57 protein-coding genes (2 of these 57 running past the window's edge) are annotated in these 55,497 nt (G+C 72.4%); 27 read left to right on the forward strand and 30 right to left on the reverse strand.

What is annotated here, in order from left to right; genetic code table 11:
• The 7 genes in view from KBX46_RS16180 to KBX46_RS16210 are tightly spaced (at most 16 nt apart) and all read right to left on the reverse strand, a layout consistent with a single transcriptional unit that may run on beyond the window.
• Nucleotides 1–623: the 5' portion of a glycosyltransferase family 9 protein gene (locus KBX46_RS16180; RefSeq protein ID WP_210793103.1), read on the reverse strand. The gene continues 331 nt to the left of window position 1, outside the view; 623 of the gene's 954 nt are visible here — the first part of the coding sequence; its start codon is at nt 621–623; the stop codon falls past the left edge of the window.
• On the reverse strand, nt 620–1,321 hold the full coding sequence (locus KBX46_RS16185; RefSeq protein WP_099852115.1) for an SDR family oxidoreductase: 702 nt from the start codon (nt 1,319–1,321) through the stop codon (nt 620–622). Before KBX46_RS16185 ends, KBX46_RS16180 begins: the two co-directional genes overlap by 4 nt.
• The gene (locus KBX46_RS16190) at nt 1,318–2,790 is read right to left on the reverse strand and encodes a PfkB family carbohydrate kinase (RefSeq protein WP_210793104.1); all 1,473 of its coding nucleotides are present in this window, start codon (nt 2,788–2,790) and stop codon (nt 1,318–1,320) included. The genes KBX46_RS16185 and KBX46_RS16190 overlap by 4 nt, the downstream gene beginning before the upstream one ends.
• 16 nt (nt 2,791–2,806) lie before the next feature.
• Complete coding sequence (locus KBX46_RS16195; RefSeq protein ID WP_088951612.1) at nt 2,807–3,511, reverse strand: SIS domain-containing protein; 705 nt, start codon at nt 3,509–3,511, stop codon at nt 2,807–2,809.
• Nucleotides 3,508–4,725 (reverse strand): glycosyltransferase, encoded by a 1,218-nt coding sequence (locus KBX46_RS16200; RefSeq protein WP_088947330.1) that lies wholly within the window; start codon nt 4,723–4,725, stop codon nt 3,508–3,510. Before KBX46_RS16200 ends, KBX46_RS16195 begins: the two co-directional genes overlap by 4 nt.
• On the reverse strand, nt 4,710–5,684 hold the full coding sequence (locus KBX46_RS16205; RefSeq protein WP_210793105.1) for a glycosyltransferase: 975 nt from the start codon (nt 5,682–5,684) through the stop codon (nt 4,710–4,712). The genes KBX46_RS16200 and KBX46_RS16205 overlap by 16 nt, the downstream gene beginning before the upstream one ends.
• Complete coding sequence (locus tag KBX46_RS16210; RefSeq protein WP_210793106.1) at nt 5,681–7,372, reverse strand: HAD-IIIA family hydrolase; 1,692 nt, start codon at nt 7,370–7,372, stop codon at nt 5,681–5,683. Before KBX46_RS16210 ends, KBX46_RS16205 begins: the two co-directional genes overlap by 4 nt.
• A 154-nt stretch (nt 7,373–7,526) precedes the next feature.
• On the opposite strand from KBX46_RS16210, the gene KBX46_RS16215 reads away from it, so the two are divergent.
• From KBX46_RS16215 to KBX46_RS16225, 3 genes are all read left to right on the forward strand, one after another.
• Nucleotides 7,527–7,973 carry an SRPBCC family protein gene (locus KBX46_RS16215; protein WP_099852109.1) on the forward strand — a complete coding sequence of 149 codons (447 nt, stop codon included), beginning with the start codon at nt 7,527–7,529 and terminating at the stop codon, nt 7,971–7,973.
• A complete protein-coding gene (locus KBX46_RS16220; RefSeq protein WP_210793107.1) occupies nt 7,970–8,971 on the forward strand; it encodes an SDR family oxidoreductase in 1,002 nt (333 codons plus the stop codon). The genes KBX46_RS16215 and KBX46_RS16220 overlap by 4 nt, the downstream gene beginning before the upstream one ends.
• 187 nt (nt 8,972–9,158) lie before the next feature.
• Nucleotides 9,159–9,926, forward strand: coding sequence for a polyprenol monophosphomannose synthase (locus KBX46_RS16225; protein ID WP_210793108.1), 768 nt, complete (start codon nt 9,159–9,161; stop codon nt 9,924–9,926).
• 49 nt (nt 9,927–9,975) lie between these two features.
• On the opposite strand, the gene KBX46_RS16230 is transcribed toward KBX46_RS16225, so the two are convergent.
• Complete coding sequence (locus KBX46_RS16230; protein WP_210793109.1) at nt 9,976–11,583, reverse strand: NAD(P)/FAD-dependent oxidoreductase; 1,608 nt, start codon at nt 11,581–11,583, stop codon at nt 9,976–9,978.
• Between the two features lie 72 nt (nt 11,584–11,655).
• Between KBX46_RS16230 and KBX46_RS16235 the strand changes: the two genes are divergently transcribed.
• The gene (locus tag KBX46_RS16235) at nt 11,656–13,089 is read left to right on the forward strand and encodes an aldehyde dehydrogenase (protein ID WP_210793110.1); all 1,434 of its coding nucleotides are present in this window, start codon (nt 11,656–11,658) and stop codon (nt 13,087–13,089) included.
• Nucleotides 13,090–13,143: 54 nt separating this feature from the next.
• On the opposite strand, the gene KBX46_RS16240 is transcribed toward KBX46_RS16235, so the two are convergent.
• The gene (locus KBX46_RS16240) at nt 13,144–13,545 is read right to left on the reverse strand and encodes a ChaB family protein (protein ID WP_099852103.1); all 402 of its coding nucleotides are present in this window, start codon (nt 13,543–13,545) and stop codon (nt 13,144–13,146) included.
• A gap of 176 nt (nt 13,546–13,721) precedes the next feature.
• Here KBX46_RS16240 and KBX46_RS16245 point away from each other — a divergent pair, with 176 nt between their 5' ends.
• From KBX46_RS16245 to KBX46_RS16260, 4 genes are all read left to right on the forward strand, one after another.
• Complete coding sequence (locus KBX46_RS16245; RefSeq protein ID WP_210793111.1) at nt 13,722–14,708, forward strand: YihY/virulence factor BrkB family protein; 987 nt, start codon at nt 13,722–13,724, stop codon at nt 14,706–14,708.
• 99 nt (nt 14,709–14,807) lie between these two features.
• On the forward strand, nt 14,808–15,224 hold the full coding sequence (locus tag KBX46_RS16250; RefSeq protein WP_210793112.1) for a DUF2795 domain-containing protein: 417 nt from the start codon (nt 14,808–14,810) through the stop codon (nt 15,222–15,224).
• Nucleotides 15,225–15,276: 52 nt separating this feature from the next.
• Complete coding sequence (locus KBX46_RS16255; RefSeq protein ID WP_088947319.1) at nt 15,277–15,738, forward strand: SRPBCC family protein; 462 nt, start codon at nt 15,277–15,279, stop codon at nt 15,736–15,738.
• A 109-nt stretch (nt 15,739–15,847) separates the two neighbouring features.
• Complete coding sequence (locus KBX46_RS16260) at nt 15,848–16,111, forward strand: hypothetical protein (RefSeq protein ID WP_210793113.1); 264 nt, start codon at nt 15,848–15,850, stop codon at nt 16,109–16,111.
• Here KBX46_RS16260 and KBX46_RS16265 read toward each other — a convergent pair.
• On the reverse strand, nt 16,066–17,355 hold the full coding sequence (locus tag KBX46_RS16265; protein WP_210793114.1) for a sugar MFS transporter: 1,290 nt from the start codon (nt 17,353–17,355) through the stop codon (nt 16,066–16,068). The two genes, KBX46_RS16260 and KBX46_RS16265, sit on opposite strands and share 46 nt — an antisense overlap.
• Nucleotides 17,356–17,513: 158 nt before the next feature.
• Between KBX46_RS16265 and KBX46_RS16270 the strand changes: the two genes are divergently transcribed.
• Complete coding sequence (locus KBX46_RS16270) at nt 17,514–17,723, forward strand: hypothetical protein (protein ID WP_088947316.1); 210 nt, start codon at nt 17,514–17,516, stop codon at nt 17,721–17,723.
• On the opposite strand, the gene KBX46_RS16275 is transcribed toward KBX46_RS16270, so the two are convergent.
• Nucleotides 17,720–18,169: a hypothetical protein gene (locus tag KBX46_RS16275; protein WP_210793115.1), complete on the reverse strand. Its 450-nt coding sequence runs from the start codon at nt 18,167–18,169 to the stop codon at nt 17,720–17,722. The genes KBX46_RS16270 and KBX46_RS16275 overlap by 4 nt on opposite strands.
• 162 nt (nt 18,170–18,331) lie before the next feature.
• Between KBX46_RS16275 and KBX46_RS16280 the strand changes: the two genes are divergently transcribed.
• On the forward strand, nt 18,332–18,685 hold the full coding sequence (locus tag KBX46_RS16280) for a DUF6401 family natural product biosynthesis protein (RefSeq protein WP_088951611.1): 354 nt from the start codon (nt 18,332–18,334) through the stop codon (nt 18,683–18,685).
• Nucleotides 18,686–18,753: 68 nt separating this feature from the next.
• On the opposite strand, the gene KBX46_RS16285 is transcribed toward KBX46_RS16280, so the two are convergent.
• A complete protein-coding gene (locus tag KBX46_RS16285; RefSeq protein ID WP_099852092.1) occupies nt 18,754–19,563 on the reverse strand; it encodes a hypothetical protein in 810 nt (269 codons plus the stop codon).
• 198 nt (nt 19,564–19,761) lie between these two features.
• Here KBX46_RS16285 and KBX46_RS16290 point away from each other — a divergent pair, with 198 nt between their 5' ends.
• The 3 genes from KBX46_RS16290 (at nt 19,762) to KBX46_RS16300 (ending at nt 24,009) form a co-directional block, all read left to right on the forward strand.
• On the forward strand, nt 19,762–21,900 hold the full coding sequence (locus KBX46_RS16290) for a SpoIIE family protein phosphatase (RefSeq protein ID WP_210793116.1): 2,139 nt from the start codon (nt 19,762–19,764) through the stop codon (nt 21,898–21,900).
• A 25-nt stretch (nt 21,901–21,925) separates the two neighbouring features.
• Nucleotides 21,926–22,603 carry an HAD family hydrolase gene (locus KBX46_RS16295; RefSeq protein ID WP_088947312.1) on the forward strand — a complete coding sequence of 226 codons (678 nt, stop codon included), beginning with the start codon at nt 21,926–21,928 and terminating at the stop codon, nt 22,601–22,603.
• 107 nt (nt 22,604–22,710) lie between these two features.
• Nucleotides 22,711–24,009 carry a cation:proton antiporter gene (locus tag KBX46_RS16300; RefSeq protein ID WP_210793117.1) on the forward strand — a complete coding sequence of 433 codons (1,299 nt, stop codon included), beginning with the start codon at nt 22,711–22,713 and terminating at the stop codon, nt 24,007–24,009.
• Nucleotides 24,010–24,070: 61 nt separating this feature from the next.
• On the opposite strand, the gene KBX46_RS16305 is transcribed toward KBX46_RS16300, so the two are convergent.
• Nucleotides 24,071–25,009: an NAD(P)/FAD-dependent oxidoreductase gene (locus KBX46_RS16305; RefSeq protein ID WP_210793151.1), complete on the reverse strand. Its 939-nt coding sequence runs from the start codon at nt 25,007–25,009 to the stop codon at nt 24,071–24,073.
• A 106-nt stretch (nt 25,010–25,115) separates the two neighbouring features.
• On the opposite strand from KBX46_RS16305, the gene KBX46_RS16310 reads away from it, so the two are divergent.
• Nucleotides 25,116–25,331: a DUF3072 domain-containing protein gene (locus tag KBX46_RS16310; protein WP_172861994.1), complete on the forward strand. Its 216-nt coding sequence runs from the start codon at nt 25,116–25,118 to the stop codon at nt 25,329–25,331.
• Between the two features lie 109 nt (nt 25,332–25,440).
• Here the strand turns inward: KBX46_RS16310 and KBX46_RS16315 are convergent, their stop codons facing one another.
• Together KBX46_RS16315 and KBX46_RS16320 are read right to left on the reverse strand one after the other, a co-directional pair.
• On the reverse strand, nt 25,441–25,941 hold the full coding sequence (locus KBX46_RS16315; protein WP_210793118.1) for a metallophosphoesterase: 501 nt from the start codon (nt 25,939–25,941) through the stop codon (nt 25,441–25,443).
• Nucleotides 25,942–26,032: 91 nt separating this feature from the next.
• A complete protein-coding gene (locus KBX46_RS16320) occupies nt 26,033–27,865 on the reverse strand; it encodes a glycoside hydrolase family 15 protein (RefSeq protein ID WP_210793119.1) in 1,833 nt (610 codons plus the stop codon).
• Nucleotides 27,866–27,988: 123 nt separating this feature from the next.
• Between KBX46_RS16320 and KBX46_RS16325 the strand changes: the two genes are divergently transcribed.
• Nucleotides 27,989–28,576 (forward strand): general stress protein, encoded by a 588-nt coding sequence (locus KBX46_RS16325; RefSeq protein WP_088951610.1) that lies wholly within the window; start codon nt 27,989–27,991, stop codon nt 28,574–28,576.
• A 44-nt stretch (nt 28,577–28,620) separates the two neighbouring features.
• On the opposite strand, the gene KBX46_RS16330 is transcribed toward KBX46_RS16325, so the two are convergent.
• Nucleotides 28,621–29,208, reverse strand: a complete 588-nt coding sequence (locus KBX46_RS16330) for a DUF1684 domain-containing protein (protein ID WP_099852079.1) — start codon at nt 29,206–29,208, stop codon at nt 28,621–28,623.
• An 18-nt stretch (nt 29,209–29,226) separates the two neighbouring features.
• Nucleotides 29,227–29,811, reverse strand: coding sequence for a TetR/AcrR family transcriptional regulator (locus KBX46_RS16335; protein ID WP_210793120.1), 585 nt, complete (start codon nt 29,809–29,811; stop codon nt 29,227–29,229).
• 60 nt (nt 29,812–29,871) lie between these two features.
• Between KBX46_RS16335 and KBX46_RS16340 the strand changes: the two genes are divergently transcribed.
• Complete coding sequence (locus KBX46_RS16340; RefSeq protein WP_088947304.1) at nt 29,872–30,360, forward strand: FBP domain-containing protein; 489 nt, start codon at nt 29,872–29,874, stop codon at nt 30,358–30,360.
• On the opposite strand, the gene KBX46_RS16345 is transcribed toward KBX46_RS16340, so the two are convergent.
• On the reverse strand, nt 30,350–30,895 hold the full coding sequence (locus KBX46_RS16345) for a GNAT family N-acetyltransferase (protein WP_088951609.1): 546 nt from the start codon (nt 30,893–30,895) through the stop codon (nt 30,350–30,352). The two genes, KBX46_RS16340 and KBX46_RS16345, sit on opposite strands and share 11 nt — an antisense overlap.
• A 158-nt stretch (nt 30,896–31,053) precedes the next feature.
• Between KBX46_RS16345 and KBX46_RS16350 the strand changes: the two genes are divergently transcribed.
• Nucleotides 31,054–31,536: a MarR family winged helix-turn-helix transcriptional regulator gene (locus KBX46_RS16350; protein ID WP_088951608.1), complete on the forward strand. Its 483-nt coding sequence runs from the start codon at nt 31,054–31,056 to the stop codon at nt 31,534–31,536.
• 9 nt (nt 31,537–31,545) lie between these two features.
• Nucleotides 31,546–32,532, forward strand: a complete 987-nt coding sequence (locus tag KBX46_RS16355; protein WP_210793121.1) for a pirin family protein — start codon at nt 31,546–31,548, stop codon at nt 32,530–32,532.
• Between the two features lie 64 nt (nt 32,533–32,596).
• On the opposite strand, the gene KBX46_RS32890 is transcribed toward KBX46_RS16355, so the two are convergent.
• Nucleotides 32,597–32,725: a hypothetical protein gene (locus KBX46_RS32890; protein ID WP_255508778.1), complete on the reverse strand. Its 129-nt coding sequence runs from the start codon at nt 32,723–32,725 to the stop codon at nt 32,597–32,599.
• A 133-nt stretch (nt 32,726–32,858) separates the two neighbouring features.
• On the opposite strand from KBX46_RS32890, the gene KBX46_RS16360 reads away from it, so the two are divergent.
• Nucleotides 32,859–34,448 carry a phospholipase D-like domain-containing protein gene (locus KBX46_RS16360; protein ID WP_210793122.1) on the forward strand — a complete coding sequence of 530 codons (1,590 nt, stop codon included), beginning with the start codon at nt 32,859–32,861 and terminating at the stop codon, nt 34,446–34,448.
• On the opposite strand, the gene KBX46_RS16365 is transcribed toward KBX46_RS16360, so the two are convergent.
• The gene (locus tag KBX46_RS16365; RefSeq protein ID WP_210793123.1) at nt 34,397–35,152 is read right to left on the reverse strand and encodes a hypothetical protein; all 756 of its coding nucleotides are present in this window, start codon (nt 35,150–35,152) and stop codon (nt 34,397–34,399) included. The two genes, KBX46_RS16360 and KBX46_RS16365, sit on opposite strands and share 52 nt — an antisense overlap.
• Nucleotides 35,153–35,526: 374 nt before the next feature.
• Between KBX46_RS16365 and KBX46_RS16370 the strand changes: the two genes are divergently transcribed.
• Nucleotides 35,527–36,351 carry a SigB/SigF/SigG family RNA polymerase sigma factor gene (locus KBX46_RS16370; RefSeq protein WP_210793124.1) on the forward strand — a complete coding sequence of 275 codons (825 nt, stop codon included), beginning with the start codon at nt 35,527–35,529 and terminating at the stop codon, nt 36,349–36,351.
• A gap of 92 nt (nt 36,352–36,443) precedes the next feature.
• Here the strand turns inward: KBX46_RS16370 and KBX46_RS16375 are convergent, their stop codons facing one another.
• Genes KBX46_RS16375 through KBX46_RS16385 form a run of 3 tightly spaced genes read right to left on the reverse strand, consistent with a single transcriptional unit; the run spans nt 36,444 to nt 39,216 of the window.
• On the reverse strand, nt 36,444–37,034 hold the full coding sequence (locus tag KBX46_RS16375; protein ID WP_210793125.1) for a GNAT family N-acetyltransferase: 591 nt from the start codon (nt 37,032–37,034) through the stop codon (nt 36,444–36,446).
• The gene (locus KBX46_RS16380; RefSeq protein ID WP_210793126.1) at nt 37,031–38,542 is read right to left on the reverse strand and encodes an APC family permease; all 1,512 of its coding nucleotides are present in this window, start codon (nt 38,540–38,542) and stop codon (nt 37,031–37,033) included. The genes KBX46_RS16375 and KBX46_RS16380 overlap by 4 nt, the downstream gene beginning before the upstream one ends.
• Nucleotides 38,543–38,589: 47 nt before the next feature.
• Nucleotides 38,590–39,216, reverse strand: a complete 627-nt coding sequence (locus KBX46_RS16385; RefSeq protein ID WP_141908727.1) for a GPP34 family phosphoprotein — start codon at nt 39,214–39,216, stop codon at nt 38,590–38,592.
• Nucleotides 39,217–39,400: 184 nt separating this feature from the next.
• Here KBX46_RS16385 and KBX46_RS16390 point away from each other — a divergent pair, with 184 nt between their 5' ends.
• From KBX46_RS16390 to hrpB, 3 genes are read left to right on the forward strand one after another with little or no spacing between them, the layout of a single operon-like run.
• A complete protein-coding gene (locus KBX46_RS16390; RefSeq protein WP_308159546.1) occupies nt 39,401–40,225 on the forward strand; it encodes a helix-turn-helix transcriptional regulator in 825 nt (274 codons plus the stop codon).
• A 41-nt stretch (nt 40,226–40,266) separates the two neighbouring features.
• Nucleotides 40,267–40,467, forward strand: coding sequence for a DUF397 domain-containing protein (locus KBX46_RS16395; RefSeq protein ID WP_088947295.1), 201 nt, complete (start codon nt 40,267–40,269; stop codon nt 40,465–40,467).
• Between the two features lie 28 nt (nt 40,468–40,495).
• Complete coding sequence (gene hrpB / locus KBX46_RS16400) at nt 40,496–43,021, forward strand: ATP-dependent helicase HrpB (protein WP_210793152.1); 2,526 nt, start codon at nt 40,496–40,498, stop codon at nt 43,019–43,021.
• A gap of 8 nt (nt 43,022–43,029) precedes the next feature.
• Here hrpB and KBX46_RS16405 read toward each other — a convergent pair whose 3' ends face one another.
• Complete coding sequence (locus KBX46_RS16405) at nt 43,030–43,755, reverse strand: PP2C family serine/threonine-protein phosphatase (RefSeq protein WP_141908726.1); 726 nt, start codon at nt 43,753–43,755, stop codon at nt 43,030–43,032.
• A 275-nt stretch (nt 43,756–44,030) separates the two neighbouring features.
• Here KBX46_RS16405 and KBX46_RS16410 point away from each other — a divergent pair, with 275 nt between their 5' ends.
• Nucleotides 44,031–46,640: a glycoside hydrolase family 9 protein gene (locus KBX46_RS16410; RefSeq protein WP_210793128.1), complete on the forward strand. Its 2,610-nt coding sequence runs from the start codon at nt 44,031–44,033 to the stop codon at nt 46,638–46,640.
• 64 nt (nt 46,641–46,704) lie between these two features.
• Here the strand turns inward: KBX46_RS16410 and KBX46_RS16415 are convergent, their stop codons facing one another.
• Nucleotides 46,705–47,361: an HAD family hydrolase gene (locus KBX46_RS16415; RefSeq protein ID WP_145791459.1), complete on the reverse strand. Its 657-nt coding sequence runs from the start codon at nt 47,359–47,361 to the stop codon at nt 46,705–46,707.
• A 363-nt stretch (nt 47,362–47,724) separates the two neighbouring features.
• Between KBX46_RS16415 and KBX46_RS16420 the strand changes: the two genes are divergently transcribed.
• Together KBX46_RS16420 and KBX46_RS16425 are read left to right on the forward strand one after the other, a co-directional pair.
• Complete coding sequence (locus KBX46_RS16420) at nt 47,725–48,975, forward strand: HNH endonuclease signature motif containing protein (protein ID WP_210793129.1); 1,251 nt, start codon at nt 47,725–47,727, stop codon at nt 48,973–48,975.
• Nucleotides 48,976–49,268: 293 nt separating this feature from the next.
• A complete protein-coding gene (locus KBX46_RS16425) occupies nt 49,269–50,540 on the forward strand; it encodes an MFS transporter (protein WP_210793130.1) in 1,272 nt (423 codons plus the stop codon).
• A 3-nt stretch (nt 50,541–50,543) separates the two neighbouring features.
• Here KBX46_RS16425 and KBX46_RS16430 read toward each other — a convergent pair whose 3' ends face one another.
• From KBX46_RS16430 to KBX46_RS16450, 5 genes are read right to left on the reverse strand one after another with little or no spacing between them, the layout of a single operon-like run.
• Entirely contained in the window at nt 50,544–50,801 is a 258-nt protein-coding gene (locus KBX46_RS16430) for a UBP-type zinc finger domain-containing protein (protein WP_088947289.1), read from the reverse strand.
• Nucleotides 50,798–52,369, reverse strand: coding sequence for a Na+/H+ antiporter (locus KBX46_RS16435; RefSeq protein ID WP_210793131.1), 1,572 nt, complete (start codon nt 52,367–52,369; stop codon nt 50,798–50,800). Before KBX46_RS16435 ends, KBX46_RS16430 begins: the two co-directional genes overlap by 4 nt.
• Nucleotides 52,370–52,407: 38 nt before the next feature.
• Nucleotides 52,408–53,373 carry a TIGR03885 family FMN-dependent LLM class oxidoreductase gene (locus tag KBX46_RS16440; RefSeq protein ID WP_099852050.1) on the reverse strand — a complete coding sequence of 322 codons (966 nt, stop codon included), beginning with the start codon at nt 53,371–53,373 and terminating at the stop codon, nt 52,408–52,410.
• Between the two features lie 52 nt (nt 53,374–53,425).
• The gene (locus KBX46_RS16445; RefSeq protein WP_210793132.1) at nt 53,426–54,841 is read right to left on the reverse strand and encodes an NADP-dependent succinic semialdehyde dehydrogenase; all 1,416 of its coding nucleotides are present in this window, start codon (nt 54,839–54,841) and stop codon (nt 53,426–53,428) included.
• Nucleotides 54,842–54,853: 12 nt separating this feature from the next.
• Nucleotides 54,854–55,117, reverse strand: a complete 264-nt coding sequence (locus KBX46_RS16450; protein ID WP_088947285.1) for a DUF6343 family protein — start codon at nt 55,115–55,117, stop codon at nt 54,854–54,856.
• Nucleotides 55,118–55,295: 178 nt separating this feature from the next.
• Between KBX46_RS16450 and KBX46_RS16455 the strand changes: the two genes are divergently transcribed.
• A protein-coding gene (locus KBX46_RS16455; protein ID WP_210793133.1) for an antibiotic biosynthesis monooxygenase crosses the window boundary here: on the forward strand, nt 55,296–55,497 show its beginning. The gene runs 410 nt beyond the window's last position; the window shows 202 of its 612 coding nt (coding positions 1–202); its start codon is at nt 55,296–55,298; the stop codon falls past the right edge of the window.

The following is a 55,497-nucleotide window of genomic DNA, read 5'->3' on the forward strand; positions in this document are numbered from 1 at the left end:
GCGTCGGACGGCAGGCCGGCCGCCTCGGCCACCCGTCCTGCCAGTGCCCCCTCGTCGGCCGATCCGGTGAGCAGCACCCGGTGCCCCTGCTCGCTGAGCGCCCGGGCCAGCGCGGCGAACCGCTCGGCGGGCCACCGCTTGGCGGGGACCTTGCTGCCGGGATGCAGCACTGTGACACCCGTGGGCAATCCTGCCGCCGCGGGCCGGCGCAGGTCGAGGTCGGAGCGGTCAGCCGCGATGTCGTACCAGGACAGCAGCCGGCACCACCGGTCCACCTCGTGCTCGTCGGCGGACCACCGCGGACCGTCGGTGTGGTCAGCCTCCGGGTTGGCGAAGGCGAACAGCCGGCCGGGCCGGGTGGCCGCGAGCAACCGGTGCGACTGCGGGCCGCGCCCGTGCAGGTTGACCGCGACCTGCGGGGCCGCCCCGACCCGGATGGGCCGGTCCAGCCCGGCCGTGTCCACCAGCCGGTCGACGCCGCCGACCAGGTCGACCAGCGGGGCCAACCAGGCGGGCGCGGCGAGCGCCAGTTCCCGGGACGGGTACGCGGCCCGCAGCGCCCGCAGCGCGGGCACGGCGGTGACCAGGTCGCCGACGCCGAGGGCGCGCAGCACGAGGATCACGGGTACGACGTCTCCTGCTCGGCGCAGACCACCAGCTCGCGAACCGCGCAGCCGGGCGGCTGGTTGAGCGCGAACATGACGGCGGCGGCGGTGTCGGCGGGATCGTTGAGGATCGCGTCCGGCCCCGGCTTGTACTGCGGGTCGCGTTCGTCGAAGAACGCGGTGCGCATCCCACCCGGGATGAGCAGCGTGACACCGACCTGCCCGGCGAGCTCGGCGGCGAGGGCGCGGGTGAAGCCGACCACGCCGAACTTGGCCGCGCAGTACGCGGTGGCGTCGCTGACCGCCTTGACGCCCAGGGTGGAGGCGACAGTGACGATGCGCCCCCGGGACGTCAGCAGGAACGGCAGCGCGGCCCGGATCACCGCCGCCGTGGCCAGCAGGTCCACCGCGACGATCCGGTCCCAGGTCTCCCCCGGGACGTCCGCGAGTCGACCCGGCACGTCCGTGCCGGCCGCGGTCACCACCGCGTCCAGGCCGCCGGCCTGCTCGGCGAGGTGCTGGGTGGCCACCTCGGCGGCCCGCGTGTCGGCCAGGTCGCACTCGGTCCAGGACACCCCGTCGGCCGGCGGCTGCCGGTCCAGCACGATCGGTCGGCCGCCGGACGCGGCCACCGCCGCGACCACCGCCGCGCCGAGCCCGCTCGCGCCGCCGGTAACCAGGACGGTGGGCCCGGCTCCGGGCCGCGTGGCGGTCATCGGACCCGCTCCGCGAGCGTCCGGACGATCATGTCGGTGGTGGAACGACCGTCCAGATAGGGCACCACCACCGTGTTTCCGCCCCACCGGCGCAGAACCTCCGCCTCCGGCAGGGTGGCCGAGGCGTCACCGCCGCCGGTGGCGTAGTCGCCACCCTTGACCCAGACGTCGGGCCGTATCCAGGACAGCGCCGCGTCCGGGGTCGGCTCGTCGAAGACGAGGACCGCGTCGACACAGCTCAGAGCGGCCAGCAGCCGACTGCGGTCACCCTCGGACATCACCGGCCGCTCCGGGCCCTTCAACCCGGCCACGCTGGCGTCGGAGTTCAGGCAGACGATCAGGCAGTCGCCGAGCTGCCGGGCGGCCTCCAGGGTGGCCACGTGCCCGGCGTGCAGCAGGTCGAAGCAACCACCGGTCGCCACCACCGTGCCACCTGCGGCCCGTACCTCACCCAGGAGCGTGGCGACCGCCGCGACTCCGACCCGGTCCCCACCGGGGCTGACCAGGGTGGCGTTCGCAGGGCCACCCCTCGTTCGCGACTGCGCGGATCGCAACCCGGACTCCCTCCTCGCGTTCGCCGCCGGAAGCGCCGCGGCCACTCCTCCACCCGCCACGAACCGGGACGCCTCGGCGACCGCCGCCTGCACCGCCTCGGAGACCAGGGCGCCCTGAGCCAACGCGAGGCTGGCAGCGGCCGCGAAGCGGTCGCCAGCTCCGCAGGTGTCCCCCTCCGCGCTGCCGGGGGTCGGCACCACCAGCGGCGTCGATCCGGCGTGGCAGAGCAGCGCGCCGTCACCGCCCAGCGTCACCGCGACCGCGCCGGCCCGCCAGCGCCGGCGGAGCCCCTGCGCACCACGCGAAGCGGTGGCCAGCCGGGAGGCACCGGGCAGCGCGGGAACCAGCTCCCGCACCTCCGACTCGTTCGGGGTGGCCAGGTGGACGCCGGGCACCGCCGCCGGACCGCGCGGATGCGGGTCCCACACCACCGGCGCGCGGGTCGCGGCCAACGCGTCACGAAGCGCGGGCTGCCGGGCCACCCCACGGCCGTAGTCGCTGACCAGCACCGCCGACGCTCCGGCGATCACCCGCAGCACCTCGTCGGAGGGCTGACCCGGCTCCCCGGACGCGCCACCGCGGTCGTGGCGCAGCAGCACCCGACCCCGAGCCCGTAGCCGGATCTTCTCCGGCGTCGCGCCGGAGAGAGCCAGGGGATACACCTGCACACCTGCGGCGGCGAGCAGCGTGCTCAGTCGGGCTCCGCCGGCGTCGTCGGCGAGCGCGGTCACCAGCACCACCTCGGCGCCCTGCGCGGCGGCGAACACCGCCGCCAGACCGGCGCCACCGGGTCGGTCGGTGGCCGCGGTCTCGTCGAGCACCGGCACCGGGGAGTCCGGGCAGAGCCGGTTCACCACCCCTTCCACGTCCCGGTCGAGCAGGGTGTCGCCGAGCACCACCACGGGTCCTCTCACGCTTGCCTCCTCATCCTCACGCGTCGACCTGCTGTCCGGTCCCACCGTCGAGCACCACTTCGACCCCGGTACGCACCGACCGGGCCGGCGGAGCGGGCTCGGTCGGGTCGTGGTGGACCGCCGCCGGGTCGGCGACCGCGGCCAGGGCGGCGGGCAGTTCCTGTTCGAGGTACTCACAGAGCAGGTGGCTGGTCACGAGGTGCAGTTCCTGGACGACCTGGGTGTCGGGGGACGCGACAGCCAGCACCTCGTCACAGGCGTCGGCGAGGGGATTGGGCGTCGCCCCGGTGAGCGCCCAGCTCGTCAGGCCGGCCTCCCGGGCGGCCAGCGCGGCGGTGATCAGGTTGGCGCTGCTGCCGCTGGTGCTCAGCAGCAGCAGGACGTCACCGGGACGACCATGCGCGCGCACCTGACGGGCGTAGACGTCGGTGTAGCCGTAGTCGTTGGCGATGGCGGTGAGCGCGCTCGTCTCGGCGTGCAGCGCGATCGCGGACAACGGCTGCCGGTCGTGGTGCAGCTTGCCGACCAGCTCGGCGGTGAGGTGCTGGGCCTCGGCGGCACTACCGCCGTTGCCGGCGACCAGCAGACGACCCCCGCCGGCCAGCCGGTGGGCCAGGTCCGCACCCCAGCGGGCCAGCTGCGACTCACACCGCCGGTACGACACCAGCGCCGCGGCGAGGTTCGTCAGGTGGGTGTCGAGCAGGCTTCCCGCCGGCATCAGGCCACCACCCGGGTCGGGCGACGCACGGCGGCCACCTCGCTGTAGACCTCGACCAGCCGCTCGGCGGTGGCCGCCCACGAGTACCGCGTCCGGGCCCGCTCGCGCGCCGCCGTCGCGTACGCGAAGCGCCTGATCCGGTCGTCGAGCAACCCCTGGATCGCGGCGGCCAGCGCCTGCGGGTCCCGCGCCGGCACGAGGTCACCGGTCGTCCCGTCGACGACGGTGTCCCGGATGCCGCCGACGGCGGTGCCGACAACCGGCACCCCACAGGCCATCGCCTCCAGCGGGGTCAACCCGAACGGCTCGTACCAGGGTGCGGCGACCAGCAGGTCCGCCGAGCGGTACCAGCGGCCCATCTCCTCCCGGGGCACCGCGCCGACCAGGTGCACCCGGTCGGCCACCCCGCACGACTCGGCCAGTGCCCGAAGCCGCCGGGCGTACGGGTCGGTCTCCAGCAGCCCCTCGGGCGGGCCGCCGACCACCACGCACTCGGCGTCCGGGACCAGGGCCATCGCACGGACCACGGTCTGGAAACCCTTGCGCTCGACCAGTCGACCCACGGTCAGGATCCGGGCCCGACCCGGCTCGCGGTCGGCGGCCGGCCCGAGCGGGGCGAACGTGGCGAGGTTGACTCCGGAGGGCACGACGGTCATCCGGGACCGGGGCACGCCCATCCGGACCAGTTCGCCCACCTCGTCACGGCACTGGGCGACGATCCGGTCCACCGAGCGGCCCAGCTCGCGCTCGTAGGACACCCGGCGGGCCGGGCTGGTGTCCTGCACGCCCTGGTAGCGGCGCTTCACAGTGCCCAACGCGTGGTACGTCTGCACCACCGGCACCCCGGTCTGCCGGCCGGCGGTCAGCGCCGCCAGGCCGCTCATCCAGAAGTGCGCGTGGATCACCTCGGGCACCCAGTCCCCGCCCCGCCAGCGCTCGATCAGCCAGGCACTGAACTCCCGCATGTGCGGCAGCAGCGCGTCCTTGGCCACCGGCTCGGCCGGCCCGGCGGAGACGTGCACCACGTCGTACCCGTCCGGGCTTCGGACGGTCACCGGCAGGTCCGGCGCGTCCCGCCGGGTGTAGACCCGTACCTCGTGCCCGGCGGCGGCGAGCGCGGCGGACAGCTCCGCGACGTGCGTGTTCTGGCCGCCGGCGTCCTCCCCTCCGAGGACGGCGAGCGGGCTGGCGTGCTCCGAGATCATCGCGATCCGCATACTTCCTCCTCCAGCAGCCGGTCCCAGTCAGCGAGGAAACGGTCGAGGCCGTACCTGTCGCGTGCGGCCGTTCGCGCCGCCGCGCCGGCCTGGCGCGCGATCGCCGGTTCGGCGATGAACCGTCGGGCGGCGTCGAGCAGGGTGTCCGTCCGGGTGGCGAGGGCGCCCGCCTCCGGGGGTACCGCCATCACCGCCTCGGTGGTGGCGAGCGCGACGACCGGCATGCCGATCGCCATCGCCTCGATGAGGCTGAGCCCGAGCGAGGTCCACCGGCACAGGTGCAGGTACGCGCGCCGCCGGGCCAGCTCGGCGTGCATCCGGTGCTGGGGTACGTCGTCGTGGCTGGTAAGCCGGTCGGCGGGCAGCCCGAGGTGGTCGGCCAGGCCGGCGACGCCCATGCCGAAAACGTCCAGCGGCGCGATCTCGGCGAACTGGGGCAGCAGGTCGGTGCCGGTGACCCGTCCTCGCCGGATCGGCTCGTTGATCACCACGGCGAGCCGGTCGAGTTCGCCGGTGTAGGAGACGGTGGGGGCGACGATGCCGTGGTCGACCACTGTGGTGCGGGTGGCACCGGTGTCCCAGAAGATCTGGTTGAACCCGGTGACGTGGGCGATGAGCAGGTCGTCGCGGTCGGCCATGGGGTGCCGTGTGTTGGGCACGTCGCCCTTCGGGGTGTTGTGTTCGACGTAGATCGCCGGGAGGTCGCGGCCGGGGCGGCGGCGCAGCCACGCCTCGGCCCGGTCGATCTCCTCCGGCCGTTGCAGGATGACCAGGTCGATGTCGGCGCCCGGCAGGTCCTCCGGGGCGACCTCGACCGCACTGTCCGGCCAGGGGTAGGTGCGGGCCCGGCCGAGGCCGTAGGGGCCGCGGTCGGGTGTGGTGGGGATCAGGTAGCGATGGCTGCCGTGCACGAACGACGTGGTCCACGAGCCGTGCACGTGCCAGAGCAGGATGTTCATCGGCCGCCACCACCACTGACGGCGAGCATCCGCAGCGCGTCGACCACCTCGTCCGGGTCGATGCCACTGAGGCAGGGGTGCCCGGGGACCGGGCAGCTGGCGGCACGGGTGTCCCGGCAGGGCGCGGCGGCGTCGCCGAGCCGAACGGTGGGCACCCGGTACGGCCCCCACTGACCGAACGGGACGGTCGGCGCGAAGAGACTCACCACCGGCACTCCGCTCGCGGCGGCCAGGTGCGCGGGCCCGGTGTTGCCGACCACTACCGCGCTGGCGTCCGCCACGATCCCGGCCAGCCCGGCCAGGTCGGTTCGCCCACCCAGGTCGGTGCCGCCGGCCGCCGCGACCCGGGCGGTGACGTCACGCTCGTCGGAGCTGCCGGTGACCAGCACCCGGTGCCCGGCGGCGGTCAGCGCCCCGGCGATCCGGGTCGCCACCTCGGGCGGGCAGGCCCGGCTCGACGCGGCCGAGCCGGGGTGCAGCACCACGTACCCCGGGTCGCCGAGGTCGGCCGCGCGCGGCGGCACGGCGTCGCGTCGGAGCCGGAGCACAGGTTCGTCGCCGTCGGGCAGCCGGTGACCGGCGGCGGCGGCGAGGGAGAGGGCACGTTCCGGTTCGGGGACGCCCACCGGCACCCGGTGCCGGACGTCCAGCAGCGAGCCCGGGTAGTCGTCGCTGATCCCCGCGATCCGGCCGACACCCGCCATCCGCAGCAGCAGCGCCAGCGGCAGGGCGGACTGGTGGAACGAGGTGAACACCACCGCCTGGTCCGCGCCGATGGCGCTGAGGCGGGCGGTGAGGCTCCGCAACGCCTCCGGGTCGACCGGCCCCGGCGTGGGGTCGATCCAGGGCAGCGGATGCTCGATGATCTCGTCGACGCCGGGCAGCAGGTCGGCGGCGGCGCGGCCACGCGGCCCGCACAGCAGCACCACCCGCTGTGCCCCCGCCGCGACGGCACGGATCGCCGGCCCGGTGACCAGCACGTCCCCGGCCGAGTCCGACCGGACCACGAGCGCCGTGCGCACCGGGTCACCGGTCGGGGTCGCCGGTCGTACGGCCTGTTGGCGGCGCAGGATCTCGTCCACCGCCGCCGGCAGGTCGGTGGCCACCCACCCGGCGGCCGCGATCTCCTCCGGTCGGGTCACCGGGGTCGGCACCAGCACCCCTGCCGCCCCCGCAGCCAGGGCGGCACCGACGTCCCGGCCGATGTCGCCCACCAGCACACACCTCGACGCGGTGGTGCCCAGTTCCCCAGCGGCGGCGTACACAAGGCCGGGAGCCGGCTTGCGGCAGTCGCAGCCGTCGGCGTCGTCGTGCGGGCAGACCAGCCACGCGTCGAACCGACCCAGCAACTCCTCGACGCGGGCGTGCACCGCCCGCATCTGCTCCCCGGTGAAGTAGCCCCGGGCCAGCCCCGACTGGTTCGTCACGACCGCCAGGCGCAGCCCGGCCGCCCGCAGCCGGTCCAGCGCCGCCCGCGCCCCCGGCACCGGCCGCACCTTCTCCGGGTCGCCGTTGTACGGCACGTCCTCGATCAGGGTGCCGTCGCGGTCCAGCAGCACCGCGTCGTACAGGACGGGTCGGGGGCTTCCGACAGTTGTGCGACTGGACCCGGCGGAACCGGCGCGGTCAGCAGCGGCGTAAACCGGGGCTGACCTGCGCTGATACGGATCCTCCTGGTCCTGTCGCACAGCCGGCGGGTTCCCTGCGCCCCGAGGAGTAAACGTCGTCGTCGAGGGGGTGGGCCAGCGCCGCCAGCGGTGCCCCGCGTCGGCCTTACCCGCCGTGCCGGAGAAGCTAACCCGCCGGCCGTTAGCCGGTGCCTGCCGGGGGTATGAAAGCCCAGTGGCGATTGTGGAGAAAGTGATCGACGCTCCCCCGCAGCAGGTGTTCGACGTGCTCGCCGACGGGTGGACGTACAGCGACTGGGTGGTCGGGACGACACACGTACGCGACGTGGACGACGCCTGGCCCCGGGTGGGCAGCCAACTGCACCACAAGGCCGGGCCGTGGCCGTTCTCCCTGCAGGACGCGTCGACGGTGCTGGTCTGCGAACCACCGCACCGGCTCGTGCTCAAGGCCGGTCTCTGGCCGGCCGGGGAGGCGATCGTGGCCTTCACGCTGCAGCCGGTCGGCGACAACGCCACCCGGGTACGCCTCGGGGAGGACTTCGCCGCCGGCCCGCTGCGCTGGGTCCGCAACAAGGTCAACGATCTGGTGCTGCACCTGCGTAACCGGGAGACGCTGGACCGGCTCGCCGACATCGCCACCCGGCAGAAGGGGTCCCCGTGACGCAGACCGTGGTGGTGACCGGGCCGAGCGCCGGTGTCGGTCGGGCCGTCGCCCATGCGTACGCGGACCGGGGCGCCCGGCTGGCGCTGCTGGCGCGGGGCGAGGCGGGCCTCGCCGCCGCCGAGCGGGAGTGCCGGCTGCGGGGTGCGACCGACGTACGCGCGTACCGGGTCGACGTGGCCGACGCGGGCGCGGTGCAGCAGGCCGCCGACGACGTGGTGCACCGGTGGGGCGGCATCGACGTGTGGGTCAACAACGCCATGGCGTCGGTGTTCGCGGCGGCCTGGGAGATCCCGGCCCGCGAGTTCCGCCGGGTCACCGAGGTCACCTACCTGGGCACGGTGCACGGCACCCTGGCGGCGCTGCGGCACATGCGGGCGCACGGGCGGGGCACGATCGTGCAGGTGGGCTCCGCGTTGGCCTACCGGGGGATCCCGTTGCAGTCGGCGTACTGCGCGAGCAAGCACGCCGTCCAGGGTTTCAACGACTCGTTACGCGCCGAGCTGCTGCACGACTGCCCGGGGGTGAAGCTGTCGATGGTGCAGCTGCCCGCCGTCAACACGCCACAGTTCTCCTGGGTCCGCACCCGGCTGCCCCGGCATCCGCAGCCGGTGCCGCCGATCTTCACGCCGGAGTTGGCCGCCCGGGCCATCGTGTGGGCCGCCGACCGTGGCACCAGGGAGCTGAACGTGGGCGGCCCGACGTGGCGGGCCCGGCTGGGCGACATCCTGTTCCCCGGCCTGCTGGACCGGAAGTTGGCCCGCGACGGTTACGACAGCCAGCAGACCGGGGAGAAGATCGACCCGGCCACCTGGCGGGACAATCTCGACCATCCCGGCGACGAGGACACGGACCGGGGCACCGCGGGCGTGTTCCACGACCGGGCGCGCGACCGCTCGGCCGCGCTCTGGGTGGGCACCCACAAACCGGCCCTGTCCGGTGTCGCGCTCGCCGCTGCGGGACTGACCCTCGCGGCCGTGGCGCGTCGCTGGCGCTGACCGACCCCGGAAACGCTGGCCGGCCCTCTCGGGCGCTGAGCTGGCAACGCCGCGACCGGCGAATCGATGGGCGGACACGGCCGGGCGGCGCCACACGCAACGCCCGGAAGGGGTGCCTCTTCAAACCGAATGTGCCAACTGGATACCCTCTTCGGTAAGCCCTGTCCGCGAACCGAGGATGTCCCGCATGATCGAGCCTGTGCAGCTGCCGTCGCCGTGGCAGGAAGCACGTCTGACCGTCGTCGTGCCCACCTACAACGAGGCGGGCAACCTGCCCACGCTGGTGGAGCGACTTCTCGCACTGCCGCTGCCTGGTCTGCGCATCCTCGTCGCCGACGACAACTCCCCCGACGGCACCGGCGACGTGGCCGACAAGCTGGCCATCGAGCATCCGGACCGGATCGAGGTCGTGCACCGCGCCGGCAAGGAGGGCCTCGGCCGCGCGTACGTCGACGGGATGGGACGGGCGATCGAGGGCGGCGCCGAGTACGTGGCGCAGATGGACGCCGACCTGTCGCACCCGCCGGAGGCTCTGCCGGGCATGCTGGGCGCGCTGCTCTCCACCCAGGCCAGCGTGGTGATCGGTTCCCGCTACGTGCCCGGTGGCGAGCTGGACGAGAACTGGCCGTTGTACCGCCGGGCCCTCAGCGGCTGGGCGAACCTCTACGTGCACACCCTGCTGCGGGTGCGCATCCGGGACCTGACCGCTGGCTTCAAGGTCTGGCGTGCCGACGCGCTGCGCGACATCGGCCTGAACCGGGTGCAGTCCAACGGATACAGCTTCCAGGTGGAGATGCATTACCTCGCCACCAAGCTGGGGCACACCATCCTGGAGGTGCCGATCCGCTTCGAGGAGCGGCAGGAAGGCCTCTCCAAGATGACCACCGCGACCAAGGTGGAGAGCGCCCTGATGCCGTTCCGCCTGCGCAGCAAGCACCGCAACATCACCCGCTGACCCCCCATCCCCACCTCGGTGAGGGCTGTGGGCGGGGTCCGGGCGGGGGTTAGTCGGGATAGACGGCGCGGTGGGCCGTCGCGATGGCCGCGGCGTAGGCACGCCCGGTGAGGGCGCGGTCGCGGGCCAACGCCGCGCGGGCGGCGTTCGCACCGGGAGCGCCGTGCACGCCGCCGCCGGGATGCGCCGACGCGCTGGCCAGGAAGAGCCGGTCCACCGGAGTGTCCGCCCGGCCCAGGCCGGGGATCGGACGCAGGAAGAGCTGTTGGTACGCGGCAGCGGTGCCACCGCCGAGGGTGCCGCCGACCAGGCTCGGGTTTCCCTTCTCCAGGTCGGCCGGCCCGGCCACGTGCCGGCCGACGATGAGCTGCTTGAAACCCGGGGCCGCCTCCTCCAGCACGTCCTCCATGCGCTGCACGTGCCCGGCGAGGTCCTCGGCCCGCCAGTCCCGGCGGAACGGCAGATGGGTGTACGACCAGAGCGACTCGGTGCCCGGCGGGGAGTGGCTCGGGTCGGCCACGGACATCTGCCCGACCAGCAGGAACGGGTCCCGGGGCAGCTCACCTCGGGCCAGCTCGCCCGCGTAGTGGGTCAGCCCGTTCAGGTCCGCGCCAAGGTGCACGGTGCCGGCCCCGGCCAGCTGCTGGTTCGTCCAGGGCATCGGCGCGGACAGCGCCCAGTCGACCTTGAGTGTCGAACCGTCCCAGCGGAAGTGCGCCAGGTCCTCCACCAGCCGCGACGGCAACGCTGCCGCGCCGACGAGGTCGAGGTAGAGCGCTGGCGCCGGCACGTCGGCGAGCACGGCCCGGCGGGCCCGCCACAGCGTGCCGCCCCGCGTGCGTACGCCCATCGCCCGGCCCCGGGCGGTGAGCACCCGGTCGACGTGGGCGCCGTAGAGGATCGCGCCGCCGCGCTGTTGCAGCCGCGCCACCAGCGCGTTGGTGATCTGCTGCGCGCCTCCGGCGGGCACCGGCCAGCCGACCTGCTGGCCGAGCATGGCCAGCAACCAGCCGTACACCCCGGAGCCGGCCTCCTCCGGGGACAGGTCGGTGTGCAGGGCGCAGCCGGCCAGCAGGGCCGGCCCGCCGGGGCCGTCGAAGAGTTCGTCGCCGAGCTTGCGGACCGGCACCACGAGGCGCCGGGCCAGCCGCAGCGCGCCGGCGACGCGCAGCTGACGCAGCAGACCGAGCCCTCCGCGGACCGGCGGGAACGGCGTGGTGATGGTCTCCAGCATCGGCTCGGCCACGTCGAGCCAGTCGGTGTAGGCGTTGAGCCAGCGCTTGCCGTCGCCCGGGGCGAACTGCTCCAGCGAGGCGGCTGTCACGTCCGGGTCCCGGTTGATCACGGCGGCCCGGCCGTCCGGCAGCAGGTGCGCCAGCACGTCGGGCGAGTGCCGCCAGGACAGCCCCTGCTGACCCAGGTCCAGGCCGGCGAGCACCGGTGAGGCGTACCCGAGGGGGTAGAAGGAGCTGTAGAGGTCGCTCAGATAGCCGGGCGCGGTCACCTCGGCGGAGCGGACCGCGCCGCCGGGTGTCGCGGTGGCCTCCAGCACCACCACCTCCCAGCCGGCGTCCGCCAGCAGGTTCGCCGCCACCAGGCCGTTGTGACCGGCACCGATGACGACGGCGTCCGCGCTCTGCGCGACGGTGGTAGTCATCCGATCCGCCTACCCTGCGCGCAACCGGGCGAAACGCGTTTGCCTCGCCGAGGCCGGGGCATCCAGCGCCGCATGTACACGGTTGCGCAGTTGGTGGGTGGGGTGTGGGGCGCCGGCGGCGACGGCGGTGAACTGGTGGTGCGTGACCCGGCGGACGACTCGCCGGTCAGCACCGTGCCGGTGGCCACCGCCGACGAGGTCGGCAAGGCGACCCAGGCGGCCCGCAACGCGGCGGCGCAGTGGGCGGCGACCGCTCCGGCCGAGCGGGCGGCGGCGCTGCACCGGGCCGCGGACGCGGTGGCGGCGGCCACCGAGGAGCTGGCGGCGGCGGTCACCGCGGAGATGGGCAAGCCGTTGGCGGACGCCCGCGGCGGCGTCGAGGCGGGCGTCGGCACCCTGCGACAGTACGCGGAGCTGGCCCCGCTGCGCGGCGGGCGGACGCTGAACGGCGAAGCCGACGCGCTGGACTTCCTCACCCCGCAGCCGCGCGGTGTGGTCGCCGCGATCACCCCCTGGAACGACCCGGTTGCGGTCTCCTGTGGGCTGCTCGGCGCGGCCCTGGTGACCGGAAACGTGGTGCTCTACAAGCCGAGCGAACGGACGCCGGCGACGGGTTGGCTGCTGGCGCGTGCGCTGGACCAGGCGTTGCCGGCCGGTGTGCTGTCACTGCTCACCGGCGGCCCGGAGGTCGGTGCGGCGCTGGCGGCGCAGGACGTCGACGTGGTGGCTCACGTTGGGTCCACCGCGACCGGGCGGGCGATCGCCGCCGCCGCGGCCCGCACCGGAGCCAAGGTGCTCCTGGAGAACGGGGGCAGCGACCCGTTGATCGTCGACGCGGGCGTCGACCCGGAGTGGGCGGCCGGTCAGGCCGCGATGGGCGCGTTCGCCAACGCCGGGCAGATCTGTGTGGCGGTGGAGCGGATCTACGTGCACCGGGAGGTGGCCGGGGACTTCGTGGCCGCGCTCGCGCGTCACGCCGAGGCGCTGCGCGTCGGGCCGGGTCGGGACCCGGGCACCGAGCTGGGCCCGCTGGTCGACCGACGGCACCGCGACCACGTGCACGGGCAGGTAGCGGCGGCGGTTGCGGCCGGCGCTCGGGCGCTGGTCGGCGGCGAGGTGCCGGACGGGCCGGGAGCGTTCTACCCGGCCACTGTGGTCACGGACTGCCGGCACGACATGCCACTGGTGCTGGAGGAGACGTTCGGGCCGGTCGCGCCGGTGGTGGTCGTCGACTCGTTCGACGAGGCGCTGCGCTGTGCCGCGGACTCCCCGTACGGGTTGGCCGCCACGGTGCTGACCGCGTCGATGAGTCACGCGCAGCGGGCCTGGCGCGAGCTGCCGGTGGGCACTGTGAAGGTCAACGCGGTGTTCGGGGGCGCGCCGGGTGGCGCCGCGCACCCGCGCCGGGCCAGTGGGCAGGGCTTCGGGTACGGCCCGGAACTGCTGGACGAGTTCACCGCCACGAAGGCGGTGCACATCGAGGCGCCGGGCGGCGGGCACTGGTGAACGGCACGGACGGACGCAGGGGTGGTGCGTCCGCCCGTGCCGTCGTCTGTGCGGTCAGTCGCCGCGAGCCTTGCGGGTGGCCCGGTCGTTGGCCTTCTCGATGGCCTTGACCAGGTCCGGCTTGGTCATGCTGGACCGACCGGGTACGTCCAGTTTGCGGGCCACCGACATCAGGTGGTCCTTGGTGGCGTTGGCGTCCACCCCACCGGCGGTGGGTGCTCGCCGTTCCGGCCCGCCGCCGGCGGCCTGCTGGTCGCTCGGGCCCTTGCGGCCCTTCGGCTCCCAGTGGTCGCCCACCTTCTCGAACTGGTGCTTCACCGCGGCGAAGGCGGTGCGGTGCGACCGCTGCCCCTCGCCGTAGGTCTCCACCGCCGAGTCGTGCGTCTTCTCCCACGTGCGCTGCGCCTTCTCCGGGGAGCGCCGCAGCGTGCTGGGCAGGTCTTCGCGCCCGGGCATCTCGTCCTCCTCCGTCTCGACAGGGTCACCATGACCGTTCCCCGGTGCCGCGGCGGCAAACCATAGGCGCTACTGGCGGGGCGCCGGGTGAGTTTCTCGATTTCCCGATCCGGGTATCGGGGGCCAGGCCCGACCGGACGACCGGTCATCCGGTGGCCGGGGCGCAGGGAGCGGGCATGACGACCACGGAGCCCGGTACGACGCGCGAGGGCGCACACGGCACGCGGGTTCCCCGCCGGATGCGGCAGCTGAGCTGGCGGACCTGGCGCGGGGTGCTGGTCCGCAGCGTGCAGAACTTCGTCAACGACAACTGCTCGGACTGGGCCGCCGCACTGACCTACTACGGGGTCCTGGCGGTCTTTCCGTCCGCCATCGTGATCGTGGCCCTGGTCGGTCTGGTCTCCAGCGGCGAGCAGACCGTCGACACCATCGTCGAGCTGGCCGGTCAGGTGGGCGCCGGGTCGGTGCTCAGCGACGACGAGGACGGCGTGGTCGGGGTGATCCGCACGGTGGTGCTCGACCAGAGCAACCCCAAGCTGCTGCTGAGCTTCGGCCTGCTCGGTGCGCTGTGGTCCGCGTCGGGTTTCATCGGCGCGTTCACCCGGGCCTCCAACGCCATCTACGGGGTGGACGAGGGCCGGCCGGTCTGGAAGCTGCGGCCGTTGCAGATCGGTCTGGCCGCGATCACCCTGGTGCTACTCGCGGTGGTCGCCCTCGGGTTGATCGTGAGCGGCCCGGTCACCGACGCGGTCGGCGATCTGATCAACGCCGGTGGTCTGGCGCGCACGGTGTGGAGCGTGGCGAAGTGGCCGGTGCTCGCCATGATCATGATGTCGCTGCTGTCGCTGCTGTTCTGGATCGCGCCGAACGTGCGTCAGCCCCGGTTCCGCTGGCTCACTCCGGGTGGGGCGGTGGCACTGGTCTCCTGGGCGGTGGCCTCCTTCGGTTTCGGCCTCTACGTGACCAACTTCAGCTCGTACGACACCACCTACGGCAGTCTCGGGGCCGCCATCGCGTTCCTGGTCTGGCTCTACCTGTCCAACTCCGCGCTGATGCTGGGCGTGCAGATCAACGCCGAGGTGCAGCGCGGTCGGCAGTTGCAGGCCGGCGACCAGGACCCGGAGGAGCCGGTGCTACCGCCCCGAAAGCCCGCCGACGACTGAGCCGGTTCGGGACCGGTCGTCCGGTTCTGGGCCGGACCATGGGCCCGTTCGTGGCCCGGTGCCGGTTTAGCGGGCGGGGTGCCGGGTAGCGCAGAAGGCATGGAGCGTGGCAACAGCAAGCACGGACCGAGGATCGACGAACAGATGAGCCAGGAGGTCAGCGGCCTCGTGCAGGGGCCGGGGACCGGTGGCTCTCGGGTCGATGAGGCGCGGGTGCCGGAACCGGCTGGCGAGGACCAGCCGGAGGTGACCACCGCGCCGGCCGGCGAGACGCGCACGGGCGCCCCGAAGGGGATGAGCTCCACGGACGTCGAGCAGCGCAGCCGGCTCGGCCGGTTCATCTCGATGAGTGCGCTGCCGGGCGACCGCCTGGTGCTCATTGCCAGCGCCCGGGAGAACGAGGCGCCCGACGACATCGTGGCGGCGCTGGAACGGCTGCCCGAGGGCACCGTCTACCAGACGGTCTCCGAGGTGTGGGCCGCGCTCGGCAACAAGAACGAGACAACTCGCTGGTGAGAAGGATCGCCCCCCGATCCGACAACCATTGGCGACTGAAGGAGGTTCTCTGATGAGTGGCGTAACCGAACATGTCGACGTTGCCGTGCCCGTACGCACCGCGTACGACCAGTGGACGCAGTTCGAGGAGTTCCCGCAGTTCATGGAGGGCGTGCAGGAGGTCCGGCAGCTCTCCGACACGATGACCCACTGGACGGTGGACATCGCCGGGGTGAAGCGTGAGTTTGACGCCGAGATCACCGAGCAGCTCCCCGACGAGCGGGTCGCCTGGCGCTCGACCGGTGGCACCCAGCAGGCCGGTGTGGTGACCTTCCACCGGCTCGACGAGGACAAGACCCGCGTCACCCTCCAGCTCGAGTTCGAGCCGCACGGGGTGGTCGAGCAGGCCGGTGACAAGCTCGGCATCGTCGACCGGCGCGCCAAGGGCGACCTGGAGCGGTTCAAGACCTTCATCGAGCGGCGCGGTCAGGAGACCGGCGCCTGGCGTGGGTCGGTGGACCGTCCCCAGCCGTGACCCTGAGCAGTGACAGCGATGGCCGCCAGAATCCTGGCGGCCATCGCCTTGTCCGAGCCTTGTCGCACACCACCGTTTGCGATCATCGCGCCCGGGTACGGCTGAAGACATGACCGACGACAACATCAGGGTGTGGCGGGACGAGAAACGGCTTCCGTTGGAAGAGCTGGAGCAGGCCGTGGCCGGCTCCAGCATCGACGGGCAGGCCGACGACGTGACCGGCAACGACGCGGGGGAAGAGGCGACGTTCGGCCACGGGCCGGCAGCGGACGACCGTAAGGGGCAGGCCCAGGGCAACAGCCGGGAGGACACCGATCCGGAGCGCCGCTACCGCCCGTCCACCACCGGACGGACCGGCCCCGACGTCGGCTGACCCTCCCCGCCGGTCTGCGCGGGCACCGGGTGTGCGGTGGGCCGGCCGGTCGAGCGACGAGCGCCCCACTCGTACAGCACGATCAACGCCAGCGCGAGCACCAGCAGGGCCGAGCCCAGCACCTGCACCGACGTGTTGCCGATCAGGACACCGAGGCCGGCCGGGACGAGCGCGGCGCCGATGCCGGACGCGCCGATCTGGAGCCCGATTGCCCGGTCCGCGTGCGCCGCGCCGACCCGGTCGGCGGTGGTGAGGGTGAGCAGTGGGAACACCGGCGCGGCGGCGAACCCGACCACGACCAGGCCGGCCACCGCCAGCACGGCCGGCCCGGGAACGGCGATCAGCAACGCGCCCACGGCCATCCCAGCCAGGCTGGCGCGCAACACCAGGCCGGCCCCCAACCGCTCGGCCACCACCCCCTGCACGACCCGGCCGACGAAGAGGCTGCCCCAGTACGCGGAGACGCAGCCGCCGGCCACCGCGGCGCTCAGCCCACGCCCCTCGGTGAGCAGCAGGAACGCCCAGAGGCCGGCGGACACCTCGATGGCCACGTACAGCGCGAAGGCGACCGTCCCCGACCAGACCGCCGGCAGTCGCAGCGTCGCCCGGACCGGAAGCCGGACGATCGCCGGAGTCTCGGCGGGTGTGGCGTCGGCCGCCTCGGTGCTGGCAGGTACGCGACGTCGCCAGGCTCGCACGGTGAGCGCGAAGGCGATGGCGAGGAGGATCTGGGCTCCGGCCACGATGCCGTAACCCCAGCGCCAGGCCAGGCCGCCGCTCAGCACCGCGGTCATGATCAGCGGACCGATCGCCACGCCCAGGCCGAAGAAGGCGTGCAGCCAGTTCATGTGGCGCGGCCCGAAGGCCCCGGCGGCGTACGCGTTGAGCCCGGAGTCGACCGCGCCGGACCCGAGACCGAGCAGCAACGCACAGCCCACCAGCACGGCCAGCACGGGGCTCACGGAATAGCCGGTCAGCGCCAGGCTGGCCAGCAGGGTGCTCCCGGCGAGCAGCGCGCCCACGCCGACCCGGGCCAGTGTGAACCCGGCCAGGACGCTGGAGGTGAGATAGCCGACGGTGCCGGCGGTCAGCACCCACCCGACCGCCTCGGTCGGGACACCGAAGTCGCCCCGGATCGATGGCCAGGCGACGCCGAGCAGGCCGTCGGGCAGGCCGAGGCTGACGAACGCGAGGTAGGCCAGCAGGAGCAGCGAGGCACGGGGCCGTGGAGGCGTGGTGGACACGAGACACCATCCTGCCGCAGGGGCACCTTAGCGCCGTTGGCACCCGAGCGCCCCCGGCGCAAAGAAGTCGTGTCCGGACGGTCGAGAAAACGGACAGCTCATCCAGAATCGGCCGATCGGAGGACGGCAACCCGGCGTGTTCGCGTAAGAATTTCGGGATGCATCAAGGCTCCGGAATCCTCTCCACGCGTCAGCGCCGGCTCGCCTGGCTCGGCTTCATGCTCGCCGCGCTGCAGGCACCCGTGTCCGCCTGGCTCGTCGCTGACGAGTCGTGGCTGTTCAGCCTCTGCGTCGCGTTGATGGTGGCCATCGTGATCATCGCTGACGACGCGGCGCGGCGACGCCCCGCCAACGCGACCGGCGATTAGCCCCCGGTGACCGGTCGGGCCTCGTGCCCCGGCCGGCCCCGACTGCGGCGGCGCTCCTTCATCTCCGCCTCGTAGAGGTGGCGTCGCCCGCCCACCAGCTCGTCACGGGCCTGTTGGTCCACCTCGCGGAACAGCGCGTGGTAGCCGTCGTCGAAGTCCTCGACGATCTGGAACGTCCACCGCCCGGCGATGACGTTACGACCCAGCAACTCGGTGTCGATCCGCTCGGCGAGCTGCTGATGCCCGGCGGCGCGAAACTGCTCCACCGCGTCGTCGAGCATCAGGTCGGCGTGCCCGATCAACTGGTGCAGGGAGTACAGGTGCCCCCGGGCCCGCTCCACACACTCCAGCGCCTCGCTGAGCTTGCCGAGCGCGGCGACCGTCTCGTCGCTCACCCCCGGTGGCCGCTGGTGCTGCTCGTCCGGTCCGTCCGCCTGCTGTCCCATCCGTGCCTCCGTGCCGTGTCCCGTGATCCGTGGGTGTTCTCCTGCTGCCCCGTCTGTGCCGGATCAACCCCCGCGGTCAGCACTGGTCGCCCCAGTGGCGCAGCCGACATCCGCCGAGCGGCCGAGGTCGACCCGGTCACCGGTCGGTTAGCCTCGGTCACCATGCGTGTGCCGTTCAACCGGGTCGCCTCCCGTACCGCCGTCGACTCGGCGCGGTCCACCCTGGCCGCCCTCACCGTCTCCATCGGCACTGTCGGGCTGACCGCCGCCGCGGCGCGACCGGGGCTGCTGGCCCTCGTCGACCAGCACGCGGCCGCCGTCCGGGACAGCCTCGACGGGGACCGTCAACCGCTGACCGCCGCGGCGCTCGCCGGCTATGCCGAGGGGGTCCGCGAGGCTGCCCTGGAGCACGGGTGGACGCCGCCGGGTGGGCCGGTCGACTGGAGCGAGCCGGAATGGCTGCTCACCCGACTGCTCGCGGTCTGCGCGATGGCCCGCTCGCTCGACGGGGCCTGACGCGCGCGGGGAGGGCACCCCGCGCCGTACGCGGAACACCCTCCCCACCGCCGTACCGTTACGAACCCTTACGAGCGGTACTGCTGGGCTTCGTCCACCCGAGGCATCGCCTGGGTGCGGTCGCCCCCGCGGTCGGCCATCTGCCGCTCCACGTCGCTCCGTCCGGCCGCCGTGGCCTGACGCTGCTGCTGCACCGCCCGGGCCTCCTGGGCGGCCCGGTCCAGCCAGCCGTCCCAGCGCTTCTGCATCGGCTTCACGAGGCCGCCACCGACACCGACGATCAGGATGCCAGCCACAGTGGCGAGCACCGCGATCAGCACCGGAGTGGTCACCGTGGTGGCGATACCCACCTGGTTCAGCGCGGCGATCACGCCGAGAGCGATGATGAAGATCGCCGTCAGGTCGGCCAGGACCTTGCCGTACGAGAGCCCGCCCAGCGCCCCGGTGACCAGATCCCGGACAGCGTTGGCGATCGCAGCCGCCACCACCACGATGACGATCGCGATGAACGCACGTGGCAGCCAGGACACCACGCCGCTGATCAGGTCACTGATCGCGTTGGGCCCCCAGACTCCGAAGGCGAACTGCAGCGTGAACAGCAGTACGGCGTAGTACGCCAGTCTGGCCAGAATGTCGCTGGCGTCGTACTTCGTTCTCTCCAGGGCCCGTTTGATGCCGCCACGTTCGACGGCCTGGTCGAAGTGCACCCGTTCCAGCACCGTATCCACGATCTTGAGGACGGCTCTGGCGATGAGCCAGCCGACCACGAGGATGACGATGAAGGCCACTGCCTTCGGGATGAAGAGCAGCACCGACCTCCAGGTGTCGGCGATGGCATCGCCGATGTCGGCCTGCCGGACCGCGAGGGTTTTCAGCATGATGTCCCTCCTGTCGCATGGACTGCGCCGGGCGCATACCCGGCTACCGGTGCGGCACTCCGCGCAGAGCGCCGCGTTTTTTGCGACAAGCTGCCGAACAGGGGCCCTGAACTGCCCGAACGGCCACCGCGACCGGGGGCGTGACAGCCCACGGCCATGATCGGATGCCTTTTCCGGTCGGCCGACTAGGCTGCGGACATGCCAGGAACGGTCGGGCGAGTCCCCATGCCAGCAACCCCGGGCCCGGGTGCACCCACCGGCTCCGGTGCGGCCGCTGCCGTGCTCGCCCACGACTGGGCCGACACCCCGCTGGGCCCGCCCGAGAGCTGGGACATGGCGATCCGGGTCGTGGTCGAGCTGATCCTCGCCTCGCCGATGCCGATGGCCCTGGCGTACGGCGACGACCTCGTGCTGCTCTACAACGCCGGTTACGCCGAGTTGCTGGGCACCAAGCACCCGAGCGCCCTCGGCCGCCCGGCAGCGGAGGTGTTCGCGGAGATCTGGGCGCTGCCCGGCGTGGGTGAGGTGATCGAGCGCAGCTACCGGCAGGGCGAGCCGTTCCTGGAGAAGGAGTCCACCCTGCCGTTGGTTCGTGGGTATTCCCCGACCGTGGAGCAGGCGGTCTTCACCCGGGGCTACTCGCCGGTGCGCGACAGCGCCGGGCAGATCGTCGGCGTGTTGGCGGTCGCGGCCGAGACCACCCACGTCACCGAGCAGTTGCAGAGCCTCAGCGAGGTGGCTGCGGCGCTCGCCGGCACGCTCACCCTCGACGACGTGGCCCGGGTGGCGCTGCGCTACGCGATCACCACGTTCGACCCCGACCAGGTCTCGTTCGCGGTCGACGAGGGCGGTGGCGGTTGGCGCATGGTGCGCCGGGTCCGTGGCGAGTTGCTGGACGAGGCCGACGAGCGACTTCCCCCGCTCTGGCGACGCGCTCCGGCGGACTGGTCGGCCCCGGTGGTGCAGGCGGCGCGCTCCGGCGGCCCGTCGTTCGTTCGGGACGGGCAACCGCTGCGGGAGACCGCTGTGGACCGCCACGACCAGAAGATCCGCTCGATGGCGGCCCTGCCCCTGGGCACCTCGGTGGTGCGCGGCGGGCTGGCGGTCGGCTACCAGGTCCCGCACACCTGGTCCCCCGCCGAGCGGGCACTGCTGGCCGCCTCGGCCGAGCTGATCGGCCAGGCCGCGGAGCGGGCCCGCCGCTTCGAGACCCAGCACGGCACGGCCCAGCTGTTGCAGCGCAGCATGTTGCCGGAGCACCTGCCAGACCTGCCCCGGCTGCGGATCGCGGCCCGTTACGACCCGGGGGTCGACGGCAACGCGGCCGGCGGCGACTTCTACGACGCGTTCCTGCTGCCCGACGGCACGCTGGGCGTGGTGCTGGGCGACGTCGCCGGGCACGACGTGCAGGCCGCCGCGCGGATGGGGCAGGTCCGGGCCGCGCTGCGCGCGCTGGCCCTGTCCGACCCGGCACCGGACGCGGTGCTGGCCGGGCTGGACCGGCTGGTGACCAGCCTGGGCGTGGAGGCCGGCACCCACGAGCTGTTCGTCACCGTCGTGTTCGGGGTGATCGACGCGGAGCGGCGGCAGCTGACCCTGGCCAGTGCCGGCCACCCCGCCCCGCTCATCCGCCGGGGCGACCCGGAGGGCCGCTCCCACGCCGAGTACGTGGATGTTCCCGCCGGGCCCCCGCTCGGTCTGGGCGGCCGGCCGGGCACCACTACTGTCGAGTTCCGCCCGGGCGACACCCTGCTGCTGTTCAGCGACGGGGTGGTGGAACGTCGCCGGCAGAGCCTGACCGCCGGGCTGACTACCCTCAGTGACGCCGTCGCGAAGGCCGGCAGTGGCGACCCACGCGCCCTCTGCGCGGTGGCCACCGCCGCGGTTCCGGGCGGCACCGAGGACGACGTGGCCGTGCTGGCGGTCGAGCACGCGCTCAAGCCGAGTCGCTCGGCGAGCATGGAGGTGCCCGCGGAGCCGACCGCCCCCAGCCGGGTCCGGCACTGGATGACCGGCCAGCTGACCGAGTGGCAGGTGCCCGAGTCGGTGATCGGTGCGGCGGTGCTGTGCACCAGCGAGCTGACGACCAACGCGCTGCTGCACGCCGGCACCGCCGCCCGGGTGGAGATCGACCTCAGCCCCGAGCGGCTGCTGGTCTCGGTCGCCGATTCCGGCACCCGGGGCACCGTGACCCGGGCCCGCACCGACACGTTGAGCAGTCGTGGGCGCGGGCTCGGTCTGATCGAGGAGCTCAGCGACGCCTGGGGCACCGACCCGTCGGTCCGCGGCTCCACGGTCTGGTTCGAAATCCTCACGCCGCCAGCCGCGCATTCCTGAGAGCCCGAAGGGTAGGAGGACGCCCATGCGTACCGACGAGCCCGCCGGAGTCTTCTTCGACGTCGATGGCACCCTGGTAGACACCACCTATTTGCACACCGTGAGCTGGTGGGAGGCACTGCGGCAGACCGATCAGCCGGTGCCGATGGCGATGGTGCACCGGTCGATCGGGATGGGTTCCGACAAACTCCTGGATCACCTGCTCGGCCCGGAGCGGGACCGCGACGCCGACACGAAGCTGCGCGACGCGCACGACACCCTCTATGCCGAGTACTGGGAACGACTCACGCCGCTGCCCGGGGCGGCGGACCTGCTGCGCGCCTGCGCCGAGCGAGGGCTGCGGGTGGTGCTCGCCACCTCCGCCTCGGAGCCCGAGGTCGGCGCGCTCCGTCGGGCACTGGGCGTTGACGACGTGATCGACACTGTCACCTCCTCGGCGGACGCGAAGCAGAGCAAGCCCGCACCGGACATCCTGGTCGCCGCGTTGGAGCAGTCCGGGTTGGCCGCGGAGCGGGTGGTCTTCGTCGGCGACTCGGTGTGGGACGTCGTCGCCGCCGGCAAGTTGAACATCCCCTGCGTGGGGTTGACCTGCGGCGGCACCAGTCGGGGCGAGCTGGCCGGCGCCGGCGCGGTGGCGGTGTACGACGACCCGGCCGCCCTGCTGGGCGAGTTGGCGGACTCGCCGCTCACCCGACCCCGGTGAGGATCACTCGGGTTCACCCACCCGTCCGCGCATAGCGACCGGCCCTGCGGGGCATGGTCTGTCACCACCTGCCCGCACCTCGCGGGTGCGGGCTGAAAGGTGGTGCCGTGGAGCCGGTAGATGTGGCGTTCGCCCTGGTGGGCCTGGGCGCTCTGCTCGCGGGCGTCCTCCCGCGGGTGTTGGAGCAGCGTCCACTGTCCATGCCGATCGCCTTCCTCGCCCTCGGCATGCTGGTGTTCCTGCTGCCGGTGGGGCTACCGACACCGGATCCGCTGGCCCACCCGGAGTTGACGACCCACCTCACCGAGATCGGGGTGATCGTCGCGCTGATGGGCGCCGGGCTCAAGATTGACCGGCCGTTGAGTTGGCGACGGTGGTCGTCCACCTGGCGGCTGTTGGCGATCGCGATGCCACTGTGCATCGCGGCGGTGGCCCTGCTCGGCTGGTGGTGGGCGGGGTTGGTGCCGGCCGCCGCACTCCTGTTGGGTGCCGCGTTGGCCCCGACCGACCCGGTGCTCGCCGCCGACGTGCAGGTGGGCGAACCGACCGACGTGGAGGATTCCGAGGACGAGGTCCGCTTCGCGTTGACCTCCGAGGCCGGTCTCAACGACGGCCTGGCGTTTCCGTTCGTGTACGCCGCGATCGCCATCGCCTCGACGAGTCTCGCCCCGAGCGACTGGTTCGCCGAGTGGTTCACGGTGGACGTGCTCTGGAAGGTGGGCGTCGGCGTCGGCGGTGGCCTTCTCATCGGTTGGCTGCTGGGCAAGTTGTTCTTCCGCGCGCCCAGCGAGCTGCGGCTGGCCCGGCACGCCGAGGGCTTCCTGGCGCTGGCCGCCACGTTCCTCGCGTACGGGCTGGTGGAGGTGGTCGGCGGGTACGGCTTCCTGGCGGTGTTCGTGGCCGCCCGGGCGATCCGGGCCGCCGAGCGGACCCACGAGTTCCACTCGGTGCTGCACGACTTCGCCGAGCAGGTCGAACGGCTGCTCACCCTCGTGCTGTTGCTGCTGCTCGGCGGCGCGATCGTGGGCGGTCTGCTGACCCCGCTGACCTGGCCGGCGGCCGCCGTCGGGCTGGCACTGGTGTTCCTGATCCGACCGCTGATCGGCTGGTTGTCGCTGCGCGGCGCGCCAGGACGGCCGGCCGAGCACTGGGTCATCTCGTTGTTCGGCATCCGCGGCGTCGGCTCGTTCTACTACCTCGCGTATGCCACCACGAAGGCCGACTTTCCACAGGCCGAGCTGCTCTGGGCGACCGTCGGGCTGGTGGTGCTCGTCTCCGTGGTGGTGCACGGCATCACGGCGACTCCGGTCATGCAACTGCTGGACCGGGAGGGCGAGCGGACCTCCGACCCGGCCGAACGGCACACCGACGACCCCCGGCCGGTCGCGGCGGCGGGGCACGCCTAGCCCTGCGTCAACGCCCCGGGGCCAGGTCTACGACAGCGGCCCCGGGGCCCGGGCATGCCGCTCAGGTCAGGCGGGCGACCAGGGCACGGCCGAGGTCCCTGCCGGAGCGCCAGGCGCTCTGCACCCGGGGCTTGCCGAACGCGTCGCCGGCCAGACCGATCCCGTCGGGGTCCAGGTGGTAGGTGTCGCCGCCGGCGTCGCTGGTCGGCTTCGCGTACGTCCAGCGGTGCACGTGCACGTGGGCGGCCTGCTCGGGCAGTCCCAGCAGGTCCCGGACGGCCTGCTCGATGGCCGGGCCGGCCCCGGTGGGTTGGGCCAGATGCCCGGCGGCGAACTCCGGCACGGTGTGCGCGACGAGCACCGGCGCGCCGTCGCCGCGTCGGTCGCCGTCGTCGCAGACGAGGTTGAGGACCGGGTGGTCGTTGACGAACGCGCCCCGGAAGTCCGGCCAGCGGCGGGTCGGGAACCGCAGCACCGCGGCGAGCGTCGGCGACCAGCGTTGCGCCTGCACGAGCTGGGTGGCGGCCGTCAGGGCCGGGTCGAGCAGCAGGGCGGCCTGCGGGCCCGGCATGGCCAGGGCGACCGCCGCGCACGACTCGCCGTCCACTGTCGGCCCGGGCTCCACTGTGAGCACCAGCCTGTCGACGGTGACCGGCACCTCGCTGGCCAGGTGTTCGACCAGGGAGCGCAGCCCACGCGGGGCGGCGAAGCGCATCGGCCCGGGCACCTCCTGGCGGCCGGCCCGGTCGTAGGCCTGGAACGTGTCGGTCCATTCGCGGACCAGCCCGGCGGCGCGCCACTGCTCGACCAGCTCGGCGAAGTCCGGGTCGCTGGCGGTGAAGTACGCGGCGCCGATGTCCGCGGGCCGGCCCTCGAAGCGCTTGCTGGCCATCCGGCCGCCACGGACGTGGCCGCGCTCCCGGACCTGCACCGGCACCCCGGCCCGGGTCAGCTCGACCGCACAGGCCACCCCGGCGATGCCCGCTCCGACCACCACCACGCGCGTTCGGTCCACACTCATCCGGTGATCGTAGGTGGCGGCGGCGGCGCATGAACCACCACCGACGAGGGTACTGGCACACCTGTTCGAAGAAAGGATGATGACAATGACGGACCGCCGCAACGAGCAGGCCGACCAGAATGCCGCGATCAAGGACCCGGACGAATGGGTCACCGGTGACGAGCCGCCCACCGCGGCTCAGGAGTCCTACCTGAACACGCTGGCCCGCGAGGCCAACGCGGATCTTCCGGACGACCTGACCAAGGCCGAGGCGTCCAAGCGCATCGACGAGCTCCAGGCCGAGACGGGCCGGGGCCAGTAGTCACTGGTCGACTCCGCTTCCGCGACCATGGCGTGTCCGCGAGTCCTGGACACCGCGAGATCAGGGAAGCGGAGTCGATCACGCCCCGGGCCAGCACCGTGGCCGGCGGTCAGCCGCGGGTCAGCCGGTGCAGCTCCACCTCGGCCAGGCGGCCGGCACTGATGGTGGCACTCAGGTAGGTGGCGTGCGGTTGCGAGCGCCGGTCGGTGGGTGAGCCGGGGTTGAGCAGCCGCAGCCCGCCCGGCGCCTCGGTGTCCCACGGAATGTGGGAGTGCCCGAAGACCAGGAGGTCGACATCGGGGAACCGGGCCGCACACCGCTTCTCACGACCGGTCCGTTGCCCGGTCTCGTGCACCACTGCGACGCGCAGGCCGTCGAGTTCGACCCGGGCCACCTCCGGCAGCCGGGCGCGCAGCGCCGGGCCGTCGTTGTTGCCGTACACCCCGATCAGCCGGCGCGACCGCGCGGTCATGGCGTCCAGCAACGCCTCGTCCACCCAGTCACCGGCGTGTACGACCACGTCCGCCGCCTCGATCGCCGCCCAGAGCGGCTCGGGAAGGTCCCGGGCCCGCTTCGGTACGTGGGTGTCCGCCGTGAGCACCAACCGCATGCAGGCATTCTCCCCCGTGCCGCGGCCGCCCGCCCGGGGACGCGACTGCGTGAACGTATCGAAACTGGCCAAGCTTTGACGAAAGTACGGGTCAGCGACGCGGCGGGGTGAAATGCGCCGGGGGCATCCCGCACTCGCGCAACGTCGGGTCCTGCTCGACGTCGGTGAGCACACCGGCGGCATTGATCAGGCCGATGTGTGAGAACGCCTGCGGGAAGTTGCCCAACTGCTCCCCGGTCTGCTGGTCGATCTGCTCGGCGAACAGGCCCAGGTCGTTGACCCGAGCAGCCAGATCGCGGAACAACGCGTGCGCCCGGTCCCGCTCACCGGCCAACGCCAGGCAACTCACCAACCAGAACGAACAGATGACGAAGCCCGCCGGGTCGCCGTCCCAGCGCCGCAGCAGGCCGTCGTGCGACAGCCGCCGCTCCACCGCGCGGACCGTCGAGCGCATCCGCGGGTCATCGGCTCGCAGAAAACCCACCAGCGGCATCACCAGCACCGACGCGTCCAGCTCGTCGGAATCGAAAATCCCGGTGTACGACTGGAGCCGGTCGCTCCACCCCCGCTCGAGGATCGCCGCGCGCACCTCGTCCCGGGCCGCCGTCCAGCGGGCCAGGTCCTGCGGGCCGCCGAGCTGGTCGCCGAAGCGGACCGCCCGGTCCAGTGCGACCCAGCACTCCACCTTGGAGGACACGTGGTGGTGTTGCACTCCACGCTCCTCCCACATCCCGGCGTCCGGCTGTTTCCAGTCCTGCTCGGCCTGATCGGCGAGCACCCGGAGCACGTGGTAGACGTCCGTGTCGAACGGCTCCAGCTGGTCCCGCATCAGCCAGGCGGCGTCCATGGCCGCCCCGTAGATGTCGTTCTGCCGCTGCCGCCACGCGTCGTTGCCGGTCACCACCGGCGGGCTGTCGCGGTAACCGCCGAGCTGGTCCAGCCGATGCTCGGTGAGGTCCCGCTCCCCCAGGACCCCGTACATGATGGGCACCGGCTGGTCGCTGACCCGGCCCATCGCCCGGCCCAACCAGGCGAACTGCCGCCGCACCTCGTCGAAGCACGCCGACCGCCACAGCGCCCGCAGGGTGTGGCTGAAGTCGCGCACCCAGACGTAGCGGTAGTCGTAGTTGCGGTCCCCGCCGAGCTTCTCCGGCAGCGAGGTGGTCACCGAGGCCACCACCGCGCCGCTGGGCCGGTACGTCATGCCCTGCACCACCAGCCCGCTGCGCCGCACCTCCTCGGCGTAGAGGCCCTGGTAGTCGTGCTCGGCGGCCCAGGACCGCCAGCCGGCGACGGTGTCGGCGATCGTCTGGTCGGCGTCCGGCACCTCCGGCAGTGGGGCGTCGTAGGTCGGGGCGTACCCGAGTGTGAAGTTGTGGGTCGTGCCGGCGCGGACGGTGAACGTCGCTGCGGCATCGCCCTCGTCGCCGCACGTCAACCGCACGCTGCCGCGGAACGTGAGCCGCGCGGCCCCGGCGATGGCCTCGAGCATGTCCTCCCGCTCGACCAGGTAGGCGATGGTGCGCCCGTACTCGAAGCGCGGCCGGTAGTGCACCCGCATCGGCACCGCACCGGAGAGTCCCTGCACGCTGCGGACCAGCACCTGTGGCGGGTGCATCCCGATGTCGTGACCTCGCGAGCCGGGCTCGAAGGCGAGCGCGTCGGTGAGTGCGACCTCCCCCTGCGCGGTGCGGAAGACGGTCCGCAGCACCAGGGTGTCCTCCAGGTAGCTGCGTTCGACAGTGAAGTCGGCCTCCGGTCGGATCGACCAGTGCCCCGCGTCGTCGTCGAGCAGCCGCCCGAACACCGACGGGGCGTCGAAGCGGCCCGGACACCACCAGTTCACCGAGCCCGCGGCGTCGACCAGCGCCGCGCTGCGGCCGTCGGCGAGGAACCCGTAGTCACTGATTTGTCCGCTCTCCACCTGACTGGCTACCCGGGCCGCCCGCGCACATTCCTCCCATTCGGGGACGGCACTCACCGTGCTGACTGGCGTTACCGCTCGGCATGGGCGGGAACCCGGGAAGCTGACGAGGGGGGGATGCTCATGACGTCAGCTTCGGGGCCGACCGCCGCATGGCGGCCCGGCGCACAGGGTGGCGACCTGCTTCCATCCGGGCCGGCCGGCCGTTTGGCGACACCGGCCGGTGACGGTCACGGGCCGCAGGCCGGACCGCCAACCGTGACTATCGGCTCGTACCCGGACTATCCGGCCGCACAGCGGGTCGTCGACTATCTGGCCGACAACCGGTTCCCGGTGGAGCACAGCGCCATCGTCGGCACCAACCTCACCCTGGTGGAGTCGGTGCTCGGGCGGATGACCACCGGCCGCGCCGGCCTGCTCGGCGCCGGCACCGGTGCCTGGTTCGGTCTCTTCATCGGCCTGCTGTTCGGCATCTTCACCGTCGGCAACTGGCTGGCAGTGATCCTTGTCGGGCTGGTCATCGGTGCGATCTGGGGCGCCGTGTTCGGCGCTGTCGCACACGCGATGACGGGCGGGCAGCGTGACTTCACCTCGGCCAGCTCACTGCGGGCCGGCCAGTACGCGGTGACGGTCGACGCGCAGTTCGCCGACCAGGCCCGCCAGTTGCTGGGCCGGATGCAGATGCCCAACCCGGCCGCGAACAACCGCTGAGCGACGATCGACCGGCCGTCCCGGCAGTACGCCGGGGCGGCCGTTCAGTCGTGGTACGTCAACTCGCCGGCGCGGATGTCGACCTCGACGCGGTTCTCCGGCGGTGCCAGTGGGCAGGCCCAGCGGTCGTCGTAGGCACAGCTCGGGTTGTAGAGGTAGTTGCCGTCCAGCCGGACGCGGTCGCCGGGCAGCAGCTCGACGCCTCGGCCGAAGGTCCCCTTCACCGTGTCGGTGAGGTAGCGGCCTCCCCCGTAGGTGTCCCGCCCGCAGGTGCCGTCCCGTAGCGGCACGAACAGGCCGCCGCCGTACGCCTCGATCCACCACAGGGTCAGCGGCCCCCACGGTGTCTCGGCCACCGCGACCCGTCGGTACGCGACCACCCCGTCCGGACCGCCGGTGTCGATCCGCAGCTCTCCGCTGGCCGCCCGCAGCGGCGCCTCCACCACGGCGTCGGGGTTGGGCGGGAAATAGCGCACCCCGGAGAAGCCGACCCGTTCCGCTGGTGGGATCGGGCTCTGCGGGTGGGTCGCGAAGAGTTCGTCGCGCCCCGCCCGGAACCCGGTCAGGTCGACGTCGGACAGGTACAGGCGGGCGACCCGCTCCCGCCAGTCGGCCAGCTCCAGATCATCCACGCCACCGAGCCTATGCCGTCACGCGGCGGCACTTGAGCGTGGCGGCCAGTTGGTCAGGACGGCGTCGAGGGCGTCCAACGTCCGGGACCACGAGTCGTCCGTCGGACGCGGGGTGTGCCGGAAGCCGCCGGTCTGCTCCAGGCTGACGAACCCGTGGAACGTGCTGTGCATCATCCGTACCGCGTCGGTCTGGTCCGGCTCGGAGAGCCGGTAGCCGCGCAGGATGGCCCGGGTCATCTCGGCGTGCCGGACACCGGCGCTCGCCGCGGCCGTCTCCGGGTCGAGGTCGGTCTGCATGGCGGCGTACCGACCGGGGTGCTGCCTCGCGTAGTCCCGGTAGGCGTTGGCGAAGGCCACCAGCGCGTCCTTGCCGGCCCGGCCGGCGAGTGCGGTGGCCACCCTGTCGGCCAGCTCCGCCAGGGCCAGCAGGGCGATCCGGACCCGCAGGTCCCGCCCGTTCCTGATGTGGAAGTACAGGCTCGCGTCCTTGACCCCGAAGTGGCGTGCGAGCGCGGCAACGGTCACGTTCTCCACGCCCACCTCGTCGGCCAGGTCGGCCGCGACCAGGGTCAGGCGCTCGGCGGTAACCCCTGCACGTGCCATGCACCACACCCCAAACCTAGCCGTAATAATCGTTTGCCTAGGAGAGCTAGGGTACTACCTATGTTAGAGCCGACCGAATCCGCCATCCGCAAATCCTTCGTCAACTGCACCCAGGGTGAGGCGAAGCGGATGGCCGTACCGAATGATCTCGGGACGCGCCCCTGGGACGACCTCGACTTCTTCGGCTGGCGGGACCAGGCCGCACCGCAGCGGGCCTACCTGCTCGCCGAGTCCGACGGCAGGCTCGTCGGCGTGGCGCTGCGGGCGGCGACGCACCAGATCGGGCGCGTGCGGCGCAGCATGTGCTCGCTCTGCCTGACCACACACCTCGGCGACGGCGTCTCGTTGATGACCGCCCGTAAGGCCGGGCCGGGTGGGCGGCAGGGCGACTCCGTGGGCACGTACATGTGCTCCGACCTGGCCTGCTCGCTCTACGTGCGGAAGAAGAAGCACGCCGGGCCGCCGATGCCCGACCCGCTGCCCCTGCCGGAGAGGATCGACCACGTCCGGGCCGCCCTCGCGGCGTTCCTGCGCAAGGTCAACGAGTGATCTGAGGGTCGGTGGCCAGGCGGGCGTGCAGGTGCTCGTCGTAGCGGCGGCCGTCGCCGTAACGGTACGACTCGCGCAGCGTCCCCTCGGCCGCGTAGCCGGCCCGGTCCGCGACGCGGCAGGAGGCCGGGTTGGCGACCGCGTGGCACAGCTCCACCCGGTGCAGCCGCAGGTCGGTGAACGCCCAGTCGGTGAGCCGGACGACGGCCCGCACCGCAACCTGACGCCCTCGCGCCGCGGGCATCGTCCAGTAACCGATGGACGCGTCTCCGTCGCGGATGTGGTGCAGTGACACCGAGCCCAGCAGTTCGCCGTCGGTCGCGGCGGTCACCGCCATCGAGACATGGCCACCGGTGGACCAGTCGGCCCGGCGGCGAACCCAGAGCAGCGCGACCTCATCATCGATCGGGTCGCCGCCCTGCGGGTTCCACTGGGCGATCGCCGGGTCGCGCAGGGCGTCGCGGACCGCCGGGGCGTCCTCGTCCCGCCAGGGGCGCAGCAACAGGTCGGCGGCGGTGAGTTGCACGTGTTCCACGAGGCCGGAGTCTGGCACATCACGTCACCACCGCGCCGCCGGTTTAGCGTCAGCTTCCTTCAAAGCTGCACAACCGGGTGCCCACACGGCCGAGAACGTGATCCAGGAGACGCCTTGCGGCACTAGTTAAATTTTGAAGGAGTGCTATCGTCATGGGCATGACCGAGAGCCTGGACAGCACCCGAGAGGCCGCCTGGCGCGCCTACATCGAGGCCAGCCAGCGTCTCTACACGCAACTGGAAGAGGACCTGCGCGCCGAGAGCGATCTCAGCTTCGCCGACTACCACGTGCTGGTCCTGCTCTCGGAGGCACCGGGGCAGCGGCTGCGGATGGGTGAGCTGGCCAGCCGGCTCATCTTCTCGCCCAGCCGGCTGACCTACCAGATCTCCTCCATGCAGCGCCGGGGCATGGTCAGCAAGGAGCCCTGCCCGGACGACCGACGCGGCAGCGAGGCGGTCCTCACCGCCGCCGGGCTGCTCGCCCTGCGGGATGCCGCACCCCACCATCTTGCGTCGGTGCGCACCTACCTGATGGACGACCTCGACGACGCCGAGGTCGCCTGCCTCACCCGGGTCTTCGGCCGGATCGGTGACCGCCTGCGGGCGTCCCGGGCCGGCTCGACCACCCACGCCACGAGCTAGGAGCCCTCGATGCCCGCGATCACCGTTGACAACGTCCTCGTCCTTCCCCGCCTGCCCCGGCTGGAGGGGTCCACCACCTTCCGCCCGGTGCGCAAGGTGACCACCGCGCCCACCGGCTTCGAGGGTGAGGGCTTCCCGGTCCGTCGCGCCTTCGCCGGGGTGTCGACCACCGACCTGGACCCGTTCATCCACCTCGACCAGATGGGCGAGGTCGACTACGCGCCGGGCGAGCCGAAGGGCACCCCCTGGCACCCGCACCGCGGCTTCGAGACCGTCACCTACATCATCGACGGGGTCTTCGACCACCAGGACTCGAACGGCGGCGGTGGCACCATCACCGACGGCGACACGCAGTGGATGACGGCGGGCAGCGGGCTGCTGCACATCGAGGCGCCGCCGGAGCACCTGGTGATGAGCGGCGGGCTGTTCCACGGCACCCAGCTCTGGGTCAACCTGCCCCGCTCGGCCAAGATGAACCCGCCCCGCTACCAGGACATCCGAGGTCGGGAGTCGGCGCTGCTCACCACGCCCGACGGCGGTGCGCTGATCCGGGTCATCGCCGGCGAGGTCGCCGGGCACCGGGGCCCGGGGTCGACCTTCACCCCGATCACCATCACGCACGTCACTGTGCAGCCGGGGGCGCAGGTCGACCTGCCCTGGCAGCCCGACTTCAACGCCCTGGTGTACGTGCTGGGTGGTCGTGGCACGGTCGGCACCGACCGGCGGCCGGTGCGTACCGGTCAGCTCGCGGTGCACGGCCCGGGTGACGCGCTGCGGTTCAGCGCCGACACCACGCAGGACAGCAACACCCCCGCGCTGGACCTCTACATCATGGGCGGCCAGCCGATCCGGGAGCCGGTGGCACAGTACGGCCCGTTCGTGATGAACACCCGGGACGAGCTGCTCCAGGCATTCGAGGACTTCCAGGCCGGCCGGCTCGGCGTGATCCCCACCGAGCGACTGCCGCACACCGGCGGTCAGGGCACCCGGCCCTGACCCCGCGTCACCACTGAGATCGGCGCCAACGCCCCCGGTTCACCACGGGAGCGCCGGCGCCGCCTCAGGAGACCGCAAAAATCCCAGCGACGCCCAGAATCACCATCACCAACACCGCTACCAGCGCACCCCGCTCGCTCTCCACCGCCGGCTCGCGGTACTCGGTCACGGGATTCGTCGTGTCGCGGGGCATGGTGTGGCCTCCTCGGCTGTTGTCACGTCGCTTCCGATGGCGTTGACCAGGGGCCGGTCTGCCGGCCCGGCATGCGGACCCGCGTCGGGGGTCCTACCGTGAGGACGTTGCCGACCTCCAGGGGGGCTGGACGTTGCCGTTGCAGGACTGGTTCCTCACCGCTGAGGAACGCGCCAACCCGGTGTCTGGGTTACCCGTCTGGACCAGGGGAAACCTCGCCGAGCCGTTGATTCACGGCGCCGCTTACTTCGACCGGCTGGTCGATGAGGTGGAGGCTCTCGGCCCCGGCGACCACCTGTTCTTCACCGACTGGCGGGGCGACCCGGACCAGCGGCTGCGCCCGGACGGCCCGACCGTGGCCCAGCTCTTCGCCCAGGCCGCCCAACGCGGTGTGGTGGTCAAGGGGCTGATCTGGCGCTCACACCTCGACGTGCTGGCCTACAGCGAGGCGGAGAACCGCGACCTCAGCGAGACGATCTCGGCAGCCGGCGGCGAGGTGCTGCTCGACCAGCGGGTCCGGCGCGGCGGGTCGCACCACCAGAAGCTCGTGGTGCTGCGACACCAGGGCGCACCGGAACGGGACATCGCGTTCGCTGGCGGCATCGACCTGTGCCACAGCCGCCGCGACGACGCCGATCATCATGGCGACCCGCAGCCGGTGCAGATGTCCCCCCGCTACGGGCCCAACCCGCCCTGGCACGACGTGCAGCTCGCGGTGCGGGGTCCGGTGGTGGGCGCTCTGGACACCCTGTTCCGGGAACGCTGGACCGATCCGATGCCACTGGACTCGGAGAACCCGATGGCCTACCTGCGGGATCGGCTGCGCGGTGCCGACCTCCGCCCTGACCCGCTGCCCGAGCAACCGGCCGACCCGCCGCCGTGCGGTCCGCACCAGATCCAGGTGCTGCGCACCTACCCCGCCGTCCGCCCGCGTTACTCGTTCGCGCCCGACGGCGAACGGACCGTGGCCCGGGGTTACACCAAGGCGGTACGCCGCGCCCGCCGGCTCATCTACCTGGAGGACCAGTACCTCTGGTCCGCCGAGGTCGCGGATCTGTTCGCGCACGCCCTGCGGGACAACCCGGAGCTGCACCTGGTCGCCGTGGTGCCCCGCCACCCGGACGTGGACGGCAGGCTGGCGCTGCCACCGAACATGGTCGGGCGGGAGCAGGCGCTGTCGCTGTGCGAACGGGCCGCACCGGACCGGGTGCACGTGTTCGACGTCGAGAACCACGCCGGCGACCCGGTCTACGTGCACGCGAAGGTGTGCGTCATCGATGACGTCTGGGCCAGCGTGGGCAGCGACAACTTCAACCGCCGGTCCTGGACGCACGACAGCGAGCTGTCCTGCGCGGTGCTCGACGACACCCGCGACCAGCGGGAGCCCACCGACCCGGCCGGCCAGGGCGACGGTGCGCGGACCTATGCCCGGGACCTGCGGCTGCGGCTCTGGCGCGAGCACCTGGACCGTGACCCGGCCGGCGCGGACGACACCGACCTGCTCGACCCGGCCGACGCGGTCGCGGCTGTCACGGCCGCCGCCGACGCACTCCAGCGGTGGTACGACGACGGCCAGGTGGGCGAGCGACCGCCCGGACGGCTGCGCCCGCACCGCCCCGAGCGGTTGCCCTGGTTCACCCGGGCCTGGGCGTTGCCGGTGTACCGGCTGGTCTACGACCCGGACGGCAGGCCACTGCGGGCGAGGCTGGCCGGCACGTGGTGAACCGCTCGGGCCGGCTCCGGCGCCGTGGCGACGGTCGGGTGCACGCTCAGCCCACCGGGATAGGCGAACGAGGAGCGCGGCGAGTAGTAGCCGAAGCCGATGGTCAGTGGGTTGTCCGGGCGGAGCGCGTACGTCGGGTGCCCCGGCTGGAGGAACTCCACCGACTCGATCTCGAACGGGGCGACCGGCTCGGCGATGAACGGGTAGACCGAGCTGAGGAGCTGGCCGTCCCGACGGGTGAAGTAGCGGTGGTGCCCACTGCTGATCGCGTGGCCGGTCTCCCCCACCCGGCACCGTGCCCGGATCAACGGCGTCCGGTCGATCGTCGTCTCGGAGAGCAGCTCCTCACCGCTCACCTCGATCCGGGTGCGGCCGGCGAGCACCGGGGCACCGCGGGCGGCAGCGTACTCACGGACCAGGCGACTGGAGGCCACGTACTGCGTCCACCAGCCGCCCGGGCTCAGGCCGTCGGGGGCGTCGACGCCCAGCAGTGAGACGCCGAGGTAGGTCAGCGTGTACGCGCCGAAGCCGGAGGTCTGCGTCTCGTCCTCGACGATGTACTGGTTGAGGAACACCTGGCGGTCGGGGCGGGGGCAGAGGCCGGGCGGGACCAGTGCGGCGACCGCGTCCGGATCCGCCGGCAGCCAGCTGAAGTAGAGCGTGCGACTGTTCACGACGAGCTGGGGAGCGGCTGGATCGAGCACGGTGCCTCCGAACCGGGTGTGTACACCGACGCTACGGCCGGTCCCACCGGCGGGACAAGGACGGATAGTCGACACTGCTGCCCCATTGTCGGATTTCATGTTGACCGCTCGGCGCGGGCCGAGGGCCGTTCGATCGAAACCGAGGGATAACCGGGCGGCAAGGCATGGCCGGAAAATGGGTAAGGACCCTCACAGTCCTCTCAACTTCCGCCGCGTTCGCCCCTTTTGTGGTTCGACACACCTTAAGTACATCAGCCTTTCGGCTAGATTTCCGCGAGACGATCAGGTTAAGGTGGGTCCCGAACGGCCGATAGGAAGCTAAACCAAAGCGTCACACCTTTTTGTCCGCGGACGAGGTGCAGGGAGGACCACCCATGACCGCTTCAACGATCACCGAGCAGCCGACCACCGCTGCCAAGGCGAGCACCAAGCTTGACCCGCGCGCCCTCACCGACAGTGCCGCCGACCTGCTCAACGCCATGGCCGCGCTGCCCGCCAACCACCCGTCGCGTGCCGCCCTGCGGGACCGCGCGATCGAGGCCTGGCTGCCGCTGGCCAACCACCTGGCCCACCGCTACAGCGGGCGTGGCGAGCCGACCGACGACCTGGCCCAGACCGCCGCGGTCGGCCTGATCAAGGCCATCGACAAGTTCGACCCCTCCCGCGGCGTCGACTTCGCCGGCTACGCGATCCCCACCATCATCGGCGAGCTCAAGCGGCACTTCCGGGACCGCACCTGGGACATCCGCGTGCCCCGCCGGCTCCAGGAGCTGCGTCTGGCCATCTCCGACGCCAACAGCTCGCTGCTGCAGACCCTCGGCCGCTCGCCGACGGTCGCCGACATCGCCGCCCACCTCAAGCTCACCGAGGAAGAGGTGCTGGAGGGCCTGGAGGGCGCCCGCGCGTACAACGCGGTGTCGCTGTCCACCCCGACCGGCGACGGCGAGCGCGCGACCGAGCTGGGCGACATGCTCGGCGGCGAGGACAGCGAGTTCGAGCTGGCCGAGCTGCGGGTCGCCCTCGGCCCGGCACTGGCCACCCTCGACGAGCGCGAGCAGAAGATCCTCACGCTGCGCTTCTACGGCAACCTGACCCAGTCGCAGATCGCCGACCAGATCGGCGTCTCGCAGATGCACGTCTCGCGACTGCTGACCCGGGCGCTGACCAAGCTGCGCGGTCAGCTCGACGGCACGTACTGATCAGTCCACGACAGGAGGGCCGGGTCCATTGGACCCGGCCCTCCTGTCGTGTCCGCATTGTCACGGGAGCGTGACAGCGCGGACCGGTCCGGTCAGCGGCTGACCGGCTCCCGCCACATCGGCCAGAACGGCGTGCCGTCGGGCACCCGGAACGGCTCCCCGGCCAGGTAACCGTTCTTCGCGTACAGGTCCCGGCTGCGCGGGCTGCTCGCCTCCAGGTACGCCGGCATCGCGTTGGCGTCCAGCCAGGCGTGGTGGTGCCGCATCAACGCGGTGCCCAGCCCCTGACCCTGCCGGCCCGGCTGGGTCGCCAGGAAGGCCAGGTGGTGGTGCTCCGGATGCGGGTGGTGCGCGGCGAACAGCTCGTCGAGATGCTGGAACCGGTCGGTCCACTCGCCGCAGGCAGCAGCCAGCCGGGCGTCGTAGTCCACCGGCGGCGGAGCCGGCTCGCCGACCGACGGGAACCACACCGCGACGGCGGCCCGGTCCTCGGTGGCGTGGACTAAGCCGTGCCGCATGGCGTGCCCGACCAGGATCTCGAAGTCCCCGGCCAGCACGGCCTCCCGCTTGCTCGGGTCGGGCACCAGCCAGCGCGTCACCTCCAGGACGGTGAACGCCTCGGCGATCCGGCCGGCCACCAGGCTGGTCTCGTCGGGTCCGAGTTGCTCGATGACGATGCTCATCGGTTCACCTCCACGCTGGCCGGTGCCTCTGGCTTGACCGCAGCGGCAGCGCTCGCCGCTCCGAGGCCGATCCGGGCGTACGTGTCCGGACGGCGACGGCGCAGCACCAGCGCCCAGTTGATGCCCAGGAGGGCCACCACCGGGAACACGGCGGGCGCTAGCCAGCGCAGGGGGGAGTCCGGCGCGACGCCGAGCAGGTTGGCGAAGTTCGACACGGCCAGCCAGATGATCACGAAGAGCGCGAGGGTGGCCAGGACGGGTGCGATGACCCGCCGCCACAGCGTCTCGTCGCCGCCGGAACGGGCGAAGTAGGCGATCACCGCCACCGAGGTGGTGGCGATCAGCAGCAGCACGCCGAAGCCGCCGGTGGTGCCAACCCAGAAGAACAGCTTGACAACCGGATCCCAGCCGTTGACCGCGTACAGCAGGATGACCAGCAGGCCGAACACGCTCTGCGCCACCGAGGCGGCCTGTGGCGCGCCGCTGCGCGGCGAGGTCCGTCCGAACACCGCAGGCAGCACCCGCTCCCGACCGAGTGCGAACGCGTAGCGGGCCGTGGTGTTGTGGAAGGAGATCATCGCGGCCAGCACCGAGGTCAGGAAGAGCACCTGGCCGATGGTGACCGCGGTGTCACCGAGGTGCGCGGCGGCCAGGTTGAAGATCAGCCCGACGCTCTGCTCGCCGGCCTCGCTGACGATCTGATCCGGTCCGACGGCGACCGCCATGGTCCAGGAGGAGAGCGCGTACAGCGCGGCGACGATCACCACCGAGAGGTACGTGGCCAGCGGCACCGTCCGCTTCGGGTCCTTGCTCTCCTCGCTGAACACCACGGCGGACTCGAAGCCGACGAACCCGAGGACGGCCAGCACCAGCACCGCGCCGACCCCGGGCACGAAGAGGTTGTCGGGCGCGAACCCGGCGAAGCTGACCTCGCCGCCGGCCGGGTTGCCGAGCTGGCCCAGGTCGAAGATCAGGACGACCACGATCTCGGCGACCAGCAGCGCCGCCAGCACTCGGCCGTTGATGTCCACCCGCAGCAGGCCGAGTACGCCGACCAGTGCCCACGCCACCAGGGCGACGATCGACCAGTGCGGATGCCCGCCGAAGATCCGGTCGAGCACCGGCTCGGCCGCCACGCCGATGGTGCCGTACAGCCCGACCTGGAGCGCGTTGTACGCGGTCAGCGCTACCCAGGCCGCAGCCACACCGGCCGGTCGGCCCAGACCTCGGGAGACGTAGGCGTAGAAGGCGCCGGCGTTCTCCACCCGACGGGACATCGCCACGTAGCCCACCGAGAACAGCGCGAGCACCGCGGCGACCAGCAGGAAGGCCAGCGGGATGCCGGTCACGCCGATGACGCCGTAGCCGGTGGTGACGACGCCGGCCACCACGGTCAACGGCGCGGCGGCGGAGAGCACGAAGAAGATCACCGAGGGGATGCCGAGGCGGCCTCGGGCCAGAGATTCGGAGACGTTGCTGGGTCGGTCGACTGTCGATGTCGGTCGCATACGACTACTCCGGTTGTCGAGGGAGGGGTAGGGGGTTACCGGGGGGATCAGGGGAGGCCGCGCAGCACGGCGGCGCCGACGGCGGCCTCGGTGTGCCCGACGAGCTCCTTGAGGGGTGCCGGCAGCGCGGGGATGAGGACGTTCAGGCGGTGGTGGGCGCGCGGGCCGGCGCTCCACAGCACCTCGCGGGTCAGCCCCGTCGCCACGACCAGGCCGAGCAGCAGAGCATCCGGCACGCTTGGCGGGTCCGGCCGTTCCAGCAGGGCCCGCAGCCGGGTGGCCGGCCAGGCCACCGCGTTGAGGTCGATCGGCAGGTAGCTGACCGAGGTACGCAGCAGCCGACGGCTCTCCTGGCGGCGCAGCACGCCGGCGCGGGCCAGCCGCTCCCCCACCGAGGTGGTCGCGCTCTGGGCCAGGAAGCTGAGCCAGATGCGCAGCTCCTGGTGCTGGGACTCGCCGATCAGCTGGTCGAGCACGGTGTGCGCCAGCGCGTCAGCCGGCGGACGGCGGTCGATGACGGTGACCCGGCCGTCGGAGACGGTGATGTGTCCATAGAGGAGCAGCTCGCCGAGCAGCCCGGCGGCCAGCCCGAGCCCGGTCGCCGCCGGGTGCAGCTTGGCCTTGCCACGACTGTCGTTGTGTGCGATCAGGAAGAACTCGTCGGCGCTGAGCAACGGTCCTCCCCGCACAGGTGTGTCCACAGTGATCGCGACCGGGAAAGGATGCACCGACTGCTACTGCAACGCAACTCCCAGATTTGAAAGTTGCACTCCGTGCAGGCGCGACCTGCGGATCTTGTTCTGTCAGACTCGGACGGTGACCGCCGTTCCCACCACCCGATCCGCCACCAGCCCGACCGTGCGCCGCCGACGCATCGCCAGGGAGCTTCGCCAGCTCCGGGAACGCGCGGGTATGACCCTCGATGTGGCGGCCCGTCAGCTCGACATGTCGAAGAGCAATCTCTCCCGCATCGAGACCGCCCAGATCGGCATCAAACCGCGCGACGTCCGGGCGGCACTCGCGCTCTACCAGGTGACCGGCTCCGACGCTGAGGCACTGATCGAGATCGCCCGAGGCGCGCAGCAACGCGGCTGGTGGCAGAACTACAGCGACGTGCTGCCCGAGTGGTTCGAGTTCTACGTCGGGCTGGAGGCCGAGGCGGCGACGCTGCGCACGTACGAGGCCGAGTCGGTGCCCGGGCTGCTGCAGACCGAGGCGTACGCACGGGAGATCTTCCGGCGCACCGCCGGCGAGGACGGCCTGGAGCGCAAGATCGCCGCCCGGCTACGTCGACAGGAGGTGCTGCGTCACGAGGATCCGGTCCATCTCTCGGTGGTGCTCAACGAGGCGGTGCTGCTGCGCCCGGTCGGCGGCGCAACGGTGATGGCCGAACAACTGGTCCACATGACGCGGATCGCGCAGTTACCCAACGTGACAATCCAGGTACTTCCATTCGCGGCTGGCGGCCATCCCGCGATGAGCACCCCGTACGTGATCCTCAACTTCGCCGATGCCGCCGACGCCTCGGTGGTTTACCTGGATAACCTCACGATGGGACTGGCTCTGGAGGATGGCGATCATGTGCTCGGGTATAGCCTTCTGCACGAGGAGCTGTGCCGGATGGCGCTCGATCCGACGGCGTCACTGACCCGTCTTGAGCATGCTTCTCGTAACTTTGCGTGACCGCTTCTGCGGCACGCCGACGCAGACGAGAGGTATCCCGGATGACCGCGCACGACCTGACCCGAGCGGACTGGCGCACCAGCACGCGCAGCAGTGGCAACGGCAACTGCGTGGAGGTCGCGACAGCCGACGGTCAGGTCGCCGTACGCGACAGCAAGGACCGGTCCGGCCCGGTGCTCGCCTTCGGGCCGTCGGCCTGGCGGGCCTTCGTGGGGGGCGTCGGCGAGGTCCGTCGGCGTTGAGGCACCCAGGCCGGTGCGAGACTGGGCCGTGCTCTCCGACGTAACCCTGGACCTGCCGGTACGCCCGGTGCTGCCGGCGATGGTCGCGGCGCTCGACGCGGCCGGCGCCGGCGTGCTGGTGGCCCCGCCGGGCACCGGCAAGACCACCCTGGCGCCGCTGGCCGTGGCCGACCGGGTGACCGGCCGGGTGGTGATCGCCCAACCCCGTCGGGTGGCGGCCCGCGCCGCCGCCCGGCGCATGGCCGAGCTGCTCGGCGAGCGGGTGGGCGAGCGTGTCGGCTACGCGGTCCGCGGTGAGCGCAAGGTGGGCCCGGCCACCCGGATCGAGGTGGTCACCACCGGCCTGCTGGTCCGGCGGCTGCACCACGACCCGGAACTGCCCGGTACGGGCGCCGTGCTGCTCGACGAGTGCCACGAACGACAACTCGACGCCGACCTCGCACTGGCCTTCACCGTCGAGGCACGGGCCACCCTCCGGCCGGACCTGTGGCTGCTGGCGATGTCCGCCACCCCGGACACCGACCGGTTCGCCGCGCTGCTCGGCGGGTCCGCCCCCGCCCCGGTGGTACGGGCCGATTCGGCGCTGTACCCGGTGCAGCGGATCTGGGCGCCGCCGGCGCGCCCGATCGCCCCGTCCGGGGCCGGGCCGGTGGACCGGGCCCTGCTCGACCACGTGGCCGCCACCGTCCGGCGGGCGCTGTCCGAGCGCGACGGCGATGTCCTGGTCTTCCTGCCCGGGGCCGGCGAGATAGCGGGGGTCACCGGCCGCTTGGCCGACCTGCGCGACACCGTGGCGCTGCTTCCGTTGCACGGCCGCCAACGCGGCGCCGAGCAGGACGCCGCCCTGCGTCCCGCGGACCGACGCCGGGTCGTGCTGGCCACCGCGCTGGCCGAGACCAGCCTGACCGTCCCGGGCGTACGGGTCGTGGTGGACGCGGGGCTGTCCCGGGTGCCGCGCATCGACCTGGCCCGCGGGTTGGGCGCTCTGGTCACCGTGCCGGTCTCCCGAGCCGCCGCCACCCAGCGGGCGGGCCGGGCCGGCCGGGAGGCCCCCGGGTACGTCTACCGGTGCTGGTCGGCGGCGACCCACGAGCGGCTGCCCGCCCGGGCCGAGCCGGAGATCGCCACCGCCGACCTGACCGGCTTCGCATTGGAGCTGGCCGCCTGGGGTCGGCCCGACGGCGTCGGGCTCGCGCTGCCCGACGCCCCACCGGCCGCCGCGATGACGGTGGCCCGGGACACGCTGCACACCCTGGGCGCGGTCGACGTCGACGGCCGGATCACCGCGCGGGGGCGGGCGATCGCCGCCGCGGGTGCACACCCCCGGCTGGCCCGGGCGCTGCTCGACGGCGCCGGGCGGGTCGGCGCCGACCGGGCGGCCGAGGTGGTCGCTTTGCTCGCCGAGGAGAGCGCGGCGGGCCCCGGTGACGACCTGGTCGCCGGTTGGCGTCGACTGCGAACTGGTGTCGACGCGGGCGCGACAGCCCGATGGCGCACCGAGGTACGACGGCTACGCGCCGCCCTGCCCGCCGGCCGCACCGACTCCGTGGGCCGGGGCGGCTCGGGTGGGCTGAGCGACGATCTCGCCGCCGGGCTGCTCGTCGGTCTGGCGTACCCGGAACGGTTGGCCCGGGTGCGGCGACCGGGCGGTTCGGCGTACCTGATGACCGGCGGGACCGCCGCGGAGCTGGCGGCCGGCTCGGGGCTGGCCGGTGCCGACTGGCTGGCGGTGGCCGTCGCGGACCGCACCCCCGGCGCGCCGTCGGCGCGGATCCGCCGGGCCTCGCCGGTGGACGAGGCGACGGCCCGGGAGGCAGCCGGCCCGCTGCTGCGCACGAGTCGGGAGGTCGGCTGGTCCGACGGCGACGTGGTGGCCCGGGAGGTGACCCGGCTCGGCGCGATCGAGCTGGTGCAGCGGCGGCTGGACCGACCGGACCGCGCGGAGGTGGCCGCGGCGTTGCTGACCGGCCTGCGTCAGGAGGGTCTGGGGATGCTGCCCTGGACCCCGGCGGCCCGGGCGCTGCGGGAGCGGCTCGCGTTCCTCCGACACCATCTTGGCGTCCCGTGGCCGGACGTCAGCGACGAGGCGCTGCTCGACGCCGCACCCACCTGGCTGGGACCGGAGCTGGCCGCCGCCCGGCGCCGCGCCGACCTGGCGCGGGCGGACGTGACGTCGGCGCTGCGCCGGCTGCTGCCCTGGGCGCAGGCCGCCCGGTTGGACGAGCTGGCCCCGGAGCGGATCGAGGTGCCGAGCGGTTCGCGGATCCGGGTGGACTACACCGACCCGACCGCGCCCGTGCTCGCGGTGAAACTCCAGGAGACGTTCGGCTGGTCGGTGGCGCCACGCGTCGGCGACGGGCGGGTGCCGGTGCTGCTGCACCTGCTCTCCCCCGCCGGCCGGCCGGTGGCGGTGACCGCCGACCTGCCGTCGTTCTGGCGCACCGGCTATCCGCAGGTCCGTTCCGAGTTGCGCGGGCGCTATCCCCGGCACCCGTGGCCGGAGGATCCGGGAACGGCGACGCCCACCCGCCGCGCCACACCACGGCGGCGCTGAGCGCCGGCCTATTCCTCCACGACGTCGGCCACCACGACGGTGACGTTGTCCGGTGCACCGGCGTGCAGTGCCAGATCGATCAGCTTGCCGACGCACTCCGACCGCTCCGGGTAACCGGTGAGCACCTCGGTGAGGGTGTCCGGACGGACGACGTTGGACAGACCGTCGCTGCACAGCAACCAGCGGTCGCCGGCCCGGGGCACCATCGTCGCGTACGACGGGGAGATCTCGTCGCCCTGCAACGCCTGGGTGACCACCGCCCGCCGCGGGTGGCTGCTGGCCTGGTCCGCGGTGATCACGCCCTGGTCCACCAGCATCTGGACGAACGTGTCGTCCCGGGTGACCTGCTTGAGCACGCCCTCGCGAAACAGGTAGGCCCGGGAGTCGCCGACGTGCGCGAGGGCCAGGCAGCTGCCGGTACGGGCGAAGAGCAGGGCGGTCAGCGTAGTGCCCATGCCCTGCCGCTCGGAGTCCTCGGCGACCGCCTGCCGGATCCGGGAGGTGGCCAGCGCGATGCCACCCTCCAGCGCGGCCACCAGCGCGTCCTCGGGAGTCTCCACATCCAGCGGGGCGACCGCGTCGATGGTGAGGGCGCTGGCCAGGTCACCGGCGGCCATCCCGCCCATGCCGTCGGCGACGGCGACGAGCCAGGTGCCGGCGTGCAGGGCGTCCTGGTTCCCGCTGCGGATCAGCCCACGGTCGCTCGTTCCCACGGAACGCAGCTTCAGGGTCATGGGAGGCAGCCTGCCAGGCGAAGGGCGCAGTTGTCTCTAGGAGATCAGGACGACGGCGCGTGGCGCGGCCAATCTCACGTCCGGATGGCGGCGCGTCGGGGGACGCGGGTCGCGCTGACCGCCCTCGTCGGATGCTGAAACCCATCCAACCAGATCAATTGACATGGCGTACCGGCACTGGAAACATCGAGCCGACACCTGGGAGCGCTCCCAGGTCATTTCCGCCCCACCGTGCCACCACCAATGTCCCACTTTCCGTCCCGGAAGGACTCCCCGTGACGCCATCCCGACGCCGCCTCCTGCTGGCCGCGGCGACCACCCTGGCCCTCACCGGCGCGGGCGCCGGCGCGGCCCACGCCGACCCACCACCGGACGCCCCCGAGCAGATCGACAACGGCGACTTCAACGCCGGAGTGAGCCCCTGGTTCTCGTTCGGCACCGGCCCTCTCGCGGTCACCGACGGCCGGCTCTGCACCACCGTCGCGGGTGGGCTGGCCAACCCCTGGGACGCCGGCATCGGCCAGGACGGGGTGCCGCTGATCGCGGGCGCCGAATACACCCTCGGCTTCGCCGTCTCCGCCACCCCGGGCGCCGCGGTCAAGGCCGTGCTGCAACTCGGCAGTGCCCCCTACACCACGTACGCGGCCGTGGACGCCAGCGCGACCGGCACCGCCCAGCGGGTCGAGCAGACCTTCACCGTCCCGGACGACAACCCGAACGCACAACTGATCTTCCAGGTCGGCGGCTCTCCCGAGACGCAGACCATCTGCCTGGACGACGTCTCGCTGCGCGGCGGTGAGCCGCCCGAGCCGTACGAGCCGGACACCGGGCCACGGGTGCGGATCAACCAGGTCGGCTACCTGCCGGGCGGCCCGAAGAACGCCACCGTCGTCACCGAGGCCACCGAGGCGCTGCCCTGGCAGCTTCGCTCGGCCGCCGGCGCCGTCGTGGCCAGCGGCAGCACCACCGTCCGTGGCGTCGACGCCGCCTCCGGGCAGAACGTGCAGACCGTCGACTTCTCCAGCTACCGCACCCCCGGCACCGGGCTCACGCTCACCGTCGACGGCGAGACCAGCCACCCGTTCGACATCTCCGGGACCCTCTACGACCAGCTGCGCTCCGACTCGCTGCAGTTCTTCTACGCCCAGCGCAGCGGCATCGCCATCGACGGCGACCTGATCGGCGACGAGTACGCCCGCCCCGCCGGCCACCTCGGCGTGGCACCCAACCAGGGCGACACCAACGTGCCCTGCCAGCCGGGCGTCTGCGACTACTCCCTGGACGTGCGCGGCGGCTGGTACGACGCGGGCGACCACGGCAAGTACGTGGTCAACGGCGGCATCGCCACCTACCAACTGCTCAACACGTTCGAGCGGACCAGGACGGCGGCCACCGCGGCCGGCGGCGCCGCGCTGGGTGACAGCACCCTGCGCGTCCCCGAGCGCGGCAACGCCGTGCCGGACATCCTCGACGAGGCCCGCTGGGAGCTGGAGTTCCTGCTGCGCATGCAGGTGCCGGCCGGCAAGCCGCTCGCCGGCATGGTCCACCACAAGATCCACGACCAGAACTGGACCGGACTGCCGCTCGCCCCGCACGACGACCCGCAGCCGCGCGAGCTGCACCCGCCGTCGACCGCGGCCACCCTCAACCTGGCCGCCACCGCCGCGCAGTGCGCGCGGCTCTTCGCCCCCTACGACGCGGCGTTCGCCAGCCGCTGCGGCACTGCCGCGAAGACGGCCTACGCCGCGGCCAAGGCCCACCCCGCGGTGTACGCGAGCCCGACCGACGGCACCGGCGGCGGCGCGTACGACGACACGAACGTGACCGACGAGTTCTACTGGGCGGCGGCCGAGCTGTACCTCACCACCGGGGCGCAGACCTACCTGACCGACCTGACCGCGTCGCCGCACCACACCGGTGACGTGTTCGACCCGCGCGGCTTCGGCTGGCAGAGCGTTGCCGCGCTGGGCCGCCTCGACCTGGCCACAGTGCCGAACGGGCTGCCCGCCGCCGACCTGACCCGCGTCCGCGCCTCGGTCACCGCCGCCGCCGACAGCTACCTCGCGGAGCTGCGCCGACAGGCGTACGGGCTGCCGATGCCCGGTGACGCCAACAGCTACTTCTGGGGCGGCAACAGCAACGTCATCAACAACGCCGTGGTGCTGGCCACCGCGTTCGACCTGACCCGCAACCCCGTCTACCGGGACGGTGCCGTTCAGGCCATGGACTACATCCTCGGTCGCAACGCCCTGAACATCTCCTACGTCACCGGGTGGGGCGAGCACGCCGCGCAGAACCAGCACAGCCGGATCTTCGGCCACCAGCTCGACCCGAACCTGCCCCGACCGCCCGCCGGCTCCCTCGCCGGTGGCCCGAACGCCGCCCTGCAGGACCCGTTCGTGGCGCAACTGCTCGCCGGCTGCAAGCCGATGTTCTGCTACGTCGACGACATCAACTCGTACTCGACGAACGAGGTGGCGATCAACTGGAACTCGGCGCTGGCCTGGATCTCCTCGTTCCTGGCCGACCAGGGTGACGCGGGCGCGGTGCCGGCCACCACCTGCTCGGTGAACTACACCAACTACGGTGCCTGGCAGGGCGGCACCGGGTTCACCGCCCAGCTGACCATCCGCAACACCGGTGCCACGGCCGTCAACGGCTGGAGCGTGCGGTTCGCGTTCACCGGCGACCAGCGGGTCCGCGAGGCGTGGCTGGCGAAGGTCACCCAGGCCGGCTCGACGGTGACCGCGCGCAACGAGTCGCACAACGCCAAGATCGCACCCGGCGGCACTGTGACGTTCGGCTTCAACGCGACGACGGCCGGCGGCGCCAACCCCGCTCCCGGCCTGATCACGGTCAACGGCGGAGCCTGCAGCCTCTCCTGACCCACTGCTGGTGGCCGCCCTCCCCGGGCGGCCACCACGCTCGCATGATCACGCGGCCGGCGGGTCAACCGCCGGCCGCGTTGTGCTTCGCGACCAGAGTGGAGAGTTCGTCCAGCGAGTCGATCCGGAACAGGCACCGTTCGGACACGGCCGGCATGTCGAGGATGTGCCCCCACGGTGAGCGCCGGATCAGGCACGTCTTCATCCCGGCCTCCTGAGCCGGGCGGGCGTCGTTGTCGGGTCGGTCGCCGACGTACAGAATCGACGACGCGTCACCGCCGCCCTCACGAACGACCCGCTCGAAGAAGGCCGGTGACGGCTTCGCCACCCCCCAACCGTGCGACGTGCCGATCAGGTCGACAGGTAGGTCGAGCGCCCGAAGGGTCGACTCGGCGTGCGCTGGCTGGTTGCCGGCCAGGCCCACCACCAGACCCTGCTCCCGCAACGAGGTCAGGCACGGTCGTGCGTCCGGGTAGAGGTCCTCTTCGCCGAACGACTCCGGCTGACCGGCGGCCGCGCGGCGCTCCAACTCGACCGCGAGATCGAAGTCCGGCCGGAAGGCCCGGAACGTCTCCTGATAGTCCAGGCCCCGGGCGATCACCGCACCGAAGACCGCCGAGAACGTGTGCCGTGGAACGCCGAGCCAGTCGGCCCAGGCGGCGAACTCGTGGGACTCGTCGAGAATCGTCCCGCCGACATCGAAGAAAATCGCATTGATCACGTGCATCCCCCGTCGCTTTCGTTGTCGGTGGATCATAGGCAGCGGCACGACCGGCCACCAGGACTCCATGATCACTTGATGGTGAGCAGCTGGAACACCGCGACTTCCGCTACTGACCACCATGTGATCGAGGGCAGGCGTCGGTGTGCCGCTCCGCAGGAGCGTTCGGGGCGAGCGTGCCCCCGGCTGGCGCTGTCGAGCTGATGACGCAAACGATTCACCGGGCGCAGCAGCAAAGCCGATGGATCGGACGCGGCCCCGAGTGAGCCGTATGCCGCCGGCATGAGGACCGCTCCGTGCGCCCGGCCCGTGCCGAACCGCGCGCTCCAGAGAGTTGTCGTACACCTGTTCTATTGTCGTTCCATGTTGGAGGAGTTGACGCATGCGGAGACGGCGGTCGCCGACTGCCTCGACGCGCCGGCGTGGGCTCTTCCGGAGCACGACCTCGTCGCGGCACTCGACGCCGCGCACCGACTCGAGCAACGCCTGGCTGCGGTCAAGCTGGCCCTCGTGCGGGAGCTGGACGGTCGAGGCACCGGGACCACGCAGGGCGCATCCTCGACGGTGGTGTGGCTTCGGGACCGGCTGCGGCTCAGCGTCTCCGCCGCTCGCCGGCTGGTCGATCTCGCCGGCGCGTTGGACGCCGGAGCGCCAGGCGTGCGCGCTGCTCTGGCCAGCGGGGATATCAGCGTCGAGCAGGCCCGGGTCATCGGCGACACGGTCAGCACGGTGCACACGGCCGCCGGCGCCGAGGCGGCCGGGAAGGCGGTCGGCGTCCTGGTCGAGTGGGCCGGGCAGTTCGAGCCGACCCTGCTGCGCAAGCTGGGCACCCGCATCCTCGATCACGTCGCCCCGGAGGTCGCCGAAGCCGCCGCCCGGGCGGCGCTGGAGGCCGAGGCCCGCCGAGCCAGCCGGGATCGCCATGTCACGCTGTCCGAGCTGTCGGACGGCCGGCTGCGGCTGTCCGGCAGCCTGGACGCTGAGGCGGCCGGCCTGCTGCGCGCCGCGATCGACCCCCTGACCGCACCGTCCGGTCCGGACGATCCGCGTTGTCCCGGGCAACGCCGGCACGACGCGCTCGCCGACCTCTGCCGGCTTGCCCTGCGCACCGGCGAGTTGCCCGAGCACGGCGGCGACCCCGCCCAGCTCGTCGTCACCACAAGCTTCGAGACGTTGGCCCGGCAGCTCGACGCCGGCACTCTCGACACCGATCTTCGGCTCACCCCGGAGACGGTTCGCCGGCTCGCCTGCGACGCGGCGATCCTGCCCGCTGTCCTCGGCGGCGCCGGTCAGACGCTCGACGTGGGCAGGCAGCGTCGGCTCGTCACCGGCCCCCTGCGACGCGCCCTGGTCCTGCGCGACCGCGGCTGCGCCTTCCCGGGCTGCGACCGCCCGCCCCGCTGGTGCGACGCCCACCACATCCACCACTGGGCCGACGGCGGCAGCACGAGCCTGGCCAACGCCGTGCTGCTCTGCGCCCACCATCACCGACACGTCCACCGTGGCGAGTGGACCGTCCGGCTCGGCGGCGACGGTCGGCCCGAATTCGTCCCGCCGGCCTGGCTCGATCCCGACCGGCTCCCCCGCCGCAACCAGTACCACCGGCGAACGTGACCCATCACTGATCCGAACCCGGCGAACAAGCCTGCGCCGCCGAACAAGCCTGCCCGCCGAAAGGGCCGACGCCGCCGGCAAGCCTGCGCAGCACGAGCAGACGCGCAGCACGAGCAGACGCGCAGCACGAGCAGACGCGCAGCACGAGCAGACGCGCAGCACGAGCAGACGCGCAGCGCGAGCAGACGCGCAGCGCGAGTAGATCGAGAGCCGGCAGGCGACCCGGAGGGGCTGTGACGGGCACCGCACTGTGCGGGGCATCGATGAGCAGGTGGCGGCTCTAGGGTCGGTGGATGGGCACCACGGCGGAGGTTCGCGGCCATTGGCGGTCGCTGTCGCCGCTGCCGCCGCCCGGTCGGCTGCGCACCCTGTCGCTGGCCACCCTCGCCAACACGGTCGGCACGGGGCTGTGGGTGACGGGTGCGGCGCTCTTCCTCACCCGCGCCGTGGGGCTGACCCCGACCGAGGTGGGGCTCGGGCTCACTCTCGCCGGCCTGGTCGGGCTCACTGCCAGCGTGCCGCTCGGCGGGCTCGCCGACCGACGTGACCCCCGGAGCCTCCGCGCCGTCCTGCAACTGGCGCAGGCGGTTGTCGCCGCCGCGTACCTGCTGGTCGGCTCTTTCCCGGTCTTTCTGCTGGTGGCCACACTGGACGCTCTGCTGATCTCCGGCAACCTCGCCGTCCGCGCCGCGCTGGTCGCGGCCGTGGGCGGCCCCGAGGGCCGGGTGCACGCCTTCGCCACCCTGCGCGCGGTGGCCAACCTGGGCGTGGCGCTCGGTGCGGGGCTGGCCGCGTTCGCGCTGGCGGCAGACACCGGGTGGGCGTACCGACTGCTGGTGCTCGGCAACGTCGCCACCTATCTCGTCTCGGCGGCGCTGATCATGCGGCTCCCGGCGTACCCGCCGGCCCGGCGACCACTGCGGCAGAGAGCCGGCCGGGCGTTGCGCGACAAACCGTTCCTCGCGGTCGCCGGCGCCTCGGCGGTGCTCTCCGTGCACCACGTGGCGTTGACGCTGGTGCTGCCGCTGTGGGTGGTCGCGCACACCGATGCGCCTCCGGTGACGGTTGCCGCCCTCCTGCTGGTCAACACGCTGCTCACCGTGCTGCTCGCCGTACGGCTCAGCGGGAGCGCTCGGCATGCGGCGCCGGCGGCGACGACGATGCGCAGGGCCGGGTTGGTGCTCGCGGCCGGGATGCTGCTCTGGGCCGCGACCGCCGTCGTGCCCACCGCGGTGGCGATCGGCCTGCTGCTGGCGGCGACGGTGATCTACACCATGGGCGACCTGTGGCACGCCGGGGCCGGGGCGGCGCTGGCCTACGACCTCGCCGTCCCGGACGCCCTCGGCGCCTACCAGGGGGTCGACGGACTGCTCGCCGGGCTGGTCCGCGCTGCCGGCCCGGCCCTGCTGACCTGGTTGATCATCGACGGCGGCCCGGTCGGCTGGCTGGCGCTGGCGGGGTTGCTCGCGCTCACCGGCCTCGCCGTGCCGCCGCTCACCCGCCGCGCCCTGGCCGACCGCGCTGACCGCACCGATCGCGCTGACTGGTCACCGCACCCGGTCTGACCGTCAGCCGATCTCCTCGTCGACGAAGCACCATCGCCAGGCCTCGCCCGGCTGCGCCGATCTGATCACCGGGTGGCCGGTGGACGCGAAGTGCTTGCTCGCGTGCTGGTTCGGCGACGAGTCGCAGCAGCCGACCTGCCCACAGCTCAGGCAGGTGCGCAGGTGCACCCAGTAGGTCTCGCCGATGGCGACGCAGTCCTCGCACTCGTCGGGGGTGCGCGCCTCGGCTGCACCCGCCTCGGTCAGGTGCTGACAGCTCACTTCCCGGCCTCCCTCAGCAACGACTCCTCCAGGTCCAGGTCACGATAGGCCTGCACCAGCACCTCCTCAGGGATCCGACCGGAGTCCCGGGCAGCCCGGAACACATCCCGCTCGGCGTCGATCATCTCTTGTCGCAACCGACCGTACGCCTGCGACGGGGTCTCCCGCTCGGTGCCACCGAGCCGTTCCCAGGCCATGTTGGTGCGGTCCTCCACCGCTCGGCGCAGCCGGTCCACCACCGCGTCAGGTGCGCTGTCAGCCAGCTCGTCGAGACGCTCCTGGGCAGCCCGGCTGGCCTGCTGCTGCACACCGGCCGCGGACAGCGCGTCCTGCACCGGGTCGTCCTGCGGCAGCTTCAACCGACGGGCGACCAGCGGCAGCGTGGCGCCCTGGCCGACCAGCGTGAAAACGATCACCGCGAAGGCCAGCCAGATGAGCAACGCCCGGGGGTACGGCTCGCCGTCGGCCAGGGTCAGCGGCAGCGCGAGCGCGGCGGCCAGGGTCACCACGCCGCGCATCCCGGCCCAGCCGATGATGATCGGCAACTTCGGCGACGGCCTGGGGTCGCGTCGGCGGACGCGGGGCACCAACCGGGCCAGGTAGGTGGCCGGGAAGAGCCAGATGAACCGGGTCAGGAAGACGGCGGCGAGCACCGCGAATGTGGTGATGACGAGCGAGCCGACCGGTTCGTCGAGGTCGTGCAGCACCTCCCGCAGCTGGAGCCCCACCAGCAGGAAGACCAGGCCCTCCAGCAGGAACCGGACCAGCCGCCAGAACGCGCCGATCTGCAACCGGGATGCCGCCGACAGCAACTGCGGCAGCTTGTGCCCGAGCACCAGACCGGTGACGACCACCGCGACCACACCGGAGGCGTGCAGGTGCTCGGTGGTGAACACCACCGCGAACGGGATGATCAACGACAGCGCGTTGTCCAGCAGAGGGTCGGTGATCCGCCGGTGCAGGAAACCGAAGACAAACGCGCCGAGCGCCCCGATCAGGATCCCGCCGCCGGTGGCCCGCAGCACCTCGACGGCGACCTCGGCCGTGCCGACCGCAGATCCGATGGTGGCCATCGTCGCGACCCGCAGCAGCACCAGCGCGGTGGCGTCGTTGACCAGGCTCTCCCCCTCCAGGATGGTGACGACCCGGCGGGGCAGGCCCACCCGCCGGGCCACTGCCGTGGCGGCCACGGCGTCCGGCGGGGCGACCACCGCGCCCAGGGCAAGGCAGATCGCGAACGGCAACTGCGGCAGCAGCAGGTGCAGCACCAACCCGACCACGAAGGCCGTGAACAACACCAGGCCGACCGCGAGCAGCAGGATCGGCCGGATGTTGTTCTTGAACGCCGGCACCGAGGTCTCCAGTGCGGCCACGTAGAGCAGCGGCGGCAGGATGCCGATCAGCACCAGCTCGGGGTCGAGTTCCACCTGCGGGAAGCCCGGTACGAACGAGAGCGCCAGACCGAGCACGACCAGCACGATCGGCGCGAGCAGGCCGAGCCGGCGGGCCAGCGCGGCACCCAGGGTGGCGATCGCCAGGAAGACGACGACCGGAAACAGGCTTTCCATGGGGTACGAGCCTAGGGGTCCGTCGGTTGAGCCCTCGATCAGCCAGCCGGGCGCAACTTCGGCAGCACCTCCGCGCCGAACGCGTCGATGAAGCCGCGCTGCTCCTGCCCGACGTGGTGCAGGGCGATCTGGTCGAAGCCGAGTTCGACGTACTCTTCCAACCAGCCGACATGCCGACCCAGGTCCGCGGACACGTTGACCACCTCGGCGACCCGCTGCGCCGGCACGTCCGCGGAGACCACGTCGAAGTGCTCGACGGTCTCCAGGTCCCAGCAGACCGGCGGGGCGAAGACGTTGCTGCGCCACTGGTCGTGGGCGATGGCCTCGGCCTGCGCCTGCTCAGACGCCCAGGAGACGTGCACCTGCAGGTGCAGTGGCCCGCGCCCACCGGCGTCCCGGTACGCGTCGATCATCTCGCGCAGGTGTGCCTTCGGCGCGTTCACGGTGATCAGCCCGTCCGCCCACTCGGCGCACCAGCGGGCGGTGGCCACGCTGACGGCGGCGCCGACCAACGCGGGCGGCTGCTCCGGGCGGGTCCACAGTCGGGCCCGGTCCACCCGGACCAGGCCGTCGTGGCTGACCTCCTCGCCAGCCAACAGCGCGCGGATCACGTCCACGCACTCGCGCAGCCGGGCGGCGCGTACGTCCTTGCGCGGCCACGGGTCGCCGGTGATGTGCTCGTTGCTGGCCTCGCCGGTGCCCAGCGCCGCCCAGAACCGGCCCGGGTACATCGCGCCGAGCGTGCCGATCGCCTGCGCGATGATCGCCGGGTGGTACCGCTGGCCGGGCGCGTTGACAACACCGAACGGCATGCCGGTGGCCTGCAACGCGGAGCCCAGCCAGGACCAGGCGAAGCCGGACTCGCCCTGCCGCGCGCTCCACGGCGAGAAGTGGTCGGAGCACATGGCCGCGTCGAAGCCTGCCCGCTCGGCGTGCATCACCGCCTCCAACAGGGCGCGTGGACCGATCTGCTCATGCGAGGCGTGAAAACCGAACGACGTCATGGGCACACTTCCTACCCACGACGGCACCGGCTGACGCGTGCCGCGCCCCGAACTACTCGGCGTGCGCCCCGGCGCCGGCCGAGGCGGCGCCCTCACCCACCCAGACCGTCTTGGTGTTGCAGAACTCCCGCATGCCCAGCGCCGACAGCTCCCGCCCGTACCCGGAGTTCTTCACACCACCGAACGGCAACTCCGGGTAGGACGTCGTCATGCCGTTGATGAAGACGTTGCCCGCGTCCAGGTCCGTGGCGAAACGCTCCTGCTCGGCCGGATCCCGCGTCCAGGCGTTCGAGCCGAGCCCGAAGCTGGTGCCGTTGGCGACCTCGATCGCCTCCTCGTACGACGAGACCCGGAACAGGCCGGCGACCGGGCCGAAGACCTCCTCGGACCACATCCGCATCTGCGGGGTGAGGTCGGTGACCACTGTCGGCGGGTAGAACCAGCCGTCGCCGCTTGGCAGCTCGCCACCGCAGAGCACTGTCGCGCCGTTGTCCACGGCGTCCTGGACCTGGGCGTGCACCTCGTCACGGCCCCGCTCGCTGGCCAGCGGCCCCACATCTGTGTCCGGGTCCATCGGGTCGCCGACCCGCAGCGCGGCCATGTTCGCGGCGAACTTCTCCGCGAAGGCGTCGAACACGTCGGTGTGCACGATGAACCGCTTCGCGGCGATGCAGGACTGGCCGTTGTTCTGGCAGCGGGCCGTGGTGGCCACCTCGGCGGCCCGGTCCACGTCGGCCGAGGGCATCACGACGAACGGGTCGCTGCCGCCGAGTTCGAGGACGGTCTTCTTCAGCTCCCGTCCGGCGATCTGGGCGATGGACCGGCCGGCCGGCTCGCTGCCGGTGAGCGTGGCGGCGCGCACCCGGGGGTCGCTGAGGATCCTCTCGACGGCCTCCGAGCCGACCAACACGGTGGTGAAGGCCCCCTCGGGGAAGCCGGCCCGCCGAAACACGTCCTCCAGCAGCAGCGCGGTCTGCGGCACGTTCGAGGCGTGCTTGAGCAGGCCGGTGTTGCCGGCCATCAGCGCCGGCGCGGCGAAGCGCATCACCTGCCAGAGCGGGAAGTTCCACGGCATCACCGCGAGCACCACACCGATCGGCTGGTAGCGGATGAACGCCCGGGTCGCCTTCACGGCGTCGGCGTCGGCCGGCTCGTCGGCGAGGAACGCCGGGGCCTTGTCGGCGTAGAAGCGGGCGGCCGTGGCGCACTTCGTCACCTCGGCCTGCGCCGACACGTAGGTCTTGCCCATCTCCGTGGTCATGATCCGGGCGATCTCGTCGCGCTCGGCGTCGAGCAGGTCGGCGGCGGCGTTCATCCACTGGGCGCGCTGGTCGACGGTCGTCTCCCGCAACTGCTGGTACGCGAGGTCGGCGCGCTCGATGGCACCGTCGAGTTGCTCGGTAGACATCGCCTCATAGGTCTTGAGCACCTGGCCGGTGGCGGGGTTGGTGGTGGCGATGTGGGGCATCTCGTCCTCCTGTCACTCGAACAACGAGTGTCGTACGCCCGGCTCCTCGCGGCGGCGGGCGGCGCGGCGGCGCTGGATCACGACCAGGTCGACCACGGCGACCACAGCGAAGATCGCACAGACGACGCCCAGCCAGGCGATGCCGGCCCAGAATGCCAGCACCGCGAAGAGCACCATGATCACCAGCCCGAAGCTGGCGAGGGTGAGACGGAGGTTCAGCGCGCTGTTCGCGTGGCCGACCGTGCCACGGGCACGCCGGGGCTGCGATCTCGTCATGCTCAGGGACCTACCCCCGATCGCCAGCGTTAACCGGCCTCGGACACCTCGGTCGGTCGCGAACGACCACCGACAGGTTCCGGCCGATGGCCCGCACGGGCGGGCGGCACCGGAGCGCGCCGGTGTGCTCGATTACATCCGTTCGCGTCGCGGCCCCTGCCGACCGCAGGATGGACGCATGTCATTGACCCTCGCCGTGCCGGTGACCGTCGCCATCGCCCGCCGTGTCGACCCGGCACGGTCCAGCGAGATGGTGGCGTGGATGCGGGCCGGCACCGCGCTGGCCGAGGCGTTCCCCGGGTTCCTCGGCGCCGGCTGGGTGCAGAGCGGCCCCGGTTCGCCGGAGTGGCACATGCTCTACCGCTTCGCCGACGCCGAGA

Origin of the sequence: Micromonospora sp. C81 (assembly GCF_018070425.1) — a bacterium.
GTDB classification, from domain to species: domain Bacteria; phylum Actinomycetota; class Actinomycetes; order Mycobacteriales; family Micromonosporaceae; genus Micromonospora; species Micromonospora zamorensis.

Coding starts and splice junctions, on each gene's coding strand:
- KBX46_RS16420 (WP_210793129.1), top strand. CDS start 47,725: ATGTTGGAGGAGTTGACGCATGCGGAGACGGCGGTCGCCGACTGCCTC.
- KBX46_RS16445 (WP_210793132.1), bottom strand. CDS start 54,841: ATGCCCCACATCGCCACCACCAACCCCGCCACCGGCCAGGTGCTCAAG.
- KBX46_RS16200 (WP_088947330.1), bottom strand. CDS start 4,725: ATGCGGATCGCGATGATCTCGGAGCACGCCAGCCCGCTCGCCGTCCTC.
- KBX46_RS16245 (WP_210793111.1), top strand. CDS start 13,722: ATGACGACCACGGAGCCCGGTACGACGCGCGAGGGCGCACACGGCACG.
- KBX46_RS16260 (WP_210793113.1), top strand. CDS start 15,848: ATGACCGACGACAACATCAGGGTGTGGCGGGACGAGAAACGGCTTCCG.
- KBX46_RS16355 (WP_210793121.1), top strand. CDS start 31,546: ATGCCCGCGATCACCGTTGACAACGTCCTCGTCCTTCCCCGCCTGCCC.
- KBX46_RS16335 (WP_210793120.1), bottom strand. CDS start 29,811: ATGGCACGTGCAGGGGTTACCGCCGAGCGCCTGACCCTGGTCGCGGCC.
- KBX46_RS16235 (WP_210793110.1), top strand. CDS start 11,656: ATGTACACGGTTGCGCAGTTGGTGGGTGGGGTGTGGGGCGCCGGCGGC.
- KBX46_RS16450 (WP_088947285.1), bottom strand. CDS start 55,117: ATGACGAGATCGCAGCCCCGGCGTGCCCGTGGCACGGTCGGCCACGCG.
- KBX46_RS16325 (WP_088951610.1), top strand. CDS start 27,989: ATGACGTCAGCTTCGGGGCCGACCGCCGCATGGCGGCCCGGCGCACAG.
- KBX46_RS16395 (WP_088947295.1), top strand. CDS start 40,267: ATGACCGCGCACGACCTGACCCGAGCGGACTGGCGCACCAGCACGCGC.
- KBX46_RS16295 (WP_088947312.1), top strand. CDS start 21,926: ATGCGTACCGACGAGCCCGCCGGAGTCTTCTTCGACGTCGATGGCACC.
- KBX46_RS16310 (WP_172861994.1), top strand. CDS start 25,116: ATGACGGACCGCCGCAACGAGCAGGCCGACCAGAATGCCGCGATCAAG.
- KBX46_RS16405 (WP_141908726.1), bottom strand. CDS start 43,755: ATGACCCTGAAGCTGCGTTCCGTGGGAACGAGCGACCGTGGGCTGATC.
- KBX46_RS16375 (WP_210793125.1), bottom strand. CDS start 37,034: ATGAGCATCGTCATCGAGCAACTCGGACCCGACGAGACCAGCCTGGTG.
- KBX46_RS16240 (WP_099852103.1), bottom strand. CDS start 13,545: ATGCCCGGGCGCGAAGACCTGCCCAGCACGCTGCGGCGCTCCCCGGAG.
- KBX46_RS16280 (WP_088951611.1), top strand. CDS start 18,332: ATGCGTGTGCCGTTCAACCGGGTCGCCTCCCGTACCGCCGTCGACTCG.
- KBX46_RS16250 (WP_210793112.1), top strand. CDS start 14,808: ATGGAGCGTGGCAACAGCAAGCACGGACCGAGGATCGACGAACAGATG.
- KBX46_RS16290 (WP_210793116.1), top strand. CDS start 19,762: ATGCCAGGAACGGTCGGGCGAGTCCCCATGCCAGCAACCCCGGGCCCG.
- KBX46_RS16340 (WP_088947304.1), top strand. CDS start 29,872: ATGTTAGAGCCGACCGAATCCGCCATCCGCAAATCCTTCGTCAACTGC.
- KBX46_RS16380 (WP_210793126.1), bottom strand. CDS start 38,542: ATGCGACCGACATCGACAGTCGACCGACCCAGCAACGTCTCCGAATCT.
- KBX46_RS16425 (WP_210793130.1), top strand. CDS start 49,269: ATGGGCACCACGGCGGAGGTTCGCGGCCATTGGCGGTCGCTGTCGCCG.
- KBX46_RS16285 (WP_099852092.1), bottom strand. CDS start 19,563: ATGCTGAAAACCCTCGCGGTCCGGCAGGCCGACATCGGCGATGCCATC.
- KBX46_RS16370 (WP_210793124.1), top strand. CDS start 35,527: ATGACCGCTTCAACGATCACCGAGCAGCCGACCACCGCTGCCAAGGCG.
- KBX46_RS16205 (WP_210793105.1), bottom strand. CDS start 5,684: ATGAACATCCTGCTCTGGCACGTGCACGGCTCGTGGACCACGTCGTTC.
- KBX46_RS16255 (WP_088947319.1), top strand. CDS start 15,277: ATGAGTGGCGTAACCGAACATGTCGACGTTGCCGTGCCCGTACGCACC.
- KBX46_RS32890 (WP_255508778.1), bottom strand. CDS start 32,725: ATGCCCCGCGACACGACGAATCCCGTGACCGAGTACCGCGAGCCGGCG.
- KBX46_RS16435 (WP_210793131.1), bottom strand. CDS start 52,369: ATGGAAAGCCTGTTTCCGGTCGTCGTCTTCCTGGCGATCGCCACCCTG.
- KBX46_RS16270 (WP_088947316.1), top strand. CDS start 17,514: ATGCATCAAGGCTCCGGAATCCTCTCCACGCGTCAGCGCCGGCTCGCC.
- KBX46_RS16275 (WP_210793115.1), bottom strand. CDS start 18,169: ATGGGACAGCAGGCGGACGGACCGGACGAGCAGCACCAGCGGCCACCG.
- KBX46_RS16315 (WP_210793118.1), bottom strand. CDS start 25,941: ATGCGGTTGGTGCTCACGGCGGACACCCACGTACCGAAGCGGGCCCGG.
- KBX46_RS16230 (WP_210793109.1), bottom strand. CDS start 11,583: ATGACTACCACCGTCGCGCAGAGCGCGGACGCCGTCGTCATCGGTGCC.
- KBX46_RS16225 (WP_210793108.1), top strand. CDS start 9,159: ATGATCGAGCCTGTGCAGCTGCCGTCGCCGTGGCAGGAAGCACGTCTG.
- KBX46_RS16185 (WP_099852115.1), bottom strand. CDS start 1,321: ATGACCGCCACGCGGCCCGGAGCCGGGCCCACCGTCCTGGTTACCGGC.
- KBX46_RS16440 (WP_099852050.1), bottom strand. CDS start 53,373: ATGACGTCGTTCGGTTTTCACGCCTCGCATGAGCAGATCGGTCCACGC.
- KBX46_RS16350 (WP_088951608.1), top strand. CDS start 31,054: ATGACCGAGAGCCTGGACAGCACCCGAGAGGCCGCCTGGCGCGCCTAC.